General features: G+C 68.1%; 52 protein-coding genes (2 of these 52 only partly in view). 14 read left to right on the plus strand and 38 right to left on the minus strand.

Going from position 1 to position 56539, the window contains the following annotated elements; genetic code table 11:
• The 3 genes from NTY77_09565 to NTY77_09575 all read right to left on the minus strand — a co-directional run.
• Positions 1–761: the 5' portion of a PorV/PorQ family protein gene (locus tag NTY77_09565; GenBank protein ID MCX5795728.1), read on the minus strand. The gene continues 214 nt to the left of window position 1, outside the view; the window shows 761 of its 975 coding nt (coding positions 1–761); it begins with the start codon at positions 759–761; its stop codon lies beyond the left edge, outside the window.
• Complete coding sequence (locus NTY77_09570) at positions 758–4246, minus strand: hypothetical protein (GenBank protein ID MCX5795729.1); 3489 nt, start codon at positions 4244–4246, stop codon at positions 758–760. Before NTY77_09570 ends, NTY77_09565 begins: the two co-directional genes overlap by 4 nt.
• A gap of 63 nt (positions 4247–4309) precedes the next feature.
• On the minus strand, positions 4310–6319 hold the full coding sequence (locus NTY77_09575; GenBank protein ID MCX5795730.1) for a hypothetical protein: 2010 nt from the start codon (positions 6317–6319) through the stop codon (positions 4310–4312).
• A gap of 112 nt (positions 6320–6431) precedes the next feature.
• On the opposite strand from NTY77_09575, the gene NTY77_09580 reads away from it, so the two are divergent.
• Entirely contained in the window at positions 6432–8348 is a 1917-nt protein-coding gene (locus NTY77_09580; GenBank protein MCX5795731.1) for a tetratricopeptide repeat protein, read from the plus strand.
• On the opposite strand, the gene NTY77_09585 is transcribed toward NTY77_09580, so the two are convergent.
• Together NTY77_09585 and NTY77_09590 are read right to left on the minus strand one after the other, a co-directional pair.
• Positions 8349–9908, minus strand: coding sequence for a DUF2723 domain-containing protein (locus NTY77_09585; GenBank protein ID MCX5795732.1), 1560 nt, complete (start codon positions 9906–9908; stop codon positions 8349–8351).
• A 148-nt stretch (positions 9909–10056) separates the two neighbouring features.
• Positions 10057–10200, minus strand: coding sequence for a hypothetical protein (locus NTY77_09590; protein MCX5795733.1), 144 nt, complete (start codon positions 10198–10200; stop codon positions 10057–10059).
• Positions 10201–10256: 56 nt separating this feature from the next.
• Between NTY77_09590 and NTY77_09595 the strand changes: the two genes are divergently transcribed.
• Positions 10257–12350: a hypothetical protein gene (locus NTY77_09595; GenBank protein ID MCX5795734.1), complete on the plus strand. Its 2094-nt coding sequence runs from the start codon at positions 10257–10259 to the stop codon at positions 12348–12350.
• Here NTY77_09595 and NTY77_09600 read toward each other — a convergent pair whose 3' ends face one another.
• Positions 12351–12878 (minus strand): hypothetical protein, encoded by a 528-nt coding sequence (locus tag NTY77_09600; GenBank protein ID MCX5795735.1) that lies wholly within the window; start codon positions 12876–12878, stop codon positions 12351–12353.
• A 333-nt stretch (positions 12879–13211) separates the two neighbouring features.
• Between NTY77_09600 and NTY77_09605 the strand changes: the two genes are divergently transcribed.
• Entirely contained in the window at positions 13212–14705 is a 1494-nt protein-coding gene (locus tag NTY77_09605; GenBank protein ID MCX5795736.1) for a hypothetical protein, read from the plus strand.
• Here NTY77_09605 and tsaD read toward each other — a convergent pair.
• From tsaD to NTY77_09695, 18 genes are all read right to left on the minus strand, one after another.
• Complete coding sequence (gene tsaD, locus NTY77_09610) at positions 14702–15691, minus strand: tRNA (adenosine(37)-N6)-threonylcarbamoyltransferase complex transferase subunit TsaD (protein ID MCX5795737.1); 990 nt, start codon at positions 15689–15691, stop codon at positions 14702–14704. The genes NTY77_09605 and tsaD overlap by 4 nt on opposite strands.
• 80 nt (positions 15692–15771) lie before the next feature.
• The gene (locus NTY77_09615; GenBank protein ID MCX5795738.1) at positions 15772–17160 is read right to left on the minus strand and encodes a S41 family peptidase; all 1389 of its coding nucleotides are present in this window, start codon (positions 17158–17160) and stop codon (positions 15772–15774) included.
• Between the two features lie 10 nt (positions 17161–17170).
• Positions 17171–18304 (minus strand): peptidoglycan DD-metalloendopeptidase family protein, encoded by a 1134-nt coding sequence (locus NTY77_09620; protein MCX5795739.1) that lies wholly within the window; start codon positions 18302–18304, stop codon positions 17171–17173.
• A gap of 8 nt (positions 18305–18312) precedes the next feature.
• Positions 18313–19044 carry a permease-like cell division protein FtsX gene (locus NTY77_09625; protein MCX5795740.1) on the minus strand — a complete coding sequence of 244 codons (732 nt, stop codon included), beginning with the start codon at positions 19042–19044 and terminating at the stop codon, positions 18313–18315.
• A 23-nt stretch (positions 19045–19067) separates the two neighbouring features.
• Entirely contained in the window at positions 19068–20342 is a 1275-nt protein-coding gene (locus NTY77_09630) for a hypothetical protein (protein MCX5795741.1), read from the minus strand.
• Between the two features lie 32 nt (positions 20343–20374).
• On the minus strand, positions 20375–22000 hold the full coding sequence (locus tag NTY77_09635; GenBank protein ID MCX5795742.1) for a hypothetical protein: 1626 nt from the start codon (positions 21998–22000) through the stop codon (positions 20375–20377).
• Positions 21997–23430: a glycogen/starch synthase gene (locus NTY77_09640; protein ID MCX5795743.1), complete on the minus strand. Its 1434-nt coding sequence runs from the start codon at positions 23428–23430 to the stop codon at positions 21997–21999. Before NTY77_09640 ends, NTY77_09635 begins: the two co-directional genes overlap by 4 nt.
• 7 nt (positions 23431–23437) lie before the next feature.
• Positions 23438–24178, minus strand: a complete 741-nt coding sequence (scpB, locus tag NTY77_09645) for an SMC-Scp complex subunit ScpB (protein MCX5795744.1) — start codon at positions 24176–24178, stop codon at positions 23438–23440.
• Positions 24144–24881: a segregation/condensation protein A gene (locus tag NTY77_09650; protein MCX5795745.1), complete on the minus strand. Its 738-nt coding sequence runs from the start codon at positions 24879–24881 to the stop codon at positions 24144–24146. The genes scpB and NTY77_09650 overlap by 35 nt, the downstream gene beginning before the upstream one ends.
• Entirely contained in the window at positions 24878–25951 is a 1074-nt protein-coding gene (gene trpS, locus NTY77_09655; protein MCX5795746.1) for a tryptophan--tRNA ligase, read from the minus strand. Before trpS ends, NTY77_09650 begins: the two co-directional genes overlap by 4 nt.
• Positions 25952–25992: 41 nt before the next feature.
• Positions 25993–26400 (minus strand): PIN domain-containing protein, encoded by a 408-nt coding sequence (locus tag NTY77_09660; protein ID MCX5795747.1) that lies wholly within the window; start codon positions 26398–26400, stop codon positions 25993–25995.
• Positions 26397–26651 carry a ribbon-helix-helix protein, CopG family gene (locus tag NTY77_09665; protein ID MCX5795748.1) on the minus strand — a complete coding sequence of 85 codons (255 nt, stop codon included), beginning with the start codon at positions 26649–26651 and terminating at the stop codon, positions 26397–26399. The genes NTY77_09660 and NTY77_09665 overlap by 4 nt, the downstream gene beginning before the upstream one ends.
• A 63-nt stretch (positions 26652–26714) precedes the next feature.
• Entirely contained in the window at positions 26715–27827 is a 1113-nt protein-coding gene (locus NTY77_09670; protein ID MCX5795749.1) for a hypothetical protein, read from the minus strand.
• Complete coding sequence (locus tag NTY77_09675) at positions 27827–28483, minus strand: CpXC domain-containing protein (GenBank protein MCX5795750.1); 657 nt, start codon at positions 28481–28483, stop codon at positions 27827–27829. The genes NTY77_09670 and NTY77_09675 overlap by 1 nt, the downstream gene beginning before the upstream one ends.
• Positions 28484–28527: 44 nt before the next feature.
• Positions 28528–30042, minus strand: coding sequence for a lytic murein transglycosylase (locus NTY77_09680; GenBank protein ID MCX5795751.1), 1515 nt, complete (start codon positions 30040–30042; stop codon positions 28528–28530).
• 42 nt (positions 30043–30084) lie between these two features.
• Positions 30085–33288, minus strand: coding sequence for a hypothetical protein (locus tag NTY77_09685; protein ID MCX5795752.1), 3204 nt, complete (start codon positions 33286–33288; stop codon positions 30085–30087).
• A gap of 133 nt (positions 33289–33421) precedes the next feature.
• Entirely contained in the window at positions 33422–33763 is a 342-nt protein-coding gene (locus tag NTY77_09690) for a hypothetical protein (GenBank protein MCX5795753.1), read from the minus strand.
• A gap of 60 nt (positions 33764–33823) precedes the next feature.
• Complete coding sequence (locus tag NTY77_09695) at positions 33824–34831, minus strand: aldo/keto reductase (protein ID MCX5795754.1); 1008 nt, start codon at positions 34829–34831, stop codon at positions 33824–33826.
• Positions 34832–34904: 73 nt separating this feature from the next.
• Here NTY77_09695 and NTY77_09700 point away from each other — a divergent pair, with 73 nt between their 5' ends.
• The 3 genes from NTY77_09700 to uvrB are packed head-to-tail and all read left to right on the plus strand — an operon-like array spanning position 34905 to position 40103.
• A complete protein-coding gene (locus NTY77_09700; GenBank protein ID MCX5795755.1) occupies positions 34905–36464 on the plus strand; it encodes a glycosyltransferase family 39 protein in 1560 nt (519 codons plus the stop codon).
• Positions 36464–38065 carry a tetratricopeptide repeat protein gene (locus tag NTY77_09705; GenBank protein ID MCX5795756.1) on the plus strand — a complete coding sequence of 534 codons (1602 nt, stop codon included), beginning with the start codon at positions 36464–36466 and terminating at the stop codon, positions 38063–38065. Before NTY77_09700 ends, NTY77_09705 begins: the two co-directional genes overlap by 1 nt.
• A gap of 7 nt (positions 38066–38072) precedes the next feature.
• The gene (gene uvrB / locus NTY77_09710; GenBank protein ID MCX5795757.1) at positions 38073–40103 is read left to right on the plus strand and encodes an excinuclease ABC subunit UvrB; all 2031 of its coding nucleotides are present in this window, start codon (positions 38073–38075) and stop codon (positions 40101–40103) included.
• 18 nt (positions 40104–40121) lie between these two features.
• On the opposite strand, the gene NTY77_09715 is transcribed toward uvrB, so the two are convergent.
• Positions 40122–40745 (minus strand): hypothetical protein, encoded by a 624-nt coding sequence (locus NTY77_09715; GenBank protein MCX5795758.1) that lies wholly within the window; start codon positions 40743–40745, stop codon positions 40122–40124.
• A gap of 96 nt (positions 40746–40841) precedes the next feature.
• On the opposite strand from NTY77_09715, the gene NTY77_09720 reads away from it, so the two are divergent.
• Both NTY77_09720 and NTY77_09725 read left to right on the plus strand, forming a co-directional pair.
• On the plus strand, positions 40842–41642 hold the full coding sequence (locus tag NTY77_09720) for a hypothetical protein (protein MCX5795759.1): 801 nt from the start codon (positions 40842–40844) through the stop codon (positions 41640–41642).
• A gap of 69 nt (positions 41643–41711) precedes the next feature.
• A complete protein-coding gene (locus NTY77_09725; GenBank protein MCX5795760.1) occupies positions 41712–42731 on the plus strand; it encodes a magnesium transporter CorA family protein in 1020 nt (339 codons plus the stop codon).
• A gap of 10 nt (positions 42732–42741) precedes the next feature.
• Here NTY77_09725 and NTY77_09730 read toward each other — a convergent pair whose 3' ends face one another.
• Together NTY77_09730 and NTY77_09735 are read right to left on the minus strand one after the other, a co-directional pair.
• Positions 42742–43599: a transglutaminase domain-containing protein gene (locus NTY77_09730; GenBank protein ID MCX5795761.1), complete on the minus strand. Its 858-nt coding sequence runs from the start codon at positions 43597–43599 to the stop codon at positions 42742–42744.
• Positions 43600–43681: 82 nt separating this feature from the next.
• Positions 43682–44110, minus strand: coding sequence for a protease inhibitor I42 family protein (locus NTY77_09735; GenBank protein MCX5795762.1), 429 nt, complete (start codon positions 44108–44110; stop codon positions 43682–43684).
• Positions 44111–44322: 212 nt separating this feature from the next.
• Between NTY77_09735 and NTY77_09740 the strand changes: the two genes are divergently transcribed.
• Positions 44323–45885 (plus strand): transglycosylase SLT domain-containing protein, encoded by a 1563-nt coding sequence (locus NTY77_09740; protein MCX5795763.1) that lies wholly within the window; start codon positions 44323–44325, stop codon positions 45883–45885.
• A gap of 5 nt (positions 45886–45890) precedes the next feature.
• On the opposite strand, the gene NTY77_09745 is transcribed toward NTY77_09740, so the two are convergent.
• The 3 genes from NTY77_09745 to NTY77_09755 form a co-directional block, all read right to left on the minus strand.
• Positions 45891–46526, minus strand: a complete 636-nt coding sequence (locus tag NTY77_09745) for a C39 family peptidase (GenBank protein ID MCX5795764.1) — start codon at positions 46524–46526, stop codon at positions 45891–45893.
• A complete protein-coding gene (locus NTY77_09750) occupies positions 46526–46930 on the minus strand; it encodes an aspartyl protease family protein (protein MCX5795765.1) in 405 nt (134 codons plus the stop codon). Before NTY77_09750 ends, NTY77_09745 begins: the two co-directional genes overlap by 1 nt.
• 131 nt (positions 46931–47061) lie before the next feature.
• Positions 47062–47589: a dCMP deaminase family protein gene (locus NTY77_09755; protein MCX5795766.1), complete on the minus strand. Its 528-nt coding sequence runs from the start codon at positions 47587–47589 to the stop codon at positions 47062–47064.
• Positions 47590–47635: 46 nt separating this feature from the next.
• Between NTY77_09755 and nadC the strand changes: the two genes are divergently transcribed.
• From nadC to NTY77_09780, 5 genes are read left to right on the plus strand one after another with little or no spacing between them, the layout of a single operon-like run.
• Positions 47636–48463 carry a carboxylating nicotinate-nucleotide diphosphorylase gene (gene nadC / locus NTY77_09760; protein MCX5795767.1) on the plus strand — a complete coding sequence of 276 codons (828 nt, stop codon included), beginning with the start codon at positions 47636–47638 and terminating at the stop codon, positions 48461–48463.
• Positions 48464–48474: 11 nt separating this feature from the next.
• A complete protein-coding gene (locus NTY77_09765; protein ID MCX5795768.1) occupies positions 48475–49029 on the plus strand; it encodes a biotin--[acetyl-CoA-carboxylase] ligase in 555 nt (184 codons plus the stop codon).
• Between the two features lie 60 nt (positions 49030–49089).
• Positions 49090–49560, plus strand: a complete 471-nt coding sequence (gene greA, locus NTY77_09770) for a transcription elongation factor GreA (protein ID MCX5795769.1) — start codon at positions 49090–49092, stop codon at positions 49558–49560.
• Positions 49561–49565: 5 nt separating this feature from the next.
• Positions 49566–50561, plus strand: a complete 996-nt coding sequence (queG, locus tag NTY77_09775; GenBank protein ID MCX5795770.1) for a tRNA epoxyqueuosine(34) reductase QueG — start codon at positions 49566–49568, stop codon at positions 50559–50561.
• Positions 50562–50591: 30 nt separating this feature from the next.
• Positions 50592–51908 carry a BamA/TamA family outer membrane protein gene (locus tag NTY77_09780; protein MCX5795771.1) on the plus strand — a complete coding sequence of 439 codons (1317 nt, stop codon included), beginning with the start codon at positions 50592–50594 and terminating at the stop codon, positions 51906–51908.
• On the opposite strand, the gene NTY77_09785 is transcribed toward NTY77_09780, so the two are convergent.
• The 8 genes from NTY77_09785 to NTY77_09820 all read right to left on the minus strand — a co-directional run.
• Positions 51896–52573 carry a hypothetical protein gene (locus NTY77_09785; GenBank protein MCX5795772.1) on the minus strand — a complete coding sequence of 226 codons (678 nt, stop codon included), beginning with the start codon at positions 52571–52573 and terminating at the stop codon, positions 51896–51898. The two genes, NTY77_09780 and NTY77_09785, sit on opposite strands and share 13 nt — an antisense overlap.
• A 15-nt stretch (positions 52574–52588) precedes the next feature.
• A complete protein-coding gene (locus NTY77_09790; GenBank protein ID MCX5795773.1) occupies positions 52589–52759 on the minus strand; it encodes a hypothetical protein in 171 nt (56 codons plus the stop codon).
• 70 nt (positions 52760–52829) lie between these two features.
• Positions 52830–53360, minus strand: coding sequence for a hypothetical protein (locus NTY77_09795; protein MCX5795774.1), 531 nt, complete (start codon positions 53358–53360; stop codon positions 52830–52832).
• Positions 53361–53383: 23 nt separating this feature from the next.
• Positions 53384–53698 carry a 4Fe-4S dicluster domain-containing protein gene (locus NTY77_09800; protein MCX5795775.1) on the minus strand — a complete coding sequence of 105 codons (315 nt, stop codon included), beginning with the start codon at positions 53696–53698 and terminating at the stop codon, positions 53384–53386.
• Entirely contained in the window at positions 53695–54993 is a 1299-nt protein-coding gene (locus NTY77_09805; GenBank protein MCX5795776.1) for an FAD-dependent oxidoreductase, read from the minus strand. The genes NTY77_09800 and NTY77_09805 overlap by 4 nt, the downstream gene beginning before the upstream one ends.
• 10 nt (positions 54994–55003) lie before the next feature.
• Complete coding sequence (locus NTY77_09810; protein MCX5795777.1) at positions 55004–55387, minus strand: response regulator; 384 nt, start codon at positions 55385–55387, stop codon at positions 55004–55006.
• A 65-nt stretch (positions 55388–55452) separates the two neighbouring features.
• Complete coding sequence (locus NTY77_09815; protein ID MCX5795778.1) at positions 55453–56529, minus strand: ATPase, T2SS/T4P/T4SS family; 1077 nt, start codon at positions 56527–56529, stop codon at positions 55453–55455.
• A 3-nt stretch (positions 56530–56532) separates the two neighbouring features.
• A protein-coding gene (locus NTY77_09820; GenBank protein MCX5795779.1) for a hypothetical protein crosses the window boundary here: on the minus strand, positions 56533–56539 show its 3' end. Its footprint extends 152 nt past the window's final position; the window shows 7 of its 159 coding nt (coding positions 153–159); the start codon falls outside the window, past its right edge; it ends in the stop codon at positions 56533–56535.

Below are 56539 nucleotides of genomic sequence, written 5' to 3' on the forward strand. Positions count from 1 at the left end.
GTGACCTGCCCGACGTCGAGATACTGCTCGGGGAGCATGAATTCCCCGCCCACGCCGAAATGGGCTCCCGAGTCGGAGGCCTCATTGAGCTCCAGGCCGATATTGAAGAAGTCTCCCAGCCGCAGGGCCGCCCCGCCCCGCGTCGTGGCGGGGACGTTCTCCTTGTTGGTCCCGAAGTTCTGCACCGCGAATCCCAAGGTCAGCACGCTGTTGGGCTTGAGCAGGACGCCGAAATCGCCGACGACCGTGTCGTGCACGCGGCTGGCGAGGTCCTCATGGACCAAGCGCACCGCGCCGCCCAGGAACAGCTTCTCGTACCAGAACGACCGCGCCATGCCGATGGAGCCGAATCCGTCGCGCACATTGATGTTCTCGCCGGTCTGGGGTACGCCGTTGGCGTCGCGCACGTCGAAGCCCGATACGCTCATGTAGGCGATGTTGGCGCCCCAGACCGTGCGGCCCATGGGATGGGCGTAGCCCAGATAGAGGGGCGAGTCCGTGTCCTGGACGTAGCGCAGGTAGGAGTAGACCAACTCCTTCTGCTGGGTCAGGGCCAAGCCGGCGGGGTTCCAGGTCAAGGCGTCGGCGCCCTCGGCCAAGGCCACGTAGGCCTTGCCCAGGGCCTGGGCCCGCGCCGAGCCCTGCTGGAGCTCCATGAACTGGGCGCCGCTGGTGCCGGCTTGATCGGAGATGGCCCAAGCCGCGGCCGGGCCGCCGAGCAGCCAGACGCATGCGAGCAGGGCCGTTATCCCGAGTCTCATCGCACCAGGAATTTCTTCACCGTCTGCAGGATGTTCCTGCTGCCGTCCGTGGCTTCGGCCCGGAATACCGCGTAGTACAACCCGCGCGCCACCCGGCGGCCGGCGGAGTTGGAGCGGGTCCAGGCGAAGCACGGGACGCCGCCCGCCGTGGAGCCCCCGCTGACGTAGTTATTGGCCTGCTGCTCCCCGAAGTCCTTGTCCAGGACCAGCTCGCCGCTCATGGTGTAGAGCTTCATCTTGACGTCGGCCTGGAACGGCGAGAAGATGACGATGTTGGCGCTGTCGCCGTCCACGGGGTTGGGGTAGATGTAGGTGTTTCGCTCGAAATCCCCTTTGGGATCAGCGGACTGGTTGCGCACCACGGCGACCTCGTCGAGCGGCCGGTCCTCGGCCAGCTCCAGCGGGAAGATCACGTTGCCCGTCATATTGTCGATGGCGCTCATGTCCGTCGAAGCCACGATGCTGAATTTGTAATTCCCGTCGGGGGTCGCGCCCAGGCGCAGATCGGTGCCGTCCCAGGTCTCGGTGACCTCCGTGCGGCCCGGCCGCACGCCCACGATGCGCTTGACCAATGACACGGCCTCGGGCGGCGACGGGTTGCCGTTGCCGTCGAAGACGGTCCCTGGGCGGTAGATCTTGACCGACACCTTCATGGTCGCGGAGACCTGGTAGAGGATGCGCGCCCCCTCCGAGCCGTTGGTCAGCGGCGCGATGGCCACGTCGTAGATGCGCAGCGGGTCGTAGGCGATGGTCATCTGGGCCGTGGAGGGCTGGTTGAGCTGGGAGGCCACGTCCTGGGCCACGCCGCGCACCAGGTAGAAGCCGGACGGCGGGAAGTTGCCCTTGTCGTCCCGGCCGTCCCAGACGTCCTCCAGCAGCAGGCCGCCGTCGCGCACTCCCCCCAAGATGACCGAACGCACGACCTGGTTGGGGACGTTGTTGTTGAGGATCTGGATGGTGACCGAGGATTGGCGGGTGAGTGCGTAGCTGATGGTGAAGGGGTCCAAAGTGATGCTGGAGCTGGAGTTGAACATCTGCGGCACGGTCGGAGTCACGTTGAAGGTGGTGAAGATGATCGCGCCGCGGCTGACGGTCACGCTCCCGAAGACCCGGTCCGTGGCGTAGTACTGGGGAGTCGTCGTGGACTGCGCGACCAAGGTGAAGACGTAGCTGCCGTCCGGGACCAGCAGTCCGTTGGCGTCCCGGCCGTCCCAGTATTCGGTGATGCGCATGCGGCCGGGCCGCATCCCGTGGTAGCTGATGAGGGGCCCGATCTTGCCGCCTTGGGAGTCCACGGTGTTGTCGCAGACGGTGGTGGACATGCCGCAGGGCGGCCAGGTGGAGGTGCTGTTCTTGATGACCGTGCCCGGGGAGTAGATGTTCCACACCACGTTCATGGGCTGGGAGAGTTGATAGTTGAGCGAGACCGAATCCGAGGTCCCGGCCATGAGCGGCGTGGTCACCACGTCCGTGATGCGGAACAGGTCAACCGGGAAAGACGACGACACCGTCGAGACCTTCATGGTGCACAAAGGGTCCGCGGCGGTCAGCTGGACGATGTAAGTGCCCGAAGTGACCCAACGGCCGGTGTTGTCCACCGCGTCGCCCCATATCTCCTGGTTGGCGAACAAGCCGGGCCGGACCACGTTTTCGGCGAGGGTCCTGACCAAAGTGGTCCCGTCGGCCTGGAAGATCTTCACGCTCGCGATGGCGTCGCGGCCGAGCTGATACCGGAACACGAAGGGATTGAGGCCGCTGATGGCCGGGCTGGAGCCGATGACGGTGGGGCTGGCGGCGATCTGGCTGAGGCCCACGTTGCCCCGCACCACCGGCATGAAGCCAGTCTGGGCCTTGGTCGTCCAGATGCGGCGGTCTTGCACGCTGCTGATGAAGGGGCTCCCGTTCTGCGAGGGCAGGGCGGCGTAGATCACGAAGACGTAGTCGCCGTCCGTGCAGACCGCGTTGCCGTTCATGTCCCGGCCGTCCCAGAAGGTCAACGCGGAGCCGCGGCCGGCCTTGATCTCCTCGAAATGGCGCACCAGGGGAGCCGGGGACGAGTTCGGGCCGGTGCAGGCGCCTATGTAGGGTTTGAAGTCCTTGGGTCCGTGCACCCACTCGAACCCGCCGGAGATGACTGGGCCCGCCCGGTCCAGGTTGACCGGGTCATTGACATTGTTGAGGTTGCCGCAGAACTGGGTGTTAGGAGGATAGATGTCTATATACACCGTCGCCGGCTCGGTGAGGGTGTAGCTCAAAGTCGCCAAAGACGTCGCTGAGCCCGCCAGAGGCGCGACCCTGAGGTCCGTGATCTGGAGGGGGTCCAAGCTGATCTGCCGCGTGGTCGGGTAGGACAGGTCGCCCCCGTACTGGTCAACGGCGAAGGCCTGCAAGGTCGCCAGGAACACCCCGGGGGGCAGGAGATCCCCGTTGTCTGCGCGGCCGTTCCAGGCATCGCCGTTGAGCAAGGTCCCGTTGGGCGTGCCCTCGCCCACGCGCGCCACGCCCGGCAGCACGGAGCGCAGCACCGCGCCGCTGTCCGGGTCGGTGACGGTGATGTACATCGAGGCGTCCTTGGAGAGCCGGTAAGTGATGTTGTAGGGCTCCACGTAGACCCCGGCGCTGCCCACCACCGTGGGAGAGGAGCGCACCACGTGCACGTTGGTGACGTCCACCTGCACGGGCTTCTGCAGGACGAAGAGCGCGTTGGCATCCATGGTGGCTCCCGCCGGATAGGCGCGCTGGGCCGTGATGGTGATGTTGCCGCTGGAGCCGGTCTGGTTGGTCTGGGCCGTGATGCGGAATCCGTACTGTCCGTTGGTCTTGCCCAACTCGCCCTGGATGCTGACTGCGCCGTCCCAGAGCACGCAGTAGGGTTTCACACCGCTCGTGGTGGAGTTGGTGTAGGGAGCCAGGACCCCGGGGGCGTCCACGAAGAAGGTGCGGATCGGCGGGGTGGAGCCCGCATCCAGGGGGTTGGCCCCGTCCTGGAACTTGAAAATCTCGAACTCCACCATGTCCAGGGCCACGGTGTCGGAGCCCGGGTTGTTGTAGCCGATCCCGGCGCAGAGGAAGACGTCGGAGTTGCAGATGTTGTTGCCGTTGACTGCGTCGCCGGCAGGGGAGTTGGCGGCGTCGCAGTTGGACAGCACCGTGGAGCTGCGCTGGTCGAACTCGATGTGGGGGTCGTTGGAGATGTTGCCATTCTGCGGCTGCAATCCCGAGACATCAGTGGGCGAAGTCGGGTTGATGTCCCCGCAATAAGTGGTGCCGCCCAGTTGGCAGTTGGACGAGCCGTCCAGACAGAAGAAGTGCTTCGTGAACGCATTATAATAGCAGTAGAAGCCGCTGTCCTTGACCACGAAGGACTGATCGATGAAGAGCTGGACCTGGCCCTGAGCGAAGAGGCGGGAGGGCAGGAGGAGGGACAGGAGGGCGGCGCCGTAGAAAGCCTGCGCCGCCCCCATGCCGCTTCGATGTCGGTTCATAGAACGCATCACCCTAGCAGTGCCAAAATAGCCTAAATCTGTTTCCGGAGTATTACCGGCATGTTAAAAAATTGTGAAGAGGCGCCAGCCGACTCGGTAGCGCGCCAGCGCGAAGCCCTGCCGCCGCGCCGACGGCCCCGCGAGCACCAGGATATCCTCGGTCTTCGACCCGGCCCCTGCCCCGTCAGCCTGGGCCGCCGTCAAGCCGACGACGTTCTCATCCAACGCGACGGCCCAGGCCGGCGCGAAGGCTTCGTTGGCGAGGTCGAACGCCATGAGCCGCCGGCTGCGGGAATCCCAGAGCCAGAGGCGGCCCCCCAGCCACTGCATGGCGGCGGGCAGGACGTCGGCTTCCAGCGGATAGGCCTTGGCGTCGGTCTCCTCGGCTCCGTGCCGGTAGAGGCGCTTGTTGAAGGCGTCGTAGGACCACAGGGCCTGGCCGTCCCAGGCGAGCGCCGTGGGCGCGGGCCCGGGCGCCGGCTTGGCGTAGAGCACGGTCCCGGGGTCATCCGGCTGGTGGCGGACGATGCGGGCCTGGGCGGCGTCCAAGGTGTAGAACCGCTCTCCGCCCAAGGCCAGGGCCACGGGTCGGTAGGCGCCGATGCCTGAGACGCTCGCGCTGCTCACGGGCGCCCGGAGGTCCGCAGGGTCGAAAGCCTCCAGGGTCCCCTTCCAATCCGACACCCACAGGCGCTTCCCGTCGGACGCCAGCGCGGTCGGGTGGTCCAGAGCCAGGCCGCGGGTGGTCAGCGGCTTGAGGCTCCATGCGCTCAGCCAGCGTCCCAGAGGCCACGCCGCGGCCAGGAGCAGGCCCGCCGCGACCGCCGCCGGCCCGAGCCAGCGCCGCCGCGGCGCGGCGGCGCGCAAGGGCGCGCCGTCCCCGGAGGGCTGGCGTTCTCCGTTCCCGGAGGGGGCCGGGAGCTTGCGCTCCAGCTCGGCGACGCGTTCCATCACCGCGGCCAGCTTCTGGGAAGCGGCCGAAGCCTCGGGCAGGCTGCGCGCAAGCTGCTCCGCGGGCTTGACCGGGGCTTGGTCTTTGGCCGAAACCTCGGCGCGCGAGGCCTCGCGCTCCTTGCGCAGGCCCTCTTCCCAGGCCGACCGTTCCTGGCGCAGGCTCTCATCCCGGGCGGCGAGCTCGAGGCGCCGGGCCTCCCAGGCCTCGCGCTCCTTGCGCAGGTTCTCCTCCCACGCGGCGAGCTCGAGGCGCCGGGCCTCCCAGGCCTCGCGCTCCTTGCGCAGGTTCTCCTCCCAGGAGGAGAGCTCGAGGCGCCGGGTCTCCCGGGCCGAGCGCTCCTGGTCCCAGAGCTCGCGCCACTGCCCGCGCTCCTTCTCCCAGACGCGGGAGAGATCCTCGCAGCGCCCTTCCACCTCCGCGATCCTCTTGACCGCCTGGGATTGCTCGCCTTCGGACTCCTGATGCGCGTGCCGCTCGCGCAGGAGCTCGGCCAGCGTCTTCTCCAGGGCCGCTTGGGTCTGCTCGAGGCCCGTCGAGAGGCGCGCCGCCGCGTCCTCGGCCCGCTGGGAATCCTCCTGGCGGCGGGCGGCCGCAGCCTGGAGCTCCTGCAGGTCCAGCAGATACTGCTGCTCTTTCTTCTCCCAGCGCCGCTGCTCCTCTCGCCAGCGGGCGCCTTCGGCTCCGGCCGATTCGCGCGCGGCGTCGACCAGGGCCTTGAGGTCCCGGCGCTCGGCCTCGTGCGCGGCGCGCTCGTCGGCGAGGGCCTTCTGCGCGGCCTCCAAGCGGGAGCCCACGTCGAGGACCTCGGCGACCACGAGCTCGTCGTCGGCGCGCACCTTCTGGCGCAGGGAACCCAGCTCGGTCTCCAGCAAGGCTTGGCGTTCCTTCAGGGCGCGCAGCGCCTTTTCCCGGGCCTCCAGGAGCTCGTGCCAGCGGGCTTCCTGGCGGCGGTACTGGCTCTTGAGCATGGCCACCGTCTCCCAGGCCACTTCGTTGGCCGTGGCCACGGATGCGGCAGGCGTCGGCGCGGGGTCGGCCGGGGCGGCGGAGGCCGCGCCGACCTTCTCCCAGAGCCGGCTGATCTCCTTGTGCAGGTCGTCCGGAGAGGCTTTTTCCACAGCGCGAACCAGTTTAGCAGACCGGAATTGGAAGTGGTGTCGGAATTGTTAAGCAGAGCCGGGCCTGCGGGCCATTACGGCTCCCTGGGGCGTTATGATATCATGGCCGCTGATGGACCGCGAAGAATCCTCCCCCTGGAGTTGTCTCATCGCGGCCGCCCTCCTGGCCCAGATGCTCTGGCTCGGGGCCAACACGGCCTACGATCCGGACACTTGGTGGCACCTCAAGACCGGGCAGCTGGTCTTCCAGACCCATTCCATCCCCACGCGCGACCCCTACTCCTACGTCCTGGCGGGCCGGCCCTGGACCACCTTCGAGTGGCTCTTCCAGGTCGTCATCTACCTCGCCTACGCCGGGGCCGGCGCGGCCGGCGTGGCCGCGCTGCGCGTGGGCCTGCTGGCCGGAGCATTCCTGCTCCTCCTGCGCTTGGCGGGCGGCGGGTTCTGGGCCGGCATCCTGACTTCTTTGGCCGCGCTGGCGGCCAGGGATTTCTTCGTGACCAGACCGCAGGTCTTCGACTACCTCCTGCTCGTATTCTATCTCTCGGTGGTCGACCGCTGCCGCGGCCGGCCGGGCCGCCTGGCCTGGCTGCTGCCCGGCCTGCAGGTCCTCTGGGTCAACCTCCACGGAGGGGCGGCGCTTCTGGGAGTGGGGTTAGTGGGACTCAGAGCGGCGGTCGCCGCCCTGCCGGGACAGAGGCAAGACAGAGCCCTGGGGCCCTGGCTGACCCTGACCGGAGCCTGCCTGGCAGCCATGCTCGTCAATCCCCACGGGCCCGGGATATTCACCCATGCCTACGCGACCCTCTTCTTCCCCGGCCAGGAGCTGATCAACGAATGGCGGCCGGTGGCCTCTCTGCTGAGTTGGCAGGGGGCGTGCCTCGCCGTGGGGGCCGTGGCCGCGGTCTGGTCCTGGGAGTCCGAACCGCACCTGGCTCTGACCGCTTTGGTCCTGGGCGTCATGGGCTGCCTCCAGGTGCGGCATGTGTCTTTGGCCATGCTGGCCGCGGCGCCCCTGGCCGCCCGGCTGCTCGCGCGCCTGCGGCCCGTGCCCATCGGCCGACGCTCGGCCCTGGGCGCCGTCGTGGTGATGGCCGCCTGGTCGGCCCTCTTCATCCATCAGCGCGTCGGGTACCTGGAGAACGTCGGCGCGGGCCTGGAGGAGCTGCCGGACCGGGCCATCCGGTATCTCGACGACAACGACGTCTCGGGCCGGATGTTCCACACCTACAACATGGGCGGGTATCTCATCTGGAAGACCTGGCCGCGCCGGCAGGTCTTCGTGGACGGCCGCAACGTGGAGTATGGCCCGGACTTCATCGCGCAGGCTCTGAACTGGACTCGCCCGGAGGTCTGGCCGCGGCTCGACGCCCAGTGGCGGTTCGACTACGCCGTCATCGGGAACTCCCCGGGCTACGTGGCTGAGGTCCTGGACGACTCGCCGCAATGGGCCCTGGTCTTCTGGGACGACGCGGCCCTGGTGTACCTGAGGCGCACGCCGGCCAACGCCGCCCTCATCCGGCGCGACGCCTACCGCCTGCTCAAGCCCAACCAACTCACCTTCGCCTATCTCGCCGAGGACCTGCGCGACCGCCGCAAGGCCGCGGCCGTGCTGGCCGAACTCGACCGCTCCGTGCGATCTTCGGACCGCAACGTGGACGCCTGCCAGATGCGGGCCTACGTCCTCTCCGAGCTGGGCCGCCCCGCGGACGCCGTCCGGGACCTGCAGGGCGTCATCCGACGCTTCCCGCGCAAGCCCGGCCCGTACATGTCTCTGGGCTGGTTCCATGAGCGGGCGGGACGTCTTTTGGCGGCGCGGCAGGTCTACGAGGAAGGGGTGCGCATGGCGAAGTGGAACTCGGACCGGACCTCGCGGGCCTTTCTGGAGAATAACCTCGGATCCATCGAGCTGCGGCTCGGCAACCGCGAACGCGCCCGCGAGCTGTTCGAGGACTGCTTGGCGCTGGAGCCCAGCCATCCCCAGGCTCGGCGCAACCTCCAGATCTTGGATCAGTCCGCTAAGAAGTAGTCAGGGCGCAGGCTCGACCTGGAGACGGTAGTCCTCGGGGTCCAATGCCGCGGCTGTGACATAGTCCCTTTGCGCGCCGGGGTCGCGGCGGGCGTCGCGCAGCGTCCCGTCGAGGTAATGGGCGAAGGCGTAGCTGAGCAGGATGTCGCGCACGTAGCTCTCCTCCCGTTGCAAGGCCTGGCCGCGCCTGAGCGCGGAGAATTCCCAGGCCGGGCCTTGGGGCTCGGCGCTCTGGACCAAGCCGGCCGGGTGCAGGCTCTCCTGGCTCATGCCCATGGCCGCCAGGTTGGCCAGAGAGAGTCCCAGGACGAAGCGCGGCCGGACGCCCGGTTGCGCGTCCTTGTAGAAGACCAGCCTGCGGCCTTGGCCGTCCGGATGCGCCAGGTCGAGGTAGCGCGAGGCGTAGAGGGCTGTGTCGCCTCCGACCACGGCCGTGCTGCCCGGAGGCAGGGCCCGGCGCAGGTCCTTGGCGTAGTCGTAGGCCGAGAAGTCGTCGCGGTGGCAGCAGTCGGCCGCGTTCTGCCACAACGAGCCGGCCACGGCGGCCGCGCCCAGCAGCAACCCGGCCGCCTGCTTGCGCCGCATGAGCCACGCCAGGCCGAAGCCCGAGCAGAGGCAGACCACGACCGCGGGCGCGACCAGGGCCGATTCCATGACGGTGCGCGCCACCCAGCCGCTGAGGTCGAAGCGTGTGGCCAGGAAGAAGGCCGGGCCGAAGCCCAGGAAGACGAGGAGCAGGCCGGCCGCGAAGCGCCGGCTGATGCGCCAGGCCTGCCAGGCTCCCAGCGCGGCCAGGCCCAGGACCACGGGGGACATGCCCTGCCAAAGGGCTTTGCAGAAATATCCCAGCAGGCTCGCTGCCAGGGGCAGGCTGAGGGGGCGGCTCAAGCCCGCGGAGAGCTGGAAGGTCCCGTATTCCTGCCTCGTGAACATGGCCCAGGCGCGGCCCAGGCTGCCCAGGTTCGCCCACAGGAACAGATACGGGGAGAGGCCCAGCAGGAAGAGCGGCAGGCAGGCCTTGACCAGGAACCGGCGGTTATCAGCGGCGGAAAGTTCCCCCCACCACAGCACGGCCAGGCCGGGCACGGCAAGGACGAAGGCCTGGTGGTTGGCCAGACCCAGACCGAGGAGCAAGGCGCTTGCGGCCAGGCGCCGCCACCTGGTCGCATCCTCCTGCCCGGGCCCCGGGGCCAGGAGCAGCAGGAGCGCGAGGCACAAGCCATGCAGAGAGTACATCTCGCAGAGCAGGCTGAACTTCCACAAGGGGGCGCTGAAGGCCAGGGCCAAGGCCGCGGCCAGGGCGGGCAGGAGGCCGCAGGACCGGGACAGGAGCAGGAACACGGTCGTGGCGCAGCCGGCCCCGGCAGCGGCGGACATGAGGTTGAGCCTGTAGGCCGGGTCGCCCCAGGGCATAAGGAAGAGCCACGCCTTGCCCAGCAGGACGTAGAGCGGATAGCCGGGAGGATGCGCGGGCATGAAGGCCAGCACCGCGCTGGCCAGGTCGCCGCTGTCGCGGGGCGCGACGGTGGGATAGGCCGTGTACGCGTAAGTCGCGAACACGCCCAGGAAGACCAGCGCCGCCGTCGTCCGGTTAGTCGTATGAGGAATAACCCCTCTTCACGTTTGCCGGCCCCGAGGGGGCCGGCAAACGGTATGATACAACACACGGAGCCGGGAAAACCGCCGATGCGGCAGCTTGGAAGCGCGTCTAGGCAGCGCCTGCCCTATGCCGGCTTATCGTGGCCAGGGGGATTGCCCGGCCGGTCGGGCCCGGGACGGGCACGGCGCGGGCCTCCAGGCCTAGCAAGAGCAACGACAGGACCAGCGCGCCGCGGCAGCTTCGTGTTCTCATGGCGCTCTCCAGGGACGCAGTTCCGGCTATGATATCATAGGCGGAGAGGTGGGAGATTGAAGGCCGGCGCCTGCAGACTGATCCTCCTGACCGCGGTCTTGGCCGTGGGCGCCGTCGTCCGTCTCGGCGCCGCGGAAGGCGACCGCCTGATCCCGCTGGGCGAGATCCCGCCGAGCGGAGGGCCGGGCCTGAGCGAGCACGAGCCGGGCCCGGAGGAGCTCAAGGCCCGCGACCAAAGGCTCGACGCCTTCGCCCGAATCCTGCGCGCGGCGGTCCAGGTCGCGCACCGCGAGGCGGGGCGTCGCTACGTCGACATCGCGGAACTGCTCCTCGACCCTGCGCCGCGGGCCGGCCAGGAGTTGGCCACGATCGGTCTGGCCGCTTTCCCCTATTACGGCGGCGATCTGAGCCTGGGTCATGACCTGTCCGGCGCGATCTCGCTGCCGGTGCTCGTCTCCGAGATGCCGCCCGCGCAGCGCGCCCGGATCGCTGACCTGAGGCGCCGCCAGAACCCGCCGCCCGACGATATCATGCCGTCGGTGTCCCATCCGCCGCATGTCCTCTCCGTTCGCGGCCGGCTGGCCGGCGACGCCCAGAGCGGGTACCACCTCCAGGCGACCGGATTCCGCGATCTCGGCGCCGTGCCCCCGAACGGGCACCACTGCCTGAGCGACCTGGTCCTCGGCAGCAAGGCCATGTACCCGGACGACCTCCTGTCCATGCGCGAGAAGCTCCTAAGCGCCCTGGACGAGCTGAAGAGAGCGGGGACCCATGCGTTCGTGCCGTTCGCAGACCTTATGCTCGACAGCGAGCGCTACCTCGGGCGGGACGTGGCGACCTTCGGCGCGCCGCAAGGCGTGGAGGCCAATGCCCAGAATTCCTATTTCAGCCTGCGCGACAGCCTCGGCTATCGGTACAGCCTGAAGGTCGTGATGTCGGGCCTGCCATTGCAGGAGCGCGCCCTGGTGCTGCGATCGGGGTGGTCCAGTCTGCTGATGGTCCAGGGCCGTTTCGCCCGGACGCCGGACGGCGTCTACTATCTCTCGGCATCCAGCTGCGCCGGCATGGGCGACTCCGACTACCGGAGCTCGACCGAGATCCTGGCGCCGGAGTTGGAGCCCTTGGTGCCTTTCGACGGCAGCATCAGAGGCTTCCGGCGCAAGGCCTCGCGGTCCGTGGTGCCCGAGTCCGAGCTCCGCGCCCGGCTCGACGAGTTCGCCGAGAGCCTGCGCGCCTCGGTCGAGAGCATCAAGAACGACCCGGCGCACGTCTTCGCCGAAGTGGGCGACATCGGTTTCGATCCGCGCGCCTACATGGACCGGCGCCTGGCCGTCCTGGGCGCCCCCACGGAGGTGGCAGCCCTGGACCCGCGAGCCAATCTCAAGCTGGGCAGCCACGTCATGGGCGGGCTGCGCCTCCCGGTCTCGATCGCGAGGTTCCCGCCGGAGATGCGCAAGGGGGTCCTGAGAGCCGAAGATCGCCATGTGCTGGTCATCCGAGGCTATCTGCGGCGCAGCGAGGATGGGAGGCATTTCCTCGACGCCACGGGCTACGCGGATCTGGGAGGCCCCCCCGCCGGCCTGCTGAAGAAACTGTCGGTGGCGGACCTCATGCGGGGGAGCGCGGCGTTGGTCCTCCCGACCCTGTCCGCCGCGCGCCAGAAGGTGGCCGAGGCCAAGGTGGAGCTGGAACGGGACCAGGCGCGTCCTTTCGTCGACCTCCTCCGCCTGGCGCAGGAGCCGGCGGCGCATCTCGACCGCGACGTGGCCACGATCGGCGTCCCCGGGCAGGTCGTGGCCAACACGCGCGGCGCCTACGCCGATGCCTGGTCGACCTTGGATCCGGACTATGAGAAAACCCTCATCCTCTGCATCTCCCCTCTGCCGCTGCAGGACAAGAAGGAGCTCCTGCGCCTGGCGTCGCCGTGGCACGCGCTCGTGCTCAGGGGCAAGGTCCGGGCCATGGAGAAAGGGCACTGCCTGGAGCTGACGGGCTATGAGGACATCGGTCCCTTCCCTCGGGTCGTGACGCCTACGGGGAGCCCCTTCATGCCATGGAAGTCCACGGCCGCATGCCCTCCGGGGAAGACCGCGATCCTCTGCAACTGGCCGTTCCTCGGCGACATGTACTGCGCCGAGCCGAAGCGCTAGCTAGCGGCTGGAGCAGCAGCTCCAGGATGCCGGAGCATTGCCCATGTCGTCGGGACCCTGGACCGAGACCAGGACGGCCTGGTGCGCCGTCCAGGTGCGCTTACCGCCCGTCCCGAAGTCCTTGGCCAGGCCGGCCGGCAGGCTTCCCATCCTGGCGCCGCCGCCCAGCCTGCGTCCCCAGTCCGTCCGGTCCCCGCAGACCTGGCAGCCGCCCGGCGCCATGACGAGCGCAAGGGCGTCCCGCGGGACATCGTTGAACTCAACGGCCGGGACCTCCCGCGACGGAGCCGGCGCGAGGGGGACCTCTGTTGCGGCCTGCGCCGAAGGCGCAGGTGCCGAAGGCTCAGGTGCGGACGGCCGGGCTGCGGCGGCCGGACGCGCGACCGGGACTGGGGGCGTCGGCGGCCGGCCGGGTCCGATCCTGAAGGCCACGGCCAGGGCCAAGGCTCCGGCGACGACGATGATGGCCGGCCCCAGCCATCTCCGAACTGAGCCGGCGTCCGGCTCCCGCCGTATGGGCGCCAGCATCGGCTGCGGGGATGGACGGGACTCCTGGGGGTCGGTTCGCGGGTCAGAGGACATTGCGGTAGGGCCTATGCCGGCCTTGTCTGTGATATTATAGCCGACAGTCGGCTATGAGCGGAGCCCTCTTTACCCTGCTTTCGTCCATAATTCGTATATTTTTTTTCTGTCGGCAATGGGTCCATACCACCTTCTTGGTAGCATATCACTAGAGCCGGGCCCGGAGAGCCGTATGAGCCCAGAACCGCGATGGGAACAGAGCCGATGCCAACGACGACGACCTTGAATCAGGTCGACCCTGGCCCTGACGATCGGGTCCCCCTCGGACCTCGCCGCCTCATGCTCGCGCTGGTCCTGGCCGCCGGAGCCCTCGCCTGGGGCCTGATGATCCTGCATCGCGGCTACACCTATGATGAGGTCCTGCGGACCCACTCGGTCTGGATGACGTCGCAAGGCCTGCGGCCGTACCACGACTTCTTCGAGTGCCATCCGCCCTACTTCGCGCTTCTGGCCCCGCTGGCGCGGGGCCTCAAGGACCCCGCCGCGCTGCTCGTCGCGCTGAGGCTGGTCGCGCTGGCGGGAAATCTCCTGTTCCTCGCCGGCCTCGCGGCCGCGCTGGCCGGGCCCCCGGGGGTGCTCGCCGCGATCCTGGGGACGGCGCTGGTCGCCTTCCACCCCGCGGTGCTCGCATTCCTCGCAGAGTTCCGGATCGACGGATGGGGGTACGCGCTGGCCATCTGGAGCATCGTGTGGTTCCTGCGTTCGCGCCGATCCTGGCGTGGCGCGGGGCTCGGCGCCGGGACCGGGATCGCGACCCTATTTCTCTGCCCAAAGGTCGCGCTGCTGCCGCCGCTGGTCCTCGCGTTCGAACGACTCCGGGCGCGCAGCTCCTGGAGAGACGCGCTATGGGCTGGCGCGACGTACGGAATCGGCATCGCCGCCGCCGGAGGGCTCTTTTGGGTCTGGCTGGCGGCGAACAGGCTCGGCGCCGGCCAGGTCTTCGCCCTTCTCGTAAGCTACAACTCGCTGAGCAACTTCCATTCGTCCTACGGCCACGGGCTGTGGCGGGAGATAGGGGGGTGGCCGACGCTGGGCGTGCCGATCCTGGCCGCCGCCGCGGCCGGCGCGGTCAGCTGCATCCGCGCCAGGACGCTGCCCGCCGCCTATCCGGCGGCTCTGGCTCTTTGGCTCGCCGCGCAAGCCGCGCTGGTCTCCTTCCCCCACGCGCAGTACTACGGGCCATGGTTCCTCTTCGCCTCGGGCCTCTTCCCCTTCCTCTATCCTTGGCTGAAGACCTTCCCGGGACGCGCGGCAGCCAGGATGTTCTTCGGGGTGTGCGCTCTGTCGGTAGCGGTGTCCCTCGTCAACGCGCCCTGGATGGACTCGCGTGAGTCTCGGGATGACGGGGCCATCCGCCGGACCATCAACGAGGTCACGGACCCAGACGACTATATCGTGGCGATGCCGCCATTCCATCCCATCGACCGCCGTGACACGTTCTTTGCATGGTTCGACACTTTCGACCCGGCCGGGCACGAGACCGAGGAGATCCTGCAAGGGCTGCCGCTGGTCCGCGGCCTGGTGTCCGAGCAACGGTACCGTGATGAACTGCAGGCGCATCCTCCCGCGCTCGTCGTCCTTTGGTCCGACTCCGCAGGCCGCAAGTATCCTCGCCGCCAGCAAGCGTTGCTCGAGCAGTTCCTTCAGGAACGCAGATATGTCGTCTTCGAGATCGGCGACGTGCCGGTCGCGGTGCGTCCGGACCGTTTCGAGCGCTTAGCCCGCCTGCGCCCGCAACTGCTGTATTTGGGCAATTTCCGGCCCCGCGGTTAGCCGCCCCAATTCTCGAAGCCGAGCCCAGGGTCGCAGCGCAAAGACCGGCCCACGCGGCGTCTGCGCAGCCGGTGGCTGGCCGCCTGGGCGAGCATGGCCCCGTTATCCGTGCACAGGATCGGCGGCGGGATGCTCACGCGCAGGCCGCGGCTTGCGGCCGCCTCTGCGAAAGCCTCGCGCAGCCGGGCGTTGGCCGCGACCCCGCCTCCCACCACCACCTGCTTGACCCGGTGGCTCAGCGCGGCGGCGACGGTCTTCCTGACCAAGGTCTCCACCACAGCCTCCTGGAAGGAGGCGCACAGGTCGGCGGTCTCCTTGCGCGTGGGCTTGCGCTCGAGGTCCCGCAGGTGGTAGAGCATGGCCGTCTTGATCCCAGCGAAGGAGAAATCCCAAGTCCCGGGCAGGAGCGGCCGGGCGAAAGCCACGGCTTGCGGGTCGCCTCGACGCGCCAGCCGGTCGATCGCGGGCCCGCCCGGGTAGCCCAGGCCCAGCATGCGCGCCACCTTGTCGTAAGCCTCTCCCGCGGCGTCGTCGCGCGTGCGGCCCAGGACGCGGTAGCGGCCCGGGGCCCGGCACAGGAGGAGGTCCGTGTGCCCGCCCGAGACGATGAGCGTGACCAGCGGGAAGCGGATCCGGCCGCTGAGCTCGGCCGCGAAGACATGCCCTTCGAGGTGGTTCACCGCCACGACCGGGCAGCCCAGGGTCTCAGCCGCGGCCAGAGCCGCCATCTTCCCGACCAAAAGCGGCCCCATGAGCCCCGGACCGCGGGCGAAGGCTACGGCATCCACCTTCCGCCCCGCCAAGGCGGTCTCCACCACCTCGCCGATGCGCTGCAGGTGCGCGCGCGCTGCCAGCTCCGGCACCACGCCGTGGAAGCGCCGGTGCAGGCGTATCTGGGACGAGACGACATTGGAGAGGATATGGCCGTCCTCGACCACGGCGGCGGCCGTCTCGTCGCAGGAGGTCTCGATGCCCAGGACTCTCATATGAGTTCGGGGACACAATACTTAATTCCCGTCCTACTGCGCATAGGTATCCCTTGAATTAAGTATTGTGTCCCTCAATTCTATTTCTCCTTGCCTTTGAGACGCCCCAGCACATCCCCAGACTTGACGATGGCCGCGGCGCGGTCCAGGACCTCGTCGCGCACGGTCTCGTCCTTCTTGACCGCGGAACGAGGCTTCTTGCCCGGCTCGTAGATCATCTCCCACTGGGAGAAGATCTTCTCCTCCACGTCGCGGGCGACCGGGACCACGATGTCCGGCGTGATGCCGCCCGTCTTCTTCTTCTCGTCGCGGTGGATCGAGCGGCCGTTGGGCGTGTAGTAGCGCGCGATGGTCAGTCGCAAGCCGCAGTTGTTCGGCAGGGGGATGACGGACTGCACGCTCGCCTTGCCGTAGGTGCGCTCACCCATGAGCAGGGCGCGGCGATGGTCCTGCAGGGCTCCGGCGATGATCTCGGAGCCGGAAGCGGAGGCTTCGTTGACCAGGACCACCAAAGGCAGGTCCTGGTACGGCGCCTGGGTCCCGCCGCGGAATTCCTGATGGCTGTCGGGACGCCGGCCCTGGGTGTAGACGATGAGCTTCCCGTCGCCCAGGAAACTCGCGGCCACATCCACCGCCGAGGCCAGCAGCCCCCCCGGATTGAAGCGCAGGTCCAGGATGAGGCCGGCGAGCCCATCCTTGGATAGGGCGCGCAGGGCGGCGCGGAAATCATCCGTGGTGCGGGCGCTGAACTCGGAGATGCGCACATAACCGACCTGGCCGTCGAGCTTGCGGTATTGGACGCTCTCGATCTTGATGTTCTCGCGAGTGAGCCAGAACTCCTTCTCGACCCCGTCCTCATCGGAGGGCGCCTGGACGACCGTCCCGGAACTGGCCTTGGTCCCGGAGCCGGCGGCGGACTCGGGCCAGCGCATGACGGTGAGCTTGACCTTGGAGCCCGGCGCGCCGCGCAATTTCTCCATGGCGTCGGCCACTTGGAGCTCCTTGGTGCTCTCGCCGTCGATCTCGATGATGCGGTCGTTGGGCAGGATGCCCGCGCGGAAGGCCGGGGTGCCGGGCAGAGGAGTCAGAACGGCGAGCCAGTCATCCTTCACGATCATGCGGATGCCGATTCCGCCGAAGGCGCCTTCGGTCTCCGCCTTGATCTCGCGATGCGCCTGCGGCTCCATGAATTGGGAGAATGGGTCGAGCGCGCGGACCATGCCCGCGGCCGCGCCGTAGACGAGCTTCTGAGTGTCGGTCGGGTCGACGTAGTTCTCCTGGATGTAGTTGATGACGTCTACAAGGAAGGAGAGTTGCTCGTAGGTCTTGTCGTCGCCCTCCGGGCGGGCCGGGGCAGAGGCTTTCTTGGGGTCGGCGGCGACCGCCGGCCCGGCCGGGCCCCCCCAGGCCGACGCTCCGAGAGCAGCCAACGACAGGCCGATGAGAGCCAGACGCAGAGTGATCCTCATGAGCGATCTCCTATGATTTCTTCTGGAGCCAGGACATGGGGTCCAGGGCCTCGGTCCCGCGACGCAGTTCCAGATAGACCACGCCCTTGCCCGCCTCCCCGCCGGCCGTGCCGACGGCCTCGCCGACTTCGACCGGCGCGCCCTTGGCTTTCTGGATGTCGCCCAGTTCGCCGTAGATGCTGAAGAACCCGCCGCCATGGTCGACGATGACCACTTTGCCGTAGGACCGGAAGGGCCCGGAGTAGATCACCCGGCCGGCTCCGACCGCGCCCACGGGGGCCCCGGGCTTCGTCGCGAAGGTGACTCCCTGGCGGATGACCCAGGTGTTGAGTTCCGCATTGCGCTGCCGGCCGAAAGGCCGCGCCACGGTGCCGTCCACCGGCCAGGGCAGGGAATTGCGGGGCAGCTCCAGGCGGGTGGGGCCCTGCCGGTCATAGCGCTTGGCCGCGCCGAGGCGGGAGAGCAGCTCGGTCAGGGCGCGCTTGGTCTCCTCGAGCTCCCGGGCGCGCTTCTCGGCCGCCTGCACCTGGCCCCGAGCCGCGGCCACGGCCGCCTGCTTGCGTCCGTACTCCTCCCGGACTTGAGCGGCCTCCGCCTCGGCCCGGCGGCTACGGCCCCGGAGCTCCACCGCCGAGTGCCGCGCGGCTTCGACGGCGGCCTCGGTCTTGTGGCGGTAGCCCAGGAGACTGGAGACGATGCGGGCCTTGTCCAGGAGCACCGCGCGACGGAAGGCCTCGGCCCACAGGTCCGCGCCCCCCCAGGCCTCCTCACGGGCGGCCAAGGCCACGACGTAAGCGCGCAGCTCGCGGTCTCGCGCCGCCGTCCAGAATCCCGAAGCGAGGTTCAGGGCGCCGAGGTGCGATCTGAGCCCCACCCGCCTCTGCTCGGCTTCGTGGATGTTCCTCCGGATGCCGCCGATGCGGCGGCGGGTGTCCGCGTCGTGGCTCTCCAGCTTATGCAGGTCGCGGTTGAGCGCAGATTCCTGGCGGCGATACTCATCCAGGTCGGATTTCACCTTCTCATACTCCTTCTGGATGCGGATGAGGTCCCGACGCTTCTCTTCCAGCTGGCCCGACGCGACGCCCGGGAAAGTCCAGAGCAAGGCCGCGGCCAGGCCCAGGCGCGCCAGAACGATGCGGTCCATGAGCTCGTCTAGGGTGGGGAGAAAAGCCCGGCCGCCAGCGCGGCCGCGGCCCATACGGCGAACTGGGATCCGGCTGCCGGCATCTCCCACCAGGGCAGGTACTGGCGCGCGGGCCAGGCCGCAGCCAGGGCCAAGGCCAAGCCGACCGCAGCCCCGACTCCGGCCGGAGCCACGGCCGCCGCCGGCCGAGCAGCACCGGGCCAACGCGCCCACCAGAGGACCGCGGCCAGGGCCGCGCAGGCCAGGCAGAGCAAAGAACTCAAGATGAGGCTCAGGTAATGGCCGTAGAGCTGGGCCTGCAGGATGGCGCGGACTTGGCCCGACCGGTAGCGCAGATCCGCCCAGTCGGCGACGCCGCGGACGCTCGCCAGCCATTCCTCGAACCGCCCCAAGGCCGCGGGGGCGGGACGCACCTCGAAAGCGGGGCGCAGGGGATTGTCCCCCATCCAGGTGACGGAGTCCACCAATTCCGGGTCATCCCGGCGCAGGTCCGCCAGAGCGGCGTCGCGGGAGACGAAGCGCGCCTCGCTGACCTCGGACAGGCCCAGGAGCTTGTCCTCCAGGATCTTCGCCTGGCTCTCCGGCAAGTCATTCTTAAGGAACATCAAGACCCGGAAATCCTCCCGCAAAAGGTTCTCGAATCGGAAGACCTGAGTGCGCACCAGGAGCAGGCTCTCGCCGGCCAGGCCGGCCATGGCCGCGAGGGCGAAGGTCAAAGACCGGCGCAGGGCGGGGTTCATGCAGGAGAAGTATAGTAAAACCGTCAGCGGTAAGGCACGAAGACGCGGACCGCGGCGGCCACGCGCGAGCCGACCCAAGGCAGAAGCATGAGCAAAGTCAGGACCAGCAGCATCGGGTATTGGCCCGCAACGAAAGCCAGGAAGCCGCGCAGCTCGCCCGCGACCCGGCGCTTGGGGTGCTGCGGCGCCGGCGGCGCGGGCGGGGCCGGCATCATCTTGACCACGTCGCGAAGCGCCATGACCCGCGGCAGGACGCTGATGGGGACCGAGGCCTCGACTACGAGCACGGTCTCGGCGGTCCCGGGGACCGTCTGGGTGCCGATCGTCCGCCGCACGCGCAGGCCTGGCGTGGCGGGATTGCGCTCCAGGTCGGCTACGACCTCGGCCAAGCTGCGGCCCGGAGGCACGCGCACGCCCATGAGCATGTCCGTGGCCGTTTGCGGAGCCGGCTGGCGCGCCGCGGGATTGATCTGCAGGCGCGCGACGGTCGGGACCTGCAAGGCCGCGCCAACGCGGTTGGAAGGAAGCCAGCCCCACAGGGAGATCTGGTCCGGCCCCGCGCCGACCGCGGCGGGCTCGAAGCGGGGATCCTGCCGGAATCCCGCCAGGCGGGAGAGGTCCGCGACCGCGTCCTTCAGGGTCGCGTCCGGATGCTTCTTCAGATCGATGTTCAAGGTGACGAACACCTCGGGAGCCTTGCCGGCCGTAAGGATATCCGTCCGGCCGGCAACTGCGGGACCTGCCGCGACCGCCCCTTGTGCGCGCAGCTGCGCAGGGGGAGCGCCGGCATCTTTCTGACCGAGGATGTGGGACTCATAGTCCCTGCGTCCCAAGGTGGCCGCTTGGTCTTCGCTGACGCCGTTGATCTTCTGCGCGGAGAGCTCCATGGGCGCCGCCAGCCCTTCCCAAAGCGAATAGCGGCGCCGGTCGCCGTCCGCCGGGGCGGAAGACTCGGTGCCGGCCGCGTCGGTCCGCGGGCGAGTCACGGCCGGACGCGGGCGAGTCAGGGCGGGGTGTATCGGCAGAGGCTCCGAGGGACGACCATCGGGGACGGGGACGAGGTCATGATGCGGGAGGGGTCTCGGGACCGGTTGCGCAGTTGCGCCCGAGGCCCCGCTCTGCTGGGCCCCGGTCTCCATCGCGTCGCTGGCGTCAGGCGGCAGTTGGTTGTAGCCGCCGCCTTCGCCGACGAACTTGAGCTTGAAGGGCGAGCTTGCGGAAGGGCTCTTAGGCTGGGCGCAGAAGGCGGGGGCTGAAGCGAAACTGAAGATACTCGCCAATATGACAAGGATTCCCATAAGGCTTGCGCCTCGGCCGACAGCCTATCTTATCACAGTTCCGGTTCTGGGTCAATAGTCCCAGAAGCCGTAGGCCTTTGGGCCCAGCTCTCCCATGCCGCATGAGCGATCAGGGCGGCCCCGCCGACGACCAAGCCCGCGGCCAGAACAGCCGCGGTCTGTCCCAAGATCTGCCAAGGAGCGGCCTCGGGCCGGCCCAGCGCCGCGATGGTCCCGATCGGGAAGAGCAGGCTCAGCCAGAACCAGGGGCGGGGGTCGTCGACCCGGCAATGCGCGGCCTGCGTCCCCTTGGCGTCGAGTTGACGCCCGACCAAGTAGAGAGCATGCATCAGCGCGGGCACCCCGACCAGGAACTCGCGCCAGCGCCAGGGCCACCACCAGAGGGACTCGGAAGCGTCCGCAGCCGCCTGCAGTTGCGGCCATAGCGACGTGCCCGCCAGCACGAGCCGCGGCCGGAACAGCAACGCCGCGCCCAACACCGCAGCCGCGCCCAACAGCAAGTCCAGGTAGGTCGGCGAGCGGGCCAGCCCCCGGCCCAGCGCCCGCGCCGAGAGCGGATACAAGGCGAATCCGCCGATGACCAGGGGCCAGGCCATGGTCGAGAAAGCCAGGCTCTCGGGAAGCGCCGCGGCGTCGCCGCCGGCGAGGAGCAATCCGACGATCAGCCCCACAGCGGCGGCCGCGGCCGCGGCGGTCACGACGCCCAGGACGATCTCGGCGACGGGCGAAGCGAGGGGCCGCCGCGCCTGCACCTGGCCGTGGAAGTGCTTGAAGCCCTTGACGCCGAAGCGCACCGCCGCGATCGGGCCGAGGACGGCCAGGCCCCAAGCCAGGAGGTTGCGCCAGGGCGGCGACGAGCCGCGTCGCGAAGCCTCCAGTCCCGTAGCGTCCGAGCCGATGAGCCCGCGTTCGCGCAAGGGCCGCAGCGCGGCGCGCACACTCGCCAGGTTCTCTTCGGCGTCCGCGGCCGGGTCCAGCCGCAGCAGCAGGACCCGGCCGGGCTGGCTGTGGATGGCGCGCAGCAAGGTGGGCAGGGGCGCCGGCGCCGGGATGCTGCGCGGCGTACGCAGGGCGACGGGTCCCCGAGCCCCGCTGATCCAGGCTTGGCCGGAGGGGTCCAGATGGAAAGGGACGAGCTTGAGCGCCGCGGCGAGGGCAAGGTCTTCCGAGGCCACGCCGACCTTCAAGCCCGGGTCCGGCTCGCGGGTCAACTCGATGGAGCCATGGCCGCCGACCGTCGAGGTGCTGAACACCAGGTTCTGTCCGCGCAGCGTCTCGGCCACGCGGGCGAAGAGCTTGGGGTCGTTGACCCAGACCAGGTTCGCCTTGAGCGGCGCGTTGGCCGCGATGAGGCCGACGCCCTTCCACTTGGAGATCTCAGACCGGGAGAACACCAAGGCCTGGCCGGAATCGGCGAGCTCGCCCAAGGTCTGGGTCCGCAGGACCATGGCGCCCACCCCCATGGCCTGCGCCCGGGTCCAGAAGTCGGACAGCGCGGTCCCGGAGCCCGCGCACGCGGCCGCCGCCTCGCCGGCATCGAGGGCAGCCAGGGACCGGGGGGAGGGCTTCTCCACCGTGCCGGCGGCCCAGGCCAGCAGCAGGAATCCGGCGGCCGCGAGCCACGGCCTCGCGTTGGATCCGGAAGCGGCAGCCATCACGGCGCCTCCGGCGCGCGGCGCTCCGCCGTGGCACGCTTGAAGAGATCCAAGTAACTGCGCACGGAGCGGTTCCAGGAGAAGTCGCCGCTCATCCCCGCTTGCGTGAGCTCGGCCCAGGACGGGCCCGCGCAGGCGTCCAAGGCGCGGCCCAAGGCCCGGCCGAAGTCCCGCGCATCGCCCGGCTTGGCCGTGAAGCCGTTGAGTCCCTCGGTGACGGTGTCGCGCAGGCCGCCCGTGCGCGTGACCACCGGCACGCAGCCGTAGCGCATGGCGATGAGCTGCCCCAGCCCGCAAGGTTCGAAGCGCGAAGGCATGAGCAGGATGTCCGCCGCGGCGTAGAGACGGTGCGCCAGATCCTCGTCGTAGCCGCAGCGAAAGCGGGCCGCGCCGCTGTGGCGGCGCGCCCAGCCGGCCACGGTCTTGACCAAGGAGGGCTCGCCCTCCCCCACGCCCACGAAGCGGCACCGCCGCAGACGCGGCGCCAGGGCTTGCAGGGCGATGTCCCAGCCTTTCTGGCGGTCGAGCCGGGCGACCATCCCCACGAGGGGGACGCCCGCCGCAGCCTTCAGGCCGCAATCGGCCAGGAACCAGTTCTTGCAGGCCGCCTTTCCCTTCCGGTCTCCCAGGGAATAGCGCTGGGCCAGGCAGGAGTCCCGCTCCGGATTCCAGCAGTCGAGGTCAAGGCCGTTGAGTATGCCGACCAGCCGGTCCCGGCGGCGGCGCAGCAGGCCCTGCAGGCCGTGGCCTCCGGACGGGGTCTGCAGCTCGCGGGCGTAGGTGGGGCTGACCGTGGTCAGCCAGTCCGCGTCGGCCAGACCGGCTTTGAGGAAGCTGTAGCCCTTCGCGGTCTTGGCTTTCCGGATGTCCGTCCTCGCGAAGCCAGCCTGGATGAAGCTCCGGGCCGGGAACACGCCTTGGTAGGCGATGTTGTGGATGGTGAGGACCGTGGCGGCGGCGGAGAAGAAGGGGTCTTGGGCGTAGAGGGTCTTGAGGTAGGGGGCGATCAGGGCCGTCTGCCAATCGTGGAGGTGGATGACATCCGGCTTGAAGCCCATGGCTTTGGCGCCTTCGAGCACGGCCCGGCAGAACACGGCGTAGCGCAGGTCGTTGTCCGGGTGGTCGCGGCCGTCCACGCCGTAGAGGCCGTCGCGGTCGTACAGGGACGGAGAGTCGATGAACTGCACGGAGACCGAGCGCCACTGCATGAAGCGCAGCGCGACCGCCACGGAACTGGCGCCGAAGGGGACGTCCAGGGGATGAGACATGCCGCCCTGCAGCGCCGCGGACTCCACGACCCGGTACTTGGGCAGGAAGAGCACGACGTCGTGCCCGGCGGCGCCGAGCTTCTGGCTCAAGGCGCCGACCACGTCCGCCAGCCCGCCGGTCTTGCAGAAGGGGAAGGCCTCGCTGGCGGCCAGGAGTATCTTCATCCCAGGCTCACGGCTCCGGAGCCTTCTCCTGGGGAGGTTCCGACGACGCATCATCCGCAGGCCAGATGGGGGCGGCGGGCTCAGCGGGCGCTTCCGGCTCCGGCTCGGCGACCGGTTCGGCGGGCTGCGGCTCGGGAGCGGGCTCGCCGGCCTGCGGCTCCGGCACGGGAGCCGCGGCGACCTCGGGGGGAGCAGGATTCTCCGGGGCCTGGAAATCGTCGATGGACGGCAGGTCCTCAAGGCTGCGCAAGCCGAAGTGGCGCATGAAGTCGGCCGTGGTCCCGTAGAGCAGCGGCCGCCCCACGCTCTCCTTGCGTCCCACGACCTTGATGAGGCGCTTCTCCAGGAGCGTCTCCAAGGCCGCGATGACCTCCACCCCGCGGATCTCCTCGATCTCGGCGCGGGTGAGGGGCTGCTTGTAGGCGATGATGGCCAAGGTCTCGTGCGCCGCGGTGGAAAGGCGCATGGTCATCCTCTCGGCGAAGAGCTTGCGCACCAGGTCGCCGTGGGTCGGCCGGGTGGCCATCTGGAAGCCTCCGGCGACTTCCAGGACCTGGAGGGCGGACTTCCGGTCCTCCAGGTTCTGACGGATAGCCCCCACCAAAGCGCCCAGGCGGGCGGTATCCTTGACCTTGGTGAGCTTGCGCAGCTCGTCGAGACTCAGCGGGTGGTCGGTGATGAAGAGCAGGGTCTCGAGCTGGCCCTTGAGCTCATCATCCGGCAGGGGCGATGCTGGCGTCTGGGACATCGACGCGGACCTCCTTTTTGTAGACCATGATGGGGCCGAGATTCCCCTCTTGGCGCACGAAGACCTTCTCCATCTTGACGAGTTCGAGCATGGCCAGGAAGCAGGCGAGTATGCCCCGCCGCTTGCGCTCGTCGGAGAAGATCTCCACCCAGCTGAGCGCGGGCCGGCTCTCGAGGAGGAACATGATCTTGGCCATCTTCTCCTCGATGGGGAACTCCTCGCCGACCACCTCGCGGGTCTCATGCTTGGCGCGCTCGAGGATCTCGCGGAGGCTGCCGAGCAGGTCGAAGAGGTTCAGGTCCAGATTCTTCTGCGACTCGTCGAAAGTGGGCACGCCCCGGTAGAAGACGTCCTTGAACTCGTCGGCGCGCTTCTCCAGGAACTTGGCCGCCTCCTTGAACTTCTGGTACTCCAGGAGCTTGGCCTTGAGCTCGGCGGTCGGATCCGGGCCGGTCTCCTCCTCCTCGCCGGGATGGCTGGGCAGGAGGGCCCGCGCCTTGATGCCGATCAAGGTCGCGGCCATGACCAGGAACTCGCCGGCCAAGTCGAGGTTGAGTTCCTTCATCAGGTCGATATAGGCCAGGTACTCGTGCGTGATGTGGGCAAGGGGGATGTTGTTGATGTCGAGGTCGTCCCGCTTGACCAGGAACAGGAGCAGGTCGAGCGGCCCCTCGAACATCTCCAGATGGACTTGGTGGCTCATCTCAGCCTCATGGCGCGGCGGACCTGCTCCAAAGTGGACTTGGCGACGGCCGAGGCTTTGCGGGCGCCCTCGGCCAGTATCTCGTCGACTTTCTCGGGCTTGGCGGCGTAGCCTTCCCGGGCCTTGCGGAACTCGGCGAAGGGGCCGTCCAGGGACTGAAGCAGGCTCTTCTTGTCGGCCACGCAGCCCAAGCGGCCGGCGCGGCATTCCTCGCCAATCTTCTCCCAGTCCTGGGTGTAGAGCTTGTGCAGAGCGTAGACCGCGCAGCCGGGAGGGTTCTCGGGGCAAGGATCGGGATGGCCGGGAGTGTCCTTGCGGAGCTTCTGCGGGTCCGTGTACATGGACATGACCTTGGCTTTGAGCGAGTCCGCGGTCTCGTAGATGTTCACGGCGTTGCCGTAGGACTTGGACATCTTGCGGCCGTCGCAGCCAGGGACCTTGGGAGTCTGGGTCAGCAAGGGCTGGGGCTCGGAGAGCACGGGACCGTAGATGTGGTTGAATTTGCGCGCGATCTCGCGGGAGAGCTCGACATGCGGGAGTTGGTCCTGGCCGACCGGCACGCGACCGCCCTTGTAGAGCAGGATGTCCGCGGCCTGCAGGACCGGATAGCCCAAGAAACCGAAGGTGCGGATCTCGGACTTGGCGGCCGCCTCGCCCTCAGACGCCTTGTGGTCCTCCCCGTCGGCCGCCTTGCTCAGCTTGGTCTTGGACAGCTCCTGGAGCTGTTCCTTCCATGTGGGATTATTCTCCAGCCAGGACAACGGGGTCACCATGCCGAGCAGGACCGCGAGCTCCGCGTGCTCGGACACGTCGGACTGCTTGAAGATGACGCATTTGGCGGGATCGAGGCCGGCGGCCAGCCAATCGAGCACCATCTCGCGAATATTATCTTGAAGGGCCGAGGTGTCCGAGTAGCCAGTGGTGAGCATGTGCCAGTCCGCCACGAAGAAGTAGCAGTCGTAGCGGTCTTGCAGGGAGACCCAGTTCTTGAGCGCGCCCCAAGAGTGGCCGATGTGCAGACGGCCGGTGGGCCGCATCCCGGAGACCACGACTTCCCGGCGGTCTGGCATGGGGTGTATCTTAGCGAATTGCCCAGGGGGACACAAGAAAATTAAGCGCCGGGGACCATCCGGAATCCGGCTTTGGCGAAATCCTCGTCAAAAGCGAAGACCGCGTCCGCTTTGAGCTCCGCCATGAGGGCCATGGAAACGCAGTCCGTGAAGCTCAGCCTCTTGTCCTTGTATCTGCTCATGACCTGGAGCGCGGCGCGCTCCAGGTCCGCGTCCACATAAGAGATGGAGCAGAGGCGGCTCTTGAGGATGATGTCGGCGAAGGCCAGGGCCGCCTCGCAGCCGACGCAGTAGCGCAGCCTGGTGATGGTCTCGTCTACCACGTAGTTGCTGGTCAAAAGCCGGTCCGCCGAAGTCAGGGTCTCGTAGAAGCGTTTGGCCCGCGGGTGCAGGACGTCCGAGCGGTCTTCCAGGGCGATGAAGGCGCTGGTGTCTACGAAAATCTTCACGCGGCGTCGCCGTAGATGTCCCGGTCATGGCGCACGGCGCCGTCGGTCAGGCCGCTCTCGCATGCGCCGATCAGCCGTTGGAAGGGGTCCTTTTTGGGGTCCACGGTCTTTTCATCGCACCCGATGTGGTAGGCCAATTCAATGGCGTCGCGGACCAGCTGGGCCAGGCTCTTGCGCTCCTTGGCGGCCCTGATCTTTAGCGCCTCCAAAGTCTTCTCAGGAAGGCGGATGTTAGTGGCTGTGTATTTCACGATATCATGATACCATGATATCGCATGGATTTCAAGCCTTGCAATGAGCTCTTCAGAAGAAAGTCAAAGCCTGACACCCAACCAGGCCAGGGCTTCCGCGCGCGAGCGGATGCGGCCCGTCCATTGCGCGCGCGCGGCCTCATCGAGCATGGCGCGGAACTCCGGGCCCGGCTTCAAGCCTGCGGCCTGAAGGTCCGAACCTCCCAAGAACAATGGCTGCAAGGCGGTCTTGGGCAGGCGCGGCAAGACCAAAGCCACGAGACGTGCGGCCTCGGGAGAAAGCGCGACCCGGGGAGACGCCTTCTCCCGGCAAACGCGCAGCGCCTCCTTGATGCGCCGCGCCAAGGAATGCTCCACGGGCAGCCCGGCCAGGAACTCCTCGGCCTTGCCGCCCAAGGCAAAAGACAACGCGCCTAGCCGCTCCTCGACCGTATCTCCCTTGGCCTTCGCGGGCAGGTCGGGATAGACCAGATCGAGGTAACCCCACTCCCGCAAGCGCCGCAATGGCGCCTGAGGATTCTCCTCAGCCAGCACGCGCAGGAGCTCCTGCGCGATGCGGTGGCGGGAGAGCCGCCCCGCGATGCAGCCGTAGAGCGACTGGCGGACCATGATCCCGAAGCCGGGGGCGGGCTGAAGATTCAGGCGGCACAGGAAGCGCGCGGCGCGGAAGACCCGCGTGGGGTCGTCGCGGAAGCTGGCCTCATGCAGGACGCGCAGCACCCCGGCCTTGAGGTCGCGCAGTCCTCCGTAGGGGTCCACCAGAGCCCCCGCGCCGTCGGGCTCCACGCGCACGGCCATGGCGTTGATGGTGAAGTCCCGGCGGAACAGGTCGCGCTCCAAGGGCGCGGGCTTGACCTTGGGCAGGCAGGCCGGCTCCGGATACTCCTCCTGCCGCGAGGCCGCGAAATCGACGCGCAAGTCAGCCCCCTTGACCCGCAGGGTCCCGAAAGCGCCGAAGGCCTCCGCCTTGCCGCCCAACTGCCGGGCGCAGAGCTTGGCCAGGCCGCCGGGGTCCCCCTCGGTCACGAGGTCAAGGTCCTTGACGTCCTTGCGCCCCAGGATCCAGTCCCGGACGCAGCCGCCCACAGCGTAGAGGGGCAGGCCTTGGCGGCGGGCGCTCTGCGCGAGCGGGCGCAGGAGCTTCAGCGTTCGAGCCGGGATGCGCGGTCCGGTCATCAGCGTAGGGCCGGAGGCAGCGCGCCGTCGGCCGCGGTGCGCAAGACGCCGAGATAGGATTGGTAGGCGGTCAGGCGGTCGTTGGCCGCGAGCAGCGTCTCCAGGCCGGCGATCATGTTGGCGCGGGTGATCCCTGCGCCCTTCCTGGCGGGAGCGTAGGGCAAGGACGCGGGGATGCCCAATCTCCGGGCCAGGCCGGGCCGCACATGATAGAGGGAGAGGCCCAGTTCCCGCGCCACGAACTCCATCACCTCGACCTCCTCGCCGCGGTAGTCGTCCTCGCTGAGGAGCGCGCCCAAGGTCTCCGGCCCGAAGCAGATCTCCGGCTCCAGGTCCAACGGCAGCTTATCGCCCATAGCCTTCTTGAACTCCTTGAAATCCTCCGCCATCTTGAGCCGCCAGCGGCTCTCCTCGGCCTGGAAGGACGCCGGGAAGACGAAGAACAGGATGTCGGCCGCGGGTGCGAAGAAGATGTAGGGCGCGTCCGCGAAGAAGGCGGCGCCGCAGGCGGGGCAGATGAGCAGGTTCATCTCCTTGGCCGCCACGGCCTCGCGCAGCTCCGGGCTGCGGTCGCCGTTTATGAAGCTCCAGACCTCGGCCTCGAAGGGCTCGCAGCCCTGGGGACAGCGCGCCTCGATGACGCCCTTGATCGACATGGCGGCTACATTATAGCTCTTCGCGTCCGGCCCGATGACGCCTCTCAGGGCAGACCGGCCTTGATCTGGGCCGAGAGGCCGAGGACCTTGTCCACGTATTGCTGGGAGTGGTTGTAGCCGTAGATGGAGCGGGACACGTCGCCGGCGTAGCCGTGGCGGTTGAGGTAGTTGGCCACGGAGAGCACGGAGTCGGGGAAGCTGAAGGGGTCGCGGCCGCCGCCGTCGGCGTCGCGGGCGTAGGCCTCCCAGCTGGTGGGGAGGAACTGCGGCACGCCCATGGCGCCGGCCCAGGAGCCGCGGACCTGCGTCGGCTTCAAGTCCCCAAGATCCCCTTGGGCCGTCAGCCGCGTCAGGGCGGCCAGATCGCGCTGGGCTTGGAGGGCGCGGCTGGTGGGGCGCCCGTTGGAACCGAGCTGGCCGGACAGCGTGAGCAAGGTGTCGCGCAGGGGGTGGCCTCCCGTGTTGTGGCCGAAGCTGGTCTCCACGCCGAGGATGCCCAGGATATGCTGGGGCTGGACGCCGTATTCCTTCAGCGCGCGGTCGAAGACCGTGCGGTTCTTCTGATAGGCGTCCAGGGCCCCGCGGGGCGGCGGCGCGCGCGGCGCGGGCCGCGGTTCGTCTACGTGCTTGAGGATCTCGGCGCGGGTCGCCGGGTCGGGAGGATTGGCCACGACCTGCTGCGCGGCCGCGGCGTAGGCGGCGGGCGCGACGGCCGCAGCGGGCGGGATGTCGGCGCGCGCCAAGGCCAGGTCCGCGTCCTCGTCCTGCGCGCTGCGGCCGCTGGCCTCGAGCACCGCAGCCGCGGCCCGCTGGCGCTCCAGCGGCGTCACCGGCCGGCCGGAGGCCTGCAGCTGCGCCAGCGCACCGCGCACGCCCTCGTCCACCTTTCGGTCGGCGTCGATCTGCTGCAGGATCGCGGCGGCGAGATGCGGCTCGTCCTGCATGACCTGACCGGAGTCTCCGACGATCTTCAGGTCCCGCGCCGCGGCCAGCACGCCGGCGACCTTGGCAGACAAACGTTCGTCCTTGGAGAGCCCGGCTGTCTCCGCCTCCAAGGCCAGACGCTCGCGGCGGCTGTCCCCCTCACGCGGGGGCTCGCCGGCGTCCCGGGCCGGGGCGGCGGCGCCCCGCGGCACGACGGCGCCTCGTGGGGCGGCGGTTGGCGCACCCGGGGAAGCTTGGGCCGAGGGTCCCGCCGGGAGATAACGGGCGGAGGAGCCGGCGGTGAAGCCGGAGTCCAAGCCCGCGAGACGAAACGCCGGAGTTCGGAGGCCGGCCCGGAACGGCCGCCCTTCTCCAGGAGGCGGGGGCTCCAAGGCAGGCGCGTCGACGGCCTCGGGATATCCGACGCGCGGGTCTTCCCCTGAGGGCGGCACGCTCACGGCGGCGGCCGACGCGCCCGCGCTCCGCGGCTGCGGCCGGCCCTGCGCGACCAACACCGCGCCGATGCCGGGCGGTCCCAGCCTCCTGGGGCCGCGCTGGGAGTACCAGGCGAGAGCGCTCAAGCCTGCGGCGGCCGCGACCAAGAGCAGGGCCTTGGGGCCCGATCCGGACTCCATGCCAGTGAGTTTAAGCTGAAAGGCCCCCAGCGTCAAGGCCGTTCACTGCGAGATGCGCTTGAAATACTCCTTGATGACCTCGTCGTAGGAGGCGGGCCGCTTCTCGCGCAAGGAGCGTTCCAGCTCCTCGCGCAGCTCCTTGGGCGGCAGGTAGTCCTTGGCCTTGGGCAAGGGCACGAACTCGACGCGCGCGCCCATGCCCCCCCCGCCCGACATCGAGCGCACTCCGCCGGCCGGCTGGGAGAAACCCGCGTTGATGCCGATCTCGATCTGCTTCTGGGCCGCGGCCGAGCGCTGCAGGTCCTGGCCGCCCTGCTCCAGCAGCTGCAGGGCCTTCTCCTGATGGCTCAGCGCCGAGGCCGAATCGCCCCCGCCCAGGTCTTTCTCGGCTGAGCCTTGCTCGCCTTGAGCGGCTTCCAGCTTGGCCGCGGCCTCGGGCGGGGCCGCGCCGAGGTCCTCGACCAGGGATTCCAGCTCGTGCTGCAGCCCGGCGGTCTGGCTCCTCACTTCGGCCTGCCGCCGCGCCGCGGCCGCGGTCTCGTCGTCCGGCCCCGACGGCGGAGGGGAAGCCGGGGCTTCGTCGAGGCGGCGGCCGATCTCCTCCTGCGCGGAGGCGAAGCTCTGCATGGCCGCGCCGTGGCCGGCCCGGCCCGAGGGCAGCCGTGCCGAGGCGCGCAGCGAGAAGACGGCGGCAGCCACGAGGCTACCGGCCCGGCTGACGCGTCCGGAAGCGAACTCATCGCGCAGGGCCTTCATCATGGGCGGGACCTCGGCCGGAAAAGCCTCCCCGTAAGCCGCGGCCGACGAGAGGAGCACGGATTCATCGGCCGCGAGCTTGGCCAGCAGGTCCTTCTGCGCGGCCACGAAACGCTGCCGCCGGCGTTCTTCCAGGCTTTGGCTCTTCTCCGCCAGGCGGGTCTGGCCCTCGACCACTTCGGACCACCGGGCTTGCAGCCTCTCCAGGCGCGCCGAGCCCTGCCGCGGCGCAGCGCCCGCCGCCCCCGCGGCGGCCGCCGCCGTGACCGCGTTCTCGATGGCCGCGAGCTGCGCCGCCAGTTCCTTGGCGATGGCCGCGGCCGCGGCGTAGTCGCCCGCGCGCAGGGCCGCCTGCAATGCGTCGGCCGAAGTCTGGGCCGCCAGCAGGGGCATGCTATAGCTGCGCCGGGACTTGTCTTCGGCTCCGCCGGGCTGGGCCTGGGGCAGGGCCGCGATGGATTTCTGGAGCCGGTCCATGCGCTCCTGCAGGCTCTTGAGAGCCTCCTGGACCTGCCGCAAGGCCTCCGCCGAGGGCCGCCCCTTGCGGCTGCCGGACAGCGATTCCAGCTCCGCGGCGAGTTGCTCGCCGTCCTGGCTCATCCGGCCGGCCTGCATGTAGAAATCCTGCAGGTCCTGGAGCGGACGGCCGTTCTTGAGGAGCCTCTCCGCGCGCCGCGCCGCGGCCGCCAGCCGCGCGTGGCGGGCGCGCGCCGCGGCGGCGTCCGAGACCCGGTCCGCGGCCAAGGCCGCGGGCAGGTCCCGGCCCGCGCTGTCTTTAAGCCGGTCGGCCAATCCAGACACTTCCTCCCGCAGCCCGGGGTTGGCATAGGCGTCGCGGTCCATGGCCCGCGCCAGCTCCTCGGCCGCCGCCGCGGCGTCCTTCCAGGCCTCGGGCAGGCCGGAGAGCCTCTGGCGGGCCCCCTCGAATTCGCCGGCCGCATAAAGGTCGCGCAGCGTCTCCTCTCGGCTGGCCAGCGCGCCGAGGGCCGCCTCGGCTCTGCGCCAGCTCCGCTGGGCCGCCAGGTGCCCGGCCGCGAAGTCGACGATCTCCACCAGTCCGGGCTCGGAGAGCCCGGTCTGCGGCGGGACCGCATCGTCATAGGCCTTGATCTGGAAGGCGATCTTGGCCCCGACCGGCAGTCCGGAGAGCGGCCAGGGGTAGTCCCCGATGGACTCCTTGGGCGCTTCGCGGCCGAAACGCCGCAGGGCCAGCTCCTTGGGCGGCTGCCCCGGGACGCGCACCAGCAGAGCCACGCGGCTGAGGGCCGAGTCGTCGCGCGCGGCGTACGCGACCGGCAGAGAGTCCGACGGGTCCGCTTGGACCGGCTGGATGGGCGAGAGCAGCTGCGCGACGGGCGGCTCGTCCGGGACCACCCTGAGAGAATAGACGATCGGCGCCGGGTCCCGGCGGCCGTCCGCGGTCTCCAGATCGAACTGGAAGCTCCCGTCGTCCTGGGCCGTGAAGCCCGCCTCGCAGGCCGCGGCCGGCGGGCAGTTCATCGGCGCCGGGGCAGGGAGGAAGGCGGCGCGCAAGACCGCCTTGGCCAGAGGCTGATTGGGCCGGCCGGAGATCCGTACCCAGGTCCCCCGGCGCGCAGCCAGGGGCTCGGCCCCGCTCAAGGGCACGACCGCGGCCAGGCCCGCGAGCCGGGCCTGCAGCGACTCCAGCTGCGGGACGGACTCGGGCGAAAGCCGGTACACGCGGCTCTCCAGGCCCCGCCAGGTCAGCCGGTACTGCAGGGGCTCGGCCACGGAGGCCACGGTGAAGGAAGCTCCTTGCGGGAACTGGCGCTCCCAAGGGACCAGGCTCCAGGGGCCCACGGTCCTCAGCCAAAGCCTCGTCTCCGCGGCGCGGCGCGGCCCTCCGGCCGTCCCCAAGAGGCGCACTGAGACCTCTGCCGGCTGGCCGAGGCTCCAGACCGAATCTCCGGGCTGGACCGAAAGGAATGCCTCCAAGGCCACGTCGCGCCACGGCGCCAGGACGCGCGGCCAGGACGCCTTCGCCAGCCAGGGCCAAGTGAGCACGCCCAGCAGGGCGGCAGCGGCGACGCGGCGCAGGTGCGTAGACGGCCTCCATTGGAAAGCGGGCCGGTCGGGGAGGGCTGCGAGCAGCCTTTCCGTGGCCTCGACGTGGGCCCGGGTGAGTTGTGGAGAGGTATGGGCCGGAGGCGTTCGCCGCAGCTCCCAGGCCGGGATGAGGTGCTGCCGCAATCCCGGGAACTCCAACGCGGCTCCGTCGAGCACCGTCAGCCAGAGATTCAGGCGCCAAGGCCGCCAGAGCAGGACCCAGGCTCCGGCGAGCACGGCCGCGAGGCCCGCCAGCCAGACCACGGCGCGCGCGGCCTGGGGCAGGAGGATGATCTGGTCGAGCCAGAGCGCCGCGCTCAGGGCCGCCAGGCTCCAGGCCAGCAGCCTGCCGCCGCCTTCGCAGAGCAAGGCCCGGGCGCGTTGGCCGCGCCAGGCCCGGGCGCGCTCGAGCAGGAGGGACATGCGGGCATTATACAAGAATGGACTTGCCGCGTCGCAGACGCGGCAAGTCCGAGCGAGTCGCCATAGGCGACTCGCAACCGCCGCCCCCATAGGAGGGGGGCGGCGGTTCCGTCGGGGGTGGTTAGACTTGCCCTTAGCTGGGCACGATGTCCGATTCCGTGATCGCGTTGGCCGGGCGGGCCATGGACAACTGGGTCTCTATGGCGTCGAGCTCCCGGAACTGGCGCCGGCGGAAGTCCACGATGCGGCTATTGAAATCCGGAGCGTTCTGCTTCTCGGCCTCGAGCATGATGTCTTCGGCGCGGACGTTCTCCACGAGCCCGCCCTTGCCTGAGCAGCTCACCATGACGCGCTGCGAGATATCATTGAAGGCGTCCCACTCCTCGAAGATGGTCTCCAGGAGCACCTTCATCACGGCTCCCAGTCCGATGAGGCCGAAGGCCAAGGTGCTGATGAACCTCACGTAGAGTTCCATGATCGTCTCCACTTCTATTTTAGGCCGCGCCGGCCGCGATATGCAGGGCCCCTTGGGCCCCTACAATTGGACAAAGGTCCCAGGCGTTGATAGGCCTTTGGGCCCAGGAGCCCGCGAGCACAAAATCGAGGCCTGGTCGATGAACCCCAAGGACTTGGGCGAGAGGGTCTTGAGCGCGAGGTCTTCACGGAGCTGCATGAGGCTGCTGGCGCCCACGACCGCGGCGGCGATGCCGGGCCGGGAGAGCACCCAAGACAGGGCCGCGGCCGAAGGCGTCGTCGCCTCCTGCTTGGCCACGGTGATGAGCACCCGGACCACGCCGCCGTATCGTTTCTCGTCCAAGGGCGGGAAGGCCTTGGACGGATCCTGCCTGCGGCCCTTGGGACGTTGGCCCGGCTCAAGATACTTGCCGGTGAGGTAGCCGCCGGCCAAGGGGCTCCAAGCGATGACCGAGACTTTCTCGGCCCCGGCCACGGGCAGGACGTCGCCGTCGGCTGAGCGCGCCACGAGACTGTACTCCACTTGATCGCATTCGCAACGCGGCCAAGCCTTGGCCGCGGAAGCGGCCAGGGCTTGGCGCCACTGGGCGCCGGGGAAATTCGAGCAGCCCAGGACTTTGACCTTGCCGGCCTTGACCGCGGCGGCCAAGGCTCCCAAGGTCTCCTCCAACGGCACCCTGTTGTCCGGGGCATGGGGCATGTAGATGTCCAGATAGTCGGTCTTGAGGCGCTTGAGGCTGGCGTCGAGGGCGGCTCTGATGCGCCTCTTGGAAAGGCCTCCGGAGGCGGGGTTGTCCGGATCCATCTGCCAGCGGACCTTGGTCGCCAGGAGGACTCTCTGGCGCCTCTTGCCGAGGATGCGGCCGAGCATGGTCTCGGCCGCGCCGTAGCCGTAGATGTCCGCGGTGTCGATGAGGTTGACGCCGGAGTCGAGCGCGAAGTCGAGCAGGCTGCGCGCGGTCTTCTCATCTACGGGGGTGGAGCCCATCCAGTCCGAGCCCCAGCCCATGGTGCCCAAGGCCAGCACGCCGATTTCAAGACCCGAGCTGCCTAAAGCCCGCTTCTCCATGCCCAAATCTTATATCTTTTTGGACTCCGAATTAAGTATGGTGTCCCCGCATTCTTTTCTACAATATGGCCGGATGAAAAAGCAGGACTGGCTAGCCCTGGCCGCCGTCCTCCTCCTGGGCCTGGGCCTGCGCGCTCCCATCGCGGGCATCTTCCTGGAGCGCGACGAGGGCGAATACGCCTACATCGCCCAACGCTGGCTCAAAGGCGAAGTCCCCTACCGGGACAGCTTCGACCAGAAGCCCCCGGGCGTCTTCGCCGCCTACGCCGCCATCGAGCGCCTGTCCAGCGGGAGTCCGGCGGCCATCCACTGGGGCGCGCAGCTCTACACGCTCCTGACCCTCTGCCTGGTCTTCCTCATCGGCCGCCGCCTCTTCGGCCCGGAGGCCGGCTGCGCGGCCGGAGCCTTGGCCGCCTTCATGACCGTGGACCACAGTCTCCTGGGCAACGCGGCCCACTGCGAACTCTTCATGCTCCTGCCTCTGGCCGCCGCTTTCCTGGCCGCGCTGCTGGCCGCGGAGCGCGACTCCTGGCGCTGGGCCCTGGTCAGCGGAGCCTGCGCGGGCGCAAGCCTGCTCTTCAAGCAGGTCGCCGCGACCGATGCCGCTTTCTACCTGGTCTTCCTGCTCTGCGCCCCCCGCATCAGCCGCAAGGTCCTCACGGCCGCGGCCTTCGCCGCGGGAGCGGTCGCGGTCTGGATCCCGGTGGCGCTCTACTTCGCGGCGACGGGCGCCTGGGCCCCGTTCTACGACTGCGTGCTGGGCTACAACCTCTCCTACGCCGGAGGCATCCCGCTCTCCGATTACGTAAGGAACTTCTGGACCACCTTCTCGCGGACTCTCCCCGGCCTCCTGCCGATCTACCTCCTGGCCCTGGCCGGCGCCATCTGGCAGGCCGGGCCCGCGGCGCCCTGGGTCATCGGCTGGCTGGCCTGCTCTTTGCTGGGCGTCTGCGCCGGCGGCTTCTTCCGGGCGCACTACTACCAGCAGGCCGTCCCGGCCCTGGCCGTCCTGGCCGGCTCCGCGCTCTCGGGCTTGTCCCAGCGCTGGCGCCTGCCGCGTCCGGCGCCCTACGCGGCCGCGGCCGCGGTGCTCCTCTTCGGCGTGCTCAGCGCCGCATGGTACTATGGGCCGGGCTCGGCCGTGGTGAAATGCCGACGGCTCTACCAGGACAACCCCTTCCCCGAAGCCACGGGCGTGGCGCACGTCATCGACGAGCGCACCACGGAACAGGACCGCATCTTCGTCTTCGGCTCCGAGCCGGAGATTCTCTACTATGCCAGCCGAAAGAGCGCCACGCGCTATATCTTCCTTTATCCCCTCTTCCTGGCTTCCCCGGACGCGGCCGCGCGCCAGCAGGAGGTGCTCGCCGAGGTGCGCAGCGTCAAGCCCAAGACCATCGTCACGGTCTTCGTGCGCAAATCCTTCCTGCCGTCCAGCGCCTCTCCGCTGGAGATATTCGGGGAGGTCAAGAGCCTTCTGAAGGACTATCACATCCAGGCCGTGGTGCTGTCCAATCCCAAGAACCCGACCGAACTGTTCGTGGACCAGGCGGCGCGGAAGCTTTGGCAGAAGTACCCCATGTGGTACGACCGGCCGTTCTGGGGGACCTTGGCGGTCTGGGAACGCGACTGATGAGGAAGCCCGACCGCTGGGCGTTGGCCGTGGCCGCGGCCGTGTTCATCGCGTTCGTGTGCGTGCTCAGGCACCAGTTCGTGAGCTGGGACGACGACGGCTTCCTCTACCTCAACTTCCACTTCAGAGGCCTAGGCTGGACCCAGTTGCGCTGGATGTTCACGACCTTCCTAAAAGGTCCCTATCAGCCCATCGTTTGGATGAGCTACGCGCTGGACTATCTCCTCTGGGGAATGGACCCCGCCGGGTTCCATCTGACCAACCTGCTCTGGCACTGCGCCAACGCCGCCTTGCTCTTCGTGTTCTCCCGCAGGCTTTTCCAGGCCGCGGCGCCGGGGACCGCGGAGGCGCCCCGCTGCTGGGCCGCGGCCGGCGCGGCTCTGATCTTCGCCCTGCATCCCCTGCGCGTGGAGCCCGTGGCCTGGGCTGCGGCGCGGCGCGACCTCATGTGCGGTTTCTTCTTCCTCTGCGCATTGCTCTGCCACCTCAAGGGGCGCGAGGAGCCGGCCCGAGAGAGGTTCTGGCGCGGCGCCACCGTGGCCTGCTACTGCCTCTGCCTCCTGTCCAAAGCCATGGGCATCGGCCTGCCCTTGGTCCTGGCCGTCCTGGATTCGACGATTCTTAGGCGGCGCGTGCGCTGGTCGGACCTGCTCCCTTACGCGGTCCCGGCCGCGCTGGCCGCTGCCCTGGCCTGGTACGGCCAGGCTGTGACCGGCGCGCTGGCCGCGGGCGCGGGCTTCGGGTGGCAACGGCGTCTCGCCCAGGCCTGCTACGGGCACGCCTTCTACTTGGTCCGGACCCTCTGGCCTTCGGGGCTGGCGCCCATGTACGGAACGGCCCTGAACATCGACCCGCTCGCCCCGAGGTTCTTGGCGAGCGCGGCTCTGGACTTGGCTGTGGCCGGCTCGGCCTTCGCCCTGCGCCGGCGCTGGCCGGCCCTGTGGGCGGCCTGGCTCTGCTACCTCTTGCTCCTGGCCCCGGTGCTGGGCGCGGTCAAGTTCGGCCTGCAGCTCGTGGCCGACCGCTACTCCTACCTGCCCTGCCTGTCTGTGAGCCTCCTGGCCGCGGCCGGGCTCCTGGAACTGGCTCGCCGCAGACCGGGCCAAGGGCGTCCGCTGATCCTCTGCGGCACGGCCTTGGTCTCTTTGCTCTGGGGCCTGTGCGCCCAGCAGCTCTACTATTGGCGGGACTCGGAGACCCTCTACTTCCGCATACTCGACGTCGACCCCGGCCAAGCCATGGCCCGCAACAACCTGGGCTTGGTCTACGCAGGCCAGGGCCGCGGAGCGGATGCCGTGGAGCAGTTCCACTTGGCGCTCAAGCTGAGGCCGCGCTTCGCCGCCGCGCACAACAACCTGGGCTCCGCCATGCTCAAGCTGGGGCGCCTGCAGGAGGCCGAGGCCGAGTTCCGCGCGGCCATGGCCAGCGACCCGGGCCTGGCGGAGAGCTACAACAACATCGGCCTGCTCCTGGCTCATCGCAAGCGCTACGACGAGGCCCTGGCCATGTTCGACACCGCGCTGAGCCTCAACCCGGATTCCGGCCTGACCGCGCAGAACCGCGCGCTCTGCCTGCGCCAGAAGCAGGCCATGGCCCGCTGAGCTTCCCATGTCCGGTTTTCGCCTTCATTCCCCTTTCAAGCCCGCCGGAGACCAGCCCGCGGCCATCGCGGAACTGACGCGCCGTCTGCGCGAAGGCGCCCAGCACCAAGTGCTCCTAGGGGTGACCGGCTCAGGCAAGACCTTCACCGCCGCGCATGTGCTCGCCCAGCTGCAGCGCCCGGCCTTGGTGATCTCGCCCAACAAGGTCCTGGCCGCCCAGCTCTACGCGGAGTTCAAGGCGCTCTTCCCGGACAACGCGGTCGAGTTCTTCATCTCCTACTACGACTACTACCAGCCCGAGGCCTACGTCCCCTCCACGGACACTTACATCGAGAAGGACTCCGCCATCAACGACCGCATCGACCGCCTGCGCCTCAAATGCACCAGCTCGCTGCTCTCGCGCCGCGACGTGATCGTGGTGGCCTCAGTCTCCTGCATCTATAACATCGGCGCTCCCGAGAACTACCGCAACGCCTCCATCCCCCTGCAGGTCGGCTATCAGACCACGCGCGGCAAGCTAGCCGAGGACCTGGTCAAGATCCATTACGAGCGCAACGAGACCGAGTTCGTCCGCGGGCGATTCCGCATGAAGGGCGCCGTGGTGGATATCTTCCCAGCCTACATGGAGACGGCCCTGCGCGTGGAGCTGGGAGACCAGGGCGTAGCCGCCCTCACCGAGTTCGACCCGCTGACCGGAGACAAGCTGAAGTCCTTGCAGAGGGAGTGGGTCTACCCGGCCAAGCACTTCATCACGCCCGGCGAGCAGCTGGAGACGGCGCTGGCCTCCATAGAGGCCGAGCTCAAGGACCGGCTGGCGGTCTTCAAGGGCCAGGGCAAGCTGCTGGAGGCCCAGCGCCTGGAGCAGCGCACGCGCTACGACATGGAGATGCTCCAGCAGATGGGCTTCTGCCACGGCATCGAGAACTACTCCCGGCATCTCTCGGGCCGGCCGGCCGGGGAGCGGCCCTTCTGCCTGCTCGATTTCTTCCCCACGGACCACCTGTTCATCGTAGACGAGTCGCACGTGTCCATCCCGCAGATCAACGGGATGTACGAGGGGGACCGCTCGCGCAAGCAGACCTTGGTGGACTTCGGCTTCCGCCTGCCCTCGGCCTTGGACAACCGGCCTCTGAAGTTCTCGGAGTTCGAGGCCCTGGCCGGACAGCGGGTCTACGTCTCGGCCACGCCCGGGCCTTACGAGCTCAAGAAGACCAAGGGCGAAGTGGTGGAGCAGGTCATCCGTCCCACGGGCCTGGTGGACCCGGAAGTCATCGTGGTCCCGAGCGAGGGCCAGATCGACGACCTCATCGCGCGCATCAAAGGCCGGGTGGAGCGCAAGGAGCGGACCTTGGTCACGACGCTGACCAAGCGCACGGCCGAGGACCTGGCGCGTTTCCTCAGCGAGAAGGGCCTGCGCGTGCGCTACCTGCACAGCGACATCGACTCCCTGGAGCGCATCGAGATCCTGCGCGACCTGCGCGCGGGGAAGTTCGACGTGCTGGTGGGCATCAACCTGCTGCGCGAGGGCCTGGACCTGCCGGAAGTGTCTTTGGTGGCGATCCTGGGAGCGGACCACGAGGGCTTCCTGCGCTCGGAGACGACTTTGATCCAGATCTCGGGCCGGGCCGCGCGCAACGTGGGCAGTTCGGTGATCCTCTACGCGGACCAGCGCACCGGCTCCATGAAGCGGGCCATCGCGGAGATGGACCGGCGGCGCGCCCGGCAGCTGGAGCACAACGCCAAGCACCACATCACCCCGCGCACCATCGTCAAAGCGGTCTCGGACCTCGAGGAGTTCCAGACCACGGCCAAGCGGCAAGGGCTGGATCTGCTGCGCCGCACCGAGCGGCCGCTGTCGGCCAAGGAGATCCCGGACCTGGCGGCCGAGATCGAGTCGCGCATGCGCGAGGCGGCGGAGAACCTGGACTTCGAGTTGGCGACCATCCTGCGCGACGAGTGGCTGGAGCTGAGGGAGATGGCGGCCATGGGTCCCAAGCCGGCCATCAAAGGCGCCGTGCAGAAGCGGCGCTTCCGCTAGTCAGGAGTGGCGCGCTCGCTATCGCCGAAGAGGCTGCGCCGCCGCAGTGGTGAACGGCCGGTCCTTGGTGAGCGGCAGGCGCCCGGTCAGGGCCGCGGCCGCGGTCAGCAGCGTGGGCAGGCAGGTGATGACGGCCAGCGCTTGCACATGCTCCTCGTCCATGGGCAGCCCGCAGAAGATCACGATGATGCTGACCAGGGCGTATGCGAAGAGGGCGTAACAGACGGCGGCAACGCCCTTGCGGATGAGGTTGGCGGTCTGGATCTGGGAGCCGATGAGGGAATGGTAGGCGAAGGCGGCGCGCGTCGCCTGGACGGCGCAGACCGCCACCAACAAAGAGGGCGTCAGAGCGGCCATGTTCCGCATGCCGGCTTCGGGCGAGGTCATCATGACGATGAAGAAGGAGCCTGATGCTTCCCAGAACAGGGCTATGGCTGCGGCGCGGCTGCGGTAGCGTCCCAGGCCGTAGCCGAGGAAGATGTGGGCCATCCCGCTGAAGAGCCCTGGGAATCCAAGGCAGCCAAGGATGAATTCCAGGGCGCCGATGAAGTAGCAGATGCCGGATGTGAGAGTCAGGATGGTTGCGGCCTGCTCGACTGAGCGGGGCGATGAGAAGTAGTCCTCCCAGGAACTTTCCTTCATGCAGGGATTATAGAGAGGTATCCACGATATTGCAATGGCCGGCGGGGTATGGGTACAATACCGCGGCTGTCAGGCAGCTGCCAGGAGGGTCCAATAATGAAGAACTTCATCTGCGCCTCGGTCGCGCTGCTGTTGCAGGTTCCGGCCTCGGCGGCCGGCGCTGCCGGCTCGGCCAAGGCGGCGCGTCCGGCGTCGGATGCCGCCATTCTGCAGGAGGCTCGCAAGAATGTGGTGGCGGCCTTCGCCCGCATCGACTCCGCGCTCTCGCAGGCGGTGCCCAAGGTCTCCTCCGATCCCGCCGGGACGCTGGAAGGACTCTGCAAGACCCTCTCCGTCGCCAGCTGCGCGGTCATAGACAAGCAGGGGAAGATCACCGCGATGGCCCCGAAGGAGAACGAGCGCTTCGTGGGGATGGACATCTCGAAACAGGACCATGCGGCCAAGCTGCTCAAACACCACCAGCCGGTCATGGGGGACGTCTTCACCGCGCTTGAGGGTTATTCGGGCGTGGGCATCTACCACCCCCTCTTCTCGGACAAAGGGCAGTTCTCCGGCGGCGTCGGAGTGCTGGTCAAGCCGGAAGAGCTGCTGGCAGGCGCGCTGACCCCGCTGGAGGGGAAGGACGGGCCGCAGTTCTCGGTGATCGATACCTACGGGAGGCTGCTCTATGACTCCGACAAGTCGCAAGTCGGCAAGATGCTTTTCAGCGATCCCCTCTACAGCCCGCATGAGGATCTGCTGGCGTTGGGCAGGCGCATCGTCGCCCGCACCAAGGGCAAAGGCGAGTACAAGTTCTTCAGAAATGGCAGCAAGGAACTGGTGACCAAGTCAGCGCTCTGGGACACCGCAGGTCTTCATGGAGCGCGCTGGCGGCTGGTGCTGGTGCAGCCGAAATAGCCTGTAAGCCGATCCACGGCCAAGCGTCCGGTCGTTTTGCTACCATCTCGGGCGTCACGCAGGAGGACCATGTCCGATAACACCTTCATGCAGGTCACGCCCGAAGGGGCCCTGCGCCGCTGCTCCGGAGCCGCGGAGGCCCTGGCCGCACCGGGCGGCGGCTACGTCTGGCTCGACTACATCGACCCGTCGCGCGCCGACCTGGAGGCGCTGGTCTCCCCTCTGGGCATCCATCCCCTCTCGGTCGAGGACTGCCTGGACGAGCAGCAGATCCCCAAGATCGAGGACTTCCCCGGCAGCTCATTCCTGCTCCTCAACACCTTCACTTTGGAGGAACGGCAGGCCCGCATCGACGAGGTGGATTTTATCATCGGGCCCCGCTTTTTGGTCAGCGTGAGCGGGCACACGGGCCACAGCCCGCGCTTCACGGAGGCCCTGGAGAGATCGCTGCGCCTGGACTCGGGCAGCATCCGCCAGGGACCGGACTTCCTCCTACACGTGCTGCTCGACTTCGTGGTGGACGGCAAGGCCAAGGCCATCGACGCCGTGCAGTCCGAGATCGAGTCAGCGGAGGAGACGATCCTCAAGAACCTCTCCGGGTTCAGCCTCGCCGGACTGGCGCGCCAGCGCCGACAGCTCCTGGCCCTGCGCAAGAGCCTGTTCCACGAGCGGGAGGTCCTGGTCAAGATCTGCCGGCGCGACTCCCCGTTCATCAGCGAGAAGTCCATCTACCACTTCCGGGACGTCTACGACCACCTGACCAAGTTCTACGAAGAGGTGGAGGTCGGCCGGGAAATGATCATGAGCCTGATGGAGACCTATCTCTCCATGGTCAACAACCGCATGTCCGCGGTCGCCAACCGGACCAACGCCACGGTGCGCCGCCTCACCTTGATCACCACCATCTTCATGCCGCTGAGCCTTCTGGCGGGGATCGGGGGCATGTCGGAATGGAGCATGATGACCGGGCCCGAGAACTGGCGGCGCTCCTACCCTTTGCTGCTGGCCTTCATGGCGGCCGCGGGCGTGGCCACCTACTTCGTCCTGCTCTGGATGGAAGCCAAGAACCGCCGCTCCGACAAGCCCTGAGCCGATCCCGCTAGCGGGGGTCGGGCAGCTCGCGGACCTGGCAATTGGGAGCGCTCAGCTTGGCCGGGTCGGTGTCCCTGGCGAAGTCGAGCATGTGCTGGTTGAGCGTCTGGATGGAGTCGACGCCGTAGTCGGCCGGGTCAAGGCCCTTGAACATGACGCAGTAGCTGGTCTGGGGGCCGACCTCCATGGGGATCAAGGGGTTGGCCGGATCGTAATCGGGGATGTAGCGCGCCGATCCGGGGTCGACCAGGACCCAGCGGCCCTCGATCTTGGCCTCCACGAAGACGTGCCCCTCAAAACCTTTGACCTGCTGGCCCTTGCGCTGTGCCTCGGCCGCGGCCGCCATCCACTGCACGCCCGCGGTGTCGACCATGTTCGCCTGGTAGCCTGCCGAACGCAGGAGCGCCGCCAGCATCAGACCCCAGTCGTGGCAGCCCGTGAGCACGCGCGATTCGAGCAGTTCCTGGACCGTGCTCTTGCCCACGGTGGCTCCCCCGGCCGGCCGGGTCTGGAATGCCTGCCCGAGCCACCGGCAGAGCCGCGCCACGTCCTTGAGGCCGTCCTTTCCGGTCACGCCGGCTTCCGCCGCCGGCTGCCGGCCGACTTCGGATTGTCTGCCCTGAGGTTGGGTGGCAGTCTGCGTCCGGGATGTCGCCTGAGCCGCCGCCTGCTTGCCGAAGGACTTGGCGCCGTTGACGATCTGCGCGGCATCCTGGGAGCGCTGCCATTCGGAATCGTTGGGGGCGTCGCGCAACGCCTGTTGTTCGGCCGGCGATAGGCGCGGGCCGTTCTGACGCCGGCTCAGGACTTGCGCGCCCGCGGCGACGAGGACGGCGACAACGAGGACACCAGTGAGCTTCTTCAAGGGGCAACCTTCGCGCAACGGCTGGAAGGCCGGTACTAAGGAGTATAGCCCCGGCTCGCAGTCCTGTCAACGACCGGATGCGTCATTTCTTCTTCGCCAGGACCTTGATCTCGGCCGTGAAGGTCTCGGCCGGCTTCTGTTTCTCCCAGGGTCGCCGGTACACCAAGACCGCCTTGGTCTTCCCGGCCTTGACCCCTTTGATGCCCAAAACGCAGGTCCCCCCGACGCCCACCATCCCAGGCGCGGCCGGACTCTGCTGAAACTCCATCGGCCCGGTCGGGGCCGCGACCTTGCGGTTGATGCTCTTAAGCTCCCAATTGTAGCCCGTGGTCGGATTGCAGGCCAGCCGGATCGAGTAGACCTCCCCCACCATGAGCTCAGCTTTGTCCGGACGAGAGACCCCTCCCACCTTGCTCACCGCCTGTTCGGTCTGCCCGGCTTTGGGTCGGTCGCCGGCCCAGGCCGTCGCGGCCAGAGCCGTGGCCAACGCCACGAAGATCGCGCGCATCATGTTCGCCTCCTGATATTACGCCGCCGACACCCCAAGGGCCCAGCCCCCTTTGGGCCCATTGCTAAGACCTCCATGCGCCTTACGGACCTTCCGAATCAGGGACCATTCGATTAAACTCAATATGCGTGCCCACCGCCAATAGGAAAATACGCTCTCTTCGCGCCCTCTCGATTTCCGTCCTCTTGTGCCAGGCTCTTCCTGCGTTCGGCGCCGTGACGATCTCACTGGCGGTCCCGTCCGTCCAGGATGCCGCAGAAGCCGAGACCCGCATCACGGGGCTACTGAGCTCGCCCGAGAGGAAGACCGAACCTGGACTCGTACGTTATGAGGCCGCAAGCTGGTCCGCGCGCCTTGACCTCGGGAGCCGCGGCCGCACGCTCGCCGAGCTGAAGGCTCAATGGGGCGAGGCCCTGCAAATCCAGGAAAGCGCTCAGGCCGGCAGTCCCTCATATGGCGAGCCGACGTCATCCCGGCTGCCTGCGCGCTTCGGCCAATCCGCGTTGGCCCTCATCCCGGCTGCTCTGCTCGCCGGGCAGCAAGGGCAAGCCTACGACAACCGGCCTGCCGCAGGTTTGGTCCTGGTCAGGGGCGAGGTCAGCGCTGGGGTCCCCGTCCCACTCGTGGGCGCCCCGGCCATCGATAAGGAGCAGCGGGAGAAGGAGTTCGAAGACGTGGTCGTAGACCTTGTCGATGAGCTCTCAGCCAGAGACCCCGTCCTTTTCAACAAGATCCGCGCCGAAGAAGCCCGGATCCGTTCTCTGCCCTCGCGTGAGGCGCGAGTCGCCGCGGTCAACGAAGACTATCCTCTCCTGGAGCGGAGTCTCGACAAGTCCGCCGCGGAGGGCAAGCTCAGTCCCGCAGGCGCGGAGAAGTGGGCCGTGTTCCGCGCCCAAGCGAAGGAAGCCCTCGCCGACGGCACGCTCTTCGAAAAGGCCCTGTTCGCCGGCCGGGCCTTCGACGAGAGGGTCCAGCGCCTGCTGGACCAGGGCAAGACGGTGCTCGACCCGGACCGGAAGCTGCCCGAGAAGAGAGACGAGTACATGCGCCTCTCGCAGAGTATCCATGACCAGCTCGCCGTCCCGCGCAATTCAACGACCCTGACGACGCGCCAGATCGATGAGGTCTTCGGCATCGTCGGCAGGGAATTCGGCATCCGCCCCGATTTCCTCAAATATATGGCGAAGACCGAATCGGGTCTCAAGCAGACGGTCCCTTCGAACCCTGCGGCGGCGGGGATCATGCAGATCGAGAACGTCCACAAGGAGGCCTATTCGGGCAAGCGGAACGTCGCCAACGACACCATCACGAACATCGTCTATGGAGGGCTGCTCCGGGCGCAGACGGACAGGGAGATCGCGAGGCGCTTCTCGGAGGCCGGCCTGGCGCCGCCGAGCAACCCGAGGGTCGTCGAATTCATGGGCGATCTCGCCTACAACCGGGGCCCCGGGCTGCTCAAGTACATCGCGCAGTACGCGGCGCAGCAGAAGATCGATGTGAACAAGTTCGCCGAGTACGTCGCCGGCCCCGGAGGCTCCTACAAGATCATCGACGGGGGCAAGAGCATCACGGTCATCCCGGGTCCAGGGACGAACATCGACAAGACGGGGAAGAACTCCGTGCTGGCGCTGGCCTCAGAAGCCGTCGGCCGGGTCCAATTCAGCAAGAAGCTGGCCGAAGGCCTCGGCGACCGGAACGGCGACGGGCGGGTCGATCATCTCGATGTCTGGCTGACCCGCGGGATCAAATACCTCAGCGACCCCAAGCTGCAGGCTTAGGCCTTCTATCTCACGCGCTCCAGAGGCGCCGGGAAGCCGGCCAGGTGCGCCTTGCCGGAGATGAAGACGGCCATGCGCCGGTACTCGCGGCGCTTGCCCTGCTCGGTCTCGTAGTCGTGCCAGCGGCCGGCGAGCTCCGCGCTCGGGATGTAGCCGTAGCCCAGATGCGTCGAAGGGTCCATCAAGTAGAGGAAATCCCGGTCCATGCCCACCAGGACGACGTAATGGCCGTCCTCCCAGTTGTCGCTCCAATCGTCGGGGGTCGGGTCGTTCTCCGGCCAGGCCTCGATGTCCAGGATCACGGTCTCGCGGCGCTTGAGAGCCTCGGTCAAGTCATCCCAGGACAATCCCTCGCGCATCTCGGCCTTCAGCCCGAAATGCCGGGCTCCCGCGACGAGCCTCGCCGGATGGGTCCCTTCCTCGGGGGTGGTGGCCAGAAGAGGATAAAGGGAGGTCTCGCTGCCGTCATAAGCCCTCCAGTAGCGCAGGACGCCGAGCAGGGCAGCCGCCCCGCAGGAGTAGTTCGTGGCCTGCGCCGTAAGAGGCACTTGCAGGTAATCGGCGGGCAGACGCGGCTGGTAAGCACCCCCGGCCCAGGCCGGGGCAACGGACAGGAGCGCCAGAGCCAGATAAGGGATCATCAGAAGGCCTGCGCCGGGACCAGACCGGCCGCGGGCAGCGGGCCGGCAGCGACCAGCCGTTTCCTTCTTGGATCGACCGTCAGGTTCAAGCCTTCGAGGCTCCGGGCCCCGAGGAGCTGCAGGTCGCCGGGCCGGGCGAAGACGACCTCGTCGACGGTGAAGCGCTCGCCCACGTGAATGATGGCGAATCCGATGTCGCGGCTCACGGTGCGGCCGTTGGCAAGGACGAAACGGACATCTTTCTTCTCCGGGGCCACGCCGATCCCCCTAAGGACGCCTTCGGGTATCCAAGTATGCTCGCTGCCCGTGTCGACGAGCATCCGGCGCACTTCGGCGCTGTGCTCCCGGTACACATGGTCGGCCACCACGCAATCCACAAGGAAGGTCCCCATCTTCTTCCGCATGCCTCCATTATAGCGTCATAGCCCCCGGAGCGCCAGAGGCTTCCACTATATATACGATTTGACCCCCGCATTAGTTCCATCCGATTTTTTCCTGCGGACAGACGCCGGAGGCGGCGCGAAGGAGGCGAGTCCTAATAGCCCTTGGGCATGACCGGGCGCCAGCGGCCCCGGACCTTCCTGAGCTCCTTGAGGTTGCTCCGGATCCAGTCCGCCACGAGCTGGATCTGGTAGCAACCCGGCGCGGTCTCGATGAACACGTCCTCGATGCCCGAGTTGATGATCATGCGTTTGCAGATGCGGCAGGGCTCCGCGCCCTCGATCACATCGCCCGTGTCGGGAGACACCCCCACCAGGTACAGCGTCGCGCCGATCATGTCGAAGCGCGCCGCGTGGATGATGGCGTTCTGCTCCGCGTGCACGGCCCTGCACCACTCGTAGTGCTCGCCCTTGGGTACGCCCAGCTTGACGCGCACGCAGGACCCGACCTCGGTGCAGTTGGCGGTCCGGCGCGGAGCGCCCGCGTAGCCCGTGGACACGATCTGGTCGTTGTTGACGATGACCGCCCCGTAGTGCCGGCGCAGGCAGGTGCTGCGCCGCGCCACCTCCTTGGCGATGTTGAGGTAGTACTGCGGCTTGGAGATCCGACTCTTGGCTTTCATATCGACGCGTCCCTGACCATGCTACCATTTTTGATAAACTCCCTTTATGAAGGTGGAAACCCTCATCCGCGAGGCCCTGCGCGAAGACCTGGGCCGGCTCGGAGACGTGACCACCAAGCTCTTCGTCCCCGCCCGCACGCGCTGGCACGGCTCGGTGCGCGCCCGCCAAGCCGGAGTCATCTGCGGCACGCGCATCGCGGCCCAGGTCTTCCGCGCCTGCGACCCAGGCTGCAAGGTCCGGGTCCTGGTCCGGGACGGCGGAAGGGTGCGGCCCGGCCAGGCCGTGCTCGCGGTCTCCGGAGGCCGGGGCCTGCTCACCGCCGAGCGCACGGCCCTCAATTTCCTGCAGCGCCTCTCCGGAGTGGCCACCGCGACTTCCGCCTATGTTGCCGCGGTGCGCGGCACCAAAGCCGCGATACTCGACACCCGCAAGACCTTGCCCGGCTGGCGGGCGCTGGAAAAATACGCCGTGCGCTGCGGCGGCGGCCGCAACCACCGCATGGGCCTCTATGACGCGGTCATGGTCAAGGACAACCACTGGCTCAAGCCCGAAGCCTTCGGCGAGGCGGTGCGGCGCCTGCGCCGCCGCCACCCCAGCCTGCCCCTGATCATGGAGGCCGACGACCTAAGACAGGTCCGACGCGGCCTGGAGTTCGGCGCCGACGTCATCCTGCTCGACAACATGCCCCGGCCGCGCCTGCGCCGGGCCATCCGATTCATCCGCAAGACCTCGCCGAAGACGCTCATCGAGGTCTCGGGGGGAGTCGGCCTCAAGGGCCTGCGCCCCTTGGCCCGGCTGGGGCCGGACCGCATCTCGGTCGGCCGCATCACGCACAGCGCACCGGCCCTGGACCTGGGCCTGGACCTCGCTTAAGGAGACACCCGATGCCTACGGACCTGCCCGGGATCACCCAGTTGCTGCGCTTGAGCTCCACGGACTCCACCCAAGCCGTGGCCCGTTTCCTGGCCGAGCAAGGCGCCCCGGATCGGACGGTGGTCTGGGCCGACCGGCAGACCGCGGGCCGGGGACGCATGAAGCGGCGCTGGACCTCCCGCGCGGGCGGGCTCTATTTCTCCCTCATCCTGCGGCCGTCCTTCCCCCCCTCGCGCTTGGCGGACTTCAGCCTGGCCACGGCCGGGGCCGCGGCCGAGGCGCTCGCCGTCGCCGGGATATCCTGCGCGGTCAAGCCTCCCAACGATGTCATCGGCTCGCGGGGCAAGCGCTCCGGCAAGGTCTGCGGCATATTGGCCGAAGCTTCCGGCGGCTCGCGCAGCGTGGATTGGGTGGCCCTGGGCGTGGGCATCAACGTCAACAACTCCGTATCCGGGGTCAAAGGAGCCGCAAGCCTCAAGGGACTCACCGGCCGCGCCTGGGAGCCGGCCGAGGTCCTGCGCTCGTTCCTCAAAAGCTTTGCCGACGCCTATCGCGATTTCCGGTGAAGCGGAACCTATTTATCGTATAATACATCGAGAGATTCTTTTATGCCGACGGAGACAGCCATGACCGAGACCTTTCTGACCCGCGCCGGGTACGAGAAGCTGCGCCACGACATCGAGGACCTCAAGAAACGCAAGACCCAGCTCTCCCTCGACATCGCCGAGGCCCGGGAAAAGGGCGACCTCAGCGAGAACGCCGAATACCACAGCGCCAAGGACAAGCTCGGCGAGGTCATGAACCGCATCAACACTTTGCAGGACAAGCTCCAGGGCGCCAAGCTCATTGACGAGATCAAGGCTCCCAAGGACACCGTGGCCATCGGCCGCTCGGTCACCATCAAGGACGACGATGGCGACGAGTCCACCTACACCTTGGTCGGCACGGACGAGTCGGACCCGGACGCCGGGCGCATCTCCGTCTACTCCCCCTTGGCCCAGGGCCTGCTCCACAAGAAGGCCGGCGAGAAGGTCACCGTGGAGATGCCTGCCGGCTCCCGGCAGTTCCTCATCGTCAAGGTCGGGTCTCCCGCTTAGGGACCTTGTCCCTCGCCCAGGACCTCAAGGAGCGCTCCCGCAAGGAGGGAGCCACCGCGGTCGGCATAGCGCCGGCCCAGCCTCCGCCGCAAGCGCCCCTGCTCCAGGAAAGCCCCGGGGAAGCCCTGGCTTTTCTCAAGCGGGATGCCGCGGTCCGGCAGGACGTGCGGCGCTGGTATCCCGAGGCGAAGTCCGTGCTCGTCTGCGGCTTCGCGTACGCGGGACGGCCCGAAGAGGGCAAGCCCGGCACAGGCCGCATCGCCCGCTTCGCCGCCCACGAGGACTACCATCGCGTCCTGAAAGGCCGGATGGACTCCATCCTCTCCTGGCTGCGGCAGAACACGCCGGGAGCCGACGGCCGCATCTTCGTGGATTCCAGCCCGGTGCGGGAGCGGCTCTACGGGGCCGCCGCCGGCCTGGGCTGGATCGGGCGCAACCAGCTCCTCATCTCCGAGACCGCCGGCTCCTTCTTCCTCATCGCCGGGCTGGCCTTGAACCTGGAGCTGGAGACTGACCGGCCGGTGCCCGACCGCTGCGGCTCCTGCCGGCTCTGCCTCGGTGCCTGCCCGACCGGCGCCTTGGGGGACGGCCGATGCTTCGCGGCCGGACGCTGCATCGCCTATCTCACCATCGAGCATCGCGGCCCCATCCCCTTGGACATCCGCCCCGGCCTGGGCCGCTGGGTGGCGGGCTGCGACCTCTGCCAGGAGGCCTGCCCCTGGAACCAGAAGACGGCCCCGGACGGCGTGCTCGCGCCCGTCCTGCCCCCGGAACTGCCTCTGGCCGAACTGGCCGCGCTCGACGAAGCCGGCTTCCGGAAGCGTTTCGGCCGCACGCCGGTCGCGCGGCTCAAACGCCGGGGCCTGGTGCGCAACGCCCTTCTGTCCATGGGCAATTCCGGGGTCGCGGGCCTCAGGCCCGTCCTGGAACGCTTCCGGGCCGACTGCGACCCCGTGCTCCGGGAGCAGGCCCACTGGAGCCTGGCGCGTTTGCCCTCCTAGAGACTAATCTTATAAACTCATCTTCCCACTATGAGGAGCCTGTCCACGCTCAGGTCGCTCCTGCTTGCGGGCGTGGTCATGGCCCTGGCCTCGCTCAGCCTAGCTCAAGCACCGGACCCGGTCCCGGATCTGGAGCTGGTGCCGAGCCGCGAGATGCCCAAGACCCCGAAAGAGAGTGAGATTCCAGTAGGCCTGCGCTGGCTGCTGCACCCCCTCAAGCGCGGGATGATGCTGAACCTGCCGGTCGTGGACACCGACCCCAACCGCGGCGTGACCTACGGGGTCATGCCCATCTGGGTCATACGCGAGAAAGACGGCGAGCGCATCGAGCAGATCCACGCGCCATCCTTGGTCTACAATCACGATTTCGGCCTTGCGCCCACCTATCGCTACTACTACTATCCCCAGACGGACGCGGCTTTGGTGGTGCGCGGCGCCGTGGCCAAGTTCGAGCATGAGGTGCTGGTGCAGTACGATGACTCCAGCTTCAAGGACACGGAGATCGACCTCTCCTTGCGCGCGCAGTGGAACCGGGACGCCGGACAGCGTTACTTCGGCCGCGGCCCGAACTCATCCAAGAACAATGAGACCAACTACACGGAGGATTACATCCAGTACCTGGCCTCCGTGGGCGCGCCCTTCAGACCCCAGAGTCATTGGCGCGCGCATCTCTCCGACTGGTTCACGGCCGACAAGATATCGGACGGCCCCCTGCGGGGGCTGCCCGCCTTCAGCGCCACGTTCCCGAAGTCCTCGCAGGCGGCGTCAGGCCGCGAAGGCATACACGTGCTGCGTCTCGTGGTGGACTACGACACGCGCGACCAGGCCCTGACCACCAGCCGGGGAGCCTATCTGCAGACCTTCGCCGGATACTCGGTCAGGAATCTCGGCAGCGAGGAGGACTTCAGCCGCTACGGGTTCGACGCCCGCTACTTCTTCCCCTGGAACGAAGAGCACAAGACCGTCACCGCGGCGCAGGTCAGGTTCGAGCAGGTCATGGGCAACTCCCCGTTCTGGCTGCAGTCGCGCCTGGGAGGCAAGTACGCCCTGCGCGCTTACGGCGACGGCCGCTACACGGACCGGGGCCTGCTGGTGGGCAACGTGGAACAGCGGTTCACCTTCTACAAGGCCAAGATGGCCGACGTCTGGACCGAGTTCGAGCTCGCCCCCTTCGCCGGCCTGGGCACGGTGTTCAACAACCCCGAGCGCATGGCCGGCCGCTACGCGCGGCCCGTGGTGGGCACCGCGGTCCGCGCCGTGGCCCGGCCTCAGGTGGTAGGGTCCATAGACTTCGGCTACGGCCAAGAGGGCCTCGCCGTGTTCATGGACATCAACTACTCCTTCTGAATCAGGGGGCGGTTGAGGGGGTCCGTCTCGGCCTCGCGGCGCTCACGCTCGGCGCGGACCTGCTCCAGGACCTTCTGCAGATAGGCTGACCTCGGAGAATCGTCCCTCTCCGGCTTAAGGCGGTTGATGAGCTCCAGACCGCTCTCCGGCCCCACTGGACCGACCCCGCCCTCGTCCTGATCCACCACCCGGGTCGAGATGTAGTACCGGTAGTAGAGCCTGCCGCCCTTGCGGAAAGTGCTGGGCGAGGCGAACATCCCCGAGATGTACCCGCAAGTCCAGCGCTCGAGCTTCCCGAAGCGCAGACCGACCTCCTGCTCCGAACCCGCCGCGTAGCGCAGCAAAAGGACCGAGTCCACATCCAGTTTCGGCCCCTTCCCCCCTTTGGCCGGGATCTCGATCCTGCGGCAGGATCGGACCTGCCCCTGATTGCCGGGCAAGTCCCGGAAATCCGGTCCTCCCGGGATCCCCATGAAGGCGGCGGCGCCCTTGCGGTCACCCGCGGTCAAGCGCGCGCAGACCTCGTCGATGATGAACTGGCAGCGCACCAGATCGTCGAAGTCCCGGTACTTGAGGCCGTCCCGGGCCGGGACCGGCGCCGCCTGGAGGACGCAGGGGAGGGCCAATAAGAGCGTCGCGGACAGCAAAGCGTCCCGGCCGGTCACGAATACGCCGGAAGCTCAGGCCTCGGGCTTCGGGTTGTCGTCCACGAACTTCTTGATGTCCTCGATATGATCGACGATGAGCCGGGCTTTGCTCAGGCCGAACTGGAACGGGTACTTGTCCTCAGGGTTGCGCTTGAGGATGATCATCTTGTTTCCCTTGAACTCTCCGAACTCCACTATGGCCATGGTCGCGCCTCCGGTTTGAGCTATGAAGATTGTAGTGAAATATGGACGCTCGTGCGCAACAGGGGGCGTCCTAGCTCGGCGGCTGATCCGCGGGAGGCTCGCCCCGCACGCGCCGCAGGGCCCCGTGGAAGACCGCGCTGATCGCCAAGAAGAGCCCCAAGAGCGAAGCCAGCGGGATGAAGACCCCGGCGAAGAAGTGCAGACGGTCGAGCACGAAGAAAGCCCCGAATGCCAGCGCGGCCATCAGGCACAGGCCGGAGAGGCGCTCGAAGCCCGGCTGCGCCTCGAAAGGCGCCGCGTAGTTGGACGCGGCCAAGGCGGCGCCGGCGCTGACCAGCGGCAGGTAGTACACGACCACGTTGAGCGCCAGCAGGCTCTTGTGCAGGAAGAAGGCGGTGTAGAGGACCACGCACAGGATGGAGACGCCCTGCAGCACGGCCAGATGCGTGGGGAAGGTCGCGAACAAGGCCGCGGCCCGAGGCGAGATCCTCTTCAGGGCCGCGCCCAGGACCGCGGTGGCCGCGGGCAGGGCTGCGAGATAGGCCAGCAGCAGGCTGGGATGGCGCGCCAGGAAGGCCAGGCCGGAATCTATGCTGTACATGGCGCAGGAGACGCGGGCCCCGGTCAGCCGTACTTGTACTTCACGCCCATGCCCCCGATGGGCCAGTCGCAGATGATGTTGTCATAGGGGCAGAGCATGCGGCAGGCGCCGCATTCGATGCAGTTCTCGTAGTTGACCACGATCTTCTGATGCGCCGCCTCCCATTCGTAGACCTTGGCCGGACACACCGTGGCGCAGGGCTTGTCCTGGCACTTCGCCACGCACGGAGACTGCGGCGTGGCGTCGCGCAGGCTGATGTGGCTCTCCGGGGCCTTCTTCCACTCCAAGGTCCCGAGCTTGGCCTCGACCGTCATGTCCACCTTGAGCTCGGGCTTCATATCGCCACCTTGCGCAGAGGCCACAGGTCTTTGGCTATGCGCAGCAGGCCGTGCTCTCGGACGCGCTTGACCGCGGCCTTGAGGTGCTCCCGCTTGGGGACCCCGTCGGCGGCGAAGCGCAGATGCGCCAGGTCGCAAGCCAGCTTGGGATAGGCCCGCAGGAAATCGGGGACCGCGGCCACGGCCTCTTCGAGGTCCTTGATGTCCTCCATGTCGGAGAGCACGTAGCTGGCCTTGAGCTTGGCCGCGTAGGCCGCCAGCGTGGCGGCCGAGAAATCACCCTTCTTCTTGGCCTCCACCACGGTCTCCCCGGCCAGGCGGCCGGCGGTCATGGCCATGTTGGAGCCCTCGCGGTAAGGCGGGTTGGTCATCTGGGCCGCGTCGCCCGCGACCAGGAAGCCGTCCGCGTACAGAGGAGGCATGGACTTGAACCCCCCCTCGGGGATGAGGTGCGAGGAGTACTCCAGGGTCTTGCCGCCGGAGATGAGCTTCTTGATGTAGGGATGCTGCTTGACCAGCTCCAGATGGTCGGAAGGACGCAGGCCCTTGGCCTGGTAGTCGCTCAAGCGACAGCCCACCCCCAAGGAAACCGACTCCTTGTTGGTGTAGATGAAAGCGTAGCCCAGCATGCCCAGCGTGATGGAGCCGTAGATCTCCATGGCCGAGCCCTCTCCCGGGTTGAGTTGGAAGCGGTCTTCGATGACCTTGGAGTCGAGAGCGATGACTTCCTTGGCGCCCAGAGCCACTTCCACGGGCTTGAGCTCGTCGATGAAGCCCGCCTTCTGGGCGAGCAGGGAGTTGGCCCCGTCGCAGGCCAGCACGACCGAAGCTTCCAGCTCGTCTCCGTCCGAAGTCTTGATGCCCGCGATGCGGCCGTCCTTGCGGATGACCTCGTTGACCTTCACCCCGCAGAAGAGCTCGGCGCCGGCGGCCTCGGCCTGGGCCGCGAACCACTGGTCGAACTTGACCCGTATGATGGTGTAGCAGTTCGGCACTCCCTCGAGGAACTTGAGGGATTTGTAGCCGAAGGTGATCCAGGAGTCCTCGGTGGTGATGCAGGCCTTCTGCTCCAGCACGGGCCGCTCCACCGCCGCTTCGGGCTGCTTCCAGAAATCAGGCACCAGTTCGTGGAGCATGCGGGAGTAAAGGACCGCGCCCTGCACGTTCTTGGCGCCCGGGTACTCCCCGCGCTCCAGGAGCGCGACCTTGAGCCCGGCCCGGGCCATGGTCAGGGCGGCCGCGACGCCGGCCGGACCGGCGCCCACGACTATGGCGTCATATGAGGTGTCGGACACGAGGCGAGAGTCAGGCGTTGGGCCGCTGGTCCCGAGCCAGGGCCATCGCGATGGTCTCCAGGAGTTCCTCGGGCTTGAACGGCTTGGTCATGAATCCCGCCACCTGGGGGAACTTCCGGAACAAGGTCTTGGCCGGCTCCAAAGAAGTCAGCACGATGATGGGCATGTCCTTGGTCGCCGGCTCCTGCGCGAGCTTGACCTGCAGGGAATAGCCGTCGATGCCGGGCAGCATCACGTCGAGGATGAGCAGCTCGGGCTTGAACTGGATGATGGCGTCCCAGGCCTGGCGGCCGTTGTCGCAGGTGCGGACCTCGTAGCCCGCGCGCTCCAAAGTGAATTTGACGAGGCTGAGCATCTCGGGCTCATCGTCGACCGCCATGATCCTGTGGGCCATTTTCCCCTCGTTACCGGAAGACTGACGATATCAATTCAACCCGGGGCTGTCAAGCAGCGGCGGGGTCAACGCGGCGCCCCGGGCGCCGTCTCTTGGAAGAACTCCAGCGGCGTCTCCTCGCCCTGCTTGCGCAGCTGGTCGTAGAACCGTGGCATGGACCCGGTGGGGCGCAGCGCGAAGCCCATGCCGCCCGCGGTCTTGCGCGCCTCCACCAGGAACAGGTCCGACAGGGTGATGTTGTCCAATTCCATTCCCGTCAACTCGGTCACTTGGGTCACGCGGCGGGAACCGTCGGCGAGCCGGGCCATGACCACCACCAGGTCGAGGGCCAGCACGATGGTCGAGCGCACGGCGCGCAGCGGCAGCTCCAATCCGGCGGAAAGGACCAAGGTCTCCAGGCGCTGCAGGCCCTCGCGGGCCGAGTTGGCGTGCAAGGTGCACATGACGCCCTCGTGCCCCACGTTCATGGCCTGGAGCATGTCCATGGCCTCCGCGCTGCGCACCTCGCCGACGATGATGCGGTCGGGCCGCATGCGCAGGGTGTTGGTGACCAGGTCGCGCAGGGTGACGTCGGGCAGGCCCGCCGCGTCGCGCACCCGCGTGCGCAGGTACATCACATGAGGCTGAGGGAACATCAGCTCCGGAGTGTCCTCCAGGACGATGATGCGCTCCTCGTTCGGGATCAGCGCGCCGAGGGCGTTGAGGAGCGTGGTCTTGCCCGAGCTGGTGCCCCCGATGATGAGGATGTTGCGGTGATGCTTGACCGCGAACTTCAGGAAAGAGGCGCAGCCCAGCGTGATGGCGCCGCTGCGGGCGATCTCGCCGAGATGCGGCCGGCGGCTGGGCCGCTTGCGGATGGTGACGCAGAGTCCGCCGCGCACCAGCGGCGGGGCGATGACGTGCACGCGCGAGCCGTCCGTCGCCGACAGGTCCGCGTAGGGACGGGCCGGGCCGAAGCTCTCGGTGCGGCCCAGCACGGTCTTGAGGAACAGGTCGATGTCCGCGGGACCGACCTGAAAGGGCTGCTTCTCCAGATGCGTGCCCGCGTGTTCCAGGAACACCGAGCCGTCGTCGTTGACGATGACCTCGATGACCTCGGGGTCCGCGTAGGCCTTCAGGAGGCTCTGGGCGGCGTCGGACATATCTCAGCGC

Source organism: Elusimicrobiota bacterium, assembly GCA_026388095.1.
GTDB lineage: Bacteria > Elusimicrobiota > Elusimicrobia > UBA1565 > UBA9628 > UBA9628.

Coding starts and splice junctions, on each gene's coding strand:
- NTY77_09605 (MCX5795736.1), top strand. CDS start 13,212: ATGCTCGCGCTGGTCCTGGCCGCCGGAGCCCTCGCCTGGGGCCTGATG.
- uvrB (MCX5795757.1), top strand. CDS start 38,073: ATGTCCGGTTTTCGCCTTCATTCCCCTTTCAAGCCCGCCGGAGACCAG.
- greA (MCX5795769.1), top strand. CDS start 49,090: ATGACCGAGACCTTTCTGACCCGCGCCGGGTACGAGAAGCTGCGCCAC.
- NTY77_09795 (MCX5795774.1), bottom strand. CDS start 53,360: ATGTACAGCATAGATTCCGGCCTGGCCTTCCTGGCGCGCCATCCCAGC.
- NTY77_09755 (MCX5795766.1), bottom strand. CDS start 47,589: ATGAAAGCCAAGAGTCGGATCTCCAAGCCGCAGTACTACCTCAACATC.
- NTY77_09810 (MCX5795777.1), bottom strand. CDS start 55,387: ATGGCCCACAGGATCATGGCGGTCGACGATGAGCCCGAGATGCTCAGC.
- NTY77_09590 (MCX5795733.1), bottom strand. CDS start 10,200: ATGAGAACACGAAGCTGCCGCGGCGCGCTGGTCCTGTCGTTGCTCTTG.
- NTY77_09570 (MCX5795729.1), bottom strand. CDS start 4,246: ATGAACCGACATCGAAGCGGCATGGGGGCGGCGCAGGCTTTCTACGGC.
- NTY77_09625 (MCX5795740.1), bottom strand. CDS start 19,044: ATGAACCCCGCCCTGCGCCGGTCTTTGACCTTCGCCCTCGCGGCCATG.
- NTY77_09695 (MCX5795754.1), bottom strand. CDS start 34,831: ATGGAGAAGCGGGCTTTAGGCAGCTCGGGTCTTGAAATCGGCGTGCTG.
- NTY77_09725 (MCX5795760.1), top strand. CDS start 41,712: ATGTCCGATAACACCTTCATGCAGGTCACGCCCGAAGGGGCCCTGCGC.
- tsaD (MCX5795737.1), bottom strand. CDS start 15,691: ATGAGAGTCCTGGGCATCGAGACCTCCTGCGACGAGACGGCCGCCGCC.
- NTY77_09685 (MCX5795752.1), bottom strand. CDS start 33,288: ATGTCCCTCCTGCTCGAGCGCGCCCGGGCCTGGCGCGGCCAACGCGCC.
- NTY77_09615 (MCX5795738.1), bottom strand. CDS start 17,160: ATGAGGATCACTCTGCGTCTGGCTCTCATCGGCCTGTCGTTGGCTGCT.
- NTY77_09705 (MCX5795756.1), top strand. CDS start 36,464: ATGAGGAAGCCCGACCGCTGGGCGTTGGCCGTGGCCGCGGCCGTGTTC.
- NTY77_09630 (MCX5795741.1), bottom strand. CDS start 20,342: ATGGGAATCCTTGTCATATTGGCGAGTATCTTCAGTTTCGCTTCAGCC.
- scpB (MCX5795744.1), bottom strand. CDS start 24,178: ATGTCCCAGACGCCAGCATCGCCCCTGCCGGATGATGAGCTCAAGGGC.
- NTY77_09765 (MCX5795768.1), top strand. CDS start 48,475: ATGCCTACGGACCTGCCCGGGATCACCCAGTTGCTGCGCTTGAGCTCC.
- NTY77_09640 (MCX5795743.1), bottom strand. CDS start 23,430: ATGAAGATACTCCTGGCCGCCAGCGAGGCCTTCCCCTTCTGCAAGACC.
- NTY77_09700 (MCX5795755.1), top strand. CDS start 34,905: ATGAAAAAGCAGGACTGGCTAGCCCTGGCCGCCGTCCTCCTCCTGGGC.
- NTY77_09650 (MCX5795745.1), bottom strand. CDS start 24,881: ATGAGCCACCAAGTCCATCTGGAGATGTTCGAGGGGCCGCTCGACCTG.
- NTY77_09600 (MCX5795735.1), bottom strand. CDS start 12,878: ATGCTGGCGCCCATACGGCGGGAGCCGGACGCCGGCTCAGTTCGGAGA.
- trpS (MCX5795746.1), bottom strand. CDS start 25,951: ATGCCAGACCGCCGGGAAGTCGTGGTCTCCGGGATGCGGCCCACCGGC.
- NTY77_09715 (MCX5795758.1), bottom strand. CDS start 40,745: ATGAAGGAAAGTTCCTGGGAGGACTACTTCTCATCGCCCCGCTCAGTC.
- NTY77_09720 (MCX5795759.1), top strand. CDS start 40,842: ATGAAGAACTTCATCTGCGCCTCGGTCGCGCTGCTGTTGCAGGTTCCG.
- nadC (MCX5795767.1), top strand. CDS start 47,636: ATGAAGGTGGAAACCCTCATCCGCGAGGCCCTGCGCGAAGACCTGGGC.
- NTY77_09680 (MCX5795751.1), bottom strand. CDS start 30,042: ATGGAGTCCGGATCGGGCCCCAAGGCCCTGCTCTTGGTCGCGGCCGCC.
- NTY77_09690 (MCX5795753.1), bottom strand. CDS start 33,763: ATGGAACTCTACGTGAGGTTCATCAGCACCTTGGCCTTCGGCCTCATC.
- NTY77_09780 (MCX5795771.1), top strand. CDS start 50,592: ATGAGGAGCCTGTCCACGCTCAGGTCGCTCCTGCTTGCGGGCGTGGTC.
- NTY77_09670 (MCX5795749.1), bottom strand. CDS start 27,827: ATGACCGGACCGCGCATCCCGGCTCGAACGCTGAAGCTCCTGCGCCCG.
- NTY77_09815 (MCX5795778.1), bottom strand. CDS start 56,529: ATGTCCGACGCCGCCCAGAGCCTCCTGAAGGCCTACGCGGACCCCGAG.
- NTY77_09750 (MCX5795765.1), bottom strand. CDS start 46,930: ATGCGGAAGAAGATGGGGACCTTCCTTGTGGATTGCGTGGTGGCCGAC.
- NTY77_09580 (MCX5795731.1), top strand. CDS start 6,432: ATGGACCGCGAAGAATCCTCCCCCTGGAGTTGTCTCATCGCGGCCGCC.
- NTY77_09735 (MCX5795762.1), bottom strand. CDS start 44,110: ATGATGCGCGCGATCTTCGTGGCGTTGGCCACGGCTCTGGCCGCGACG.
- NTY77_09800 (MCX5795775.1), bottom strand. CDS start 53,698: ATGAAGCCCGAGCTCAAGGTGGACATGACGGTCGAGGCCAAGCTCGGG.
- NTY77_09790 (MCX5795773.1), bottom strand. CDS start 52,759: ATGGCCATAGTGGAGTTCGGAGAGTTCAAGGGAAACAAGATGATCATC.
- NTY77_09620 (MCX5795739.1), bottom strand. CDS start 18,304: ATGGACCGCATCGTTCTGGCGCGCCTGGGCCTGGCCGCGGCCTTGCTC.
- NTY77_09675 (MCX5795750.1), bottom strand. CDS start 28,483: ATGTCGATCAAGGGCGTCATCGAGGCGCGCTGTCCCCAGGGCTGCGAG.
- NTY77_09745 (MCX5795764.1), bottom strand. CDS start 46,526: ATGATCCCTTATCTGGCTCTGGCGCTCCTGTCCGTTGCCCCGGCCTGG.